Genomic DNA, 56,794 nt, shown 5'->3' on the forward strand with positions numbered 1-56,794 from the left:
ATTTTTATGCGGTGACCTGGGGATTTGCCGAATCGGGGTCGCAAAAGGCATTTCTTAAAAGGTTCCAATGCTCCGCTACGGCTAGCGTCCTACTGGCGTCCTGCTAGCGTCCCGCTAGCGCCCTGCTTGTGTCCTGCTAGTGCGCTGCTGGAGTTTCACCAGTTCCCTGCTAGTGTCCGGCTAGCTTATAAATCCATGAGGTGATAGACTTCTTTCTCAGAAATACTGCATGCCAGTTTAAGGAGAAGTTCATGACCTTTATCAGCCAGATCGTCGCGGGTTTTATGGCCACCATTATGTCGCTGTTTGGCCTCGCCGCGCCGCTCGATGACAACGGCGTGCACTCCCAGGCCGCTGCCGCACACGTGGAAAATGCCACCGCCGGTGAGAACGCGCCGTCTGCCCAGCCGGGTGCAGAGCTGAGCCCACAGAAGGCCGTGGAGCGCGATCTTTTCCTCGCCACCGAGGAACTGGGCCACGAATTCATGACCATCCGTTTCGAAGGCACCACGACTGCCCACATCGTTTTCCTTGAGTCCTACAACCCGGACACCGATCAGGCTGCTGTTGACCGCATGATGAAGTCCCTGGCTGACAATGGCTTCGTTCGTGTGGACGCTGTTGCGTAACCCCGCCCGAATCTAGCAAGACCCCCATGACCAGGGATGAGATCCTGGTGATGGGGGCCGGGCTGTTTTGCAGCCCATCTTAAGCGTCGTTGACCGTCTTTTCGTAGAGGGTCGGGAAGCGGTTGTCCGGGTCGGCCACCGCCTTGATGCGTTCGGGTAGTTCGCCGCCGTAGAGTGACGCAAACTCTTCGGGGGAATAGAAGGCCTCCGAGTATAGGGACTTGTGCCCACCGAGTTCGCTGACTTTGGCCTCAATGATGCGGTTAAAGGCGCCATTGCCGGGAGCGGTGGGGTCGACGTGGTTTCCCTCTACCCCGGACCAGAAACCGACGTTGACCCAGGTCTGGCCCGGCAGCAGCGGATAGAGCGGCCAGGGATCAGGCGAATCGGCCGCGATGTCACCAGTACCGATGAGGTCCTCCACACCATCGCGTAGCCGGATTGGGCACAGCCACACCGGCTGGATATCGGAGGCCTTAAAGAACCAACGTAGAAACTCCGGCAAGTTATCCGGAGTGACCTCGATGTCTTGAACTACCCGCTCGCCGCGGGGAAGGCCCTTGGGCTTCTTAATGAAGTTGTATTCAAGTTCGTACTTGCGGTCCAAGCGCACCAGCTTCCAGTAGAAGGAGCTGCGCCGCAACTCACGCGGCCACACTGTGCGCACCCGCGGGTTTTGTGCCCCGAAGGCGCGGGAGCACCAGAACCAGTCGGTATCCCAGCGCCAGATGTAATCGCGCACCGTCAAACGGTCGTGGCGGATACCGCGGGCATGCTGGAGGCTGCGATAAAAGATCTTGTCCCTCGTGTAGTCCGAGGTCGGCCCCTCCTCATCCGTAAAACGCGCCATGACCAGATACGCCTCATTCGGGGAGAAGACCACCCCATCGAGCCCGTGGACGTCCTGGTCGTCGTAGGTGTGGGTACGGGAGACGTCGTCAAGCGTGCGGGAGAGTTCTTCAAGGTCGTTGAAGCGCACCTCCCGCAACTCCACGTAGGGTTTCACCGCGCGCAGCTCAATCTTGAGGCGCACCGCGTAGCCCAGGGAACCATAAGAGTTGGGGAAGAGGCGGAAGAGATCGACGTTCTCCTCGCGTGAGCAGGTGACAATCTCCCCGGTTCCGGTCAGGATGTCCATCTCCAGCACGGATTCGTGCGGCAATCCATCGCGGAAGCTCGTGGACTCCACGCCCATGCCCGTCACCGCACCGCCGAGCGTAATGGTCTTGAGCTGTGGCACCACGAAAGGCATGAGGCCATGCGGCAAGGTGGCATCGACTAGGTCCTCGTAGGTGCACATGCCCTGGACCTCGGCAGTCTGCGCTGTGGGGTCGACCTCAATGACCCCTCCCAGACCAGAGACGTCCAGCCCCGCTTGCTCGCCGCTGCGGCCGCGGAAGAGATTCGAGGTCTTCTTCGCAAGGCGCACGCGCTTATCCTTCGGCACGGCGCGGAAGCTACGCAGGATCTTATCGACGCCCTCGCGGTGCGCCTTCCAACCCACCGGCGGGACCTCCACGGCGTCGACACTGCGGTGATTACTGATTCGGTTAACAAAACGAGACACCATTTTTTCCTCCTAAAAGCGCGAATCTTCCCACCAGCGGCGCTCAGGCACACCGGCGCGGGAGCCGGCGTCGCCCAGCTTGACGCCCAGGAAGTGGTAGAGGTTGATGATGTTGTGCTCGAAGCCCCACTCGGAGCCGGCCATGTAGATGGCCCACAGGCGCGCGGTGGGAAGGCCCACCAGGGAGCAGGCTTCCTCCCACGTGTCTTTGAGGTTCTCGCACCAATCGTGGAGCGTACGCATATAGTCAAAACGCAGGGACTCGGTATGCACGACTTCGAAGCCAGCGTCTTGCATGCACTTGGTGATGGTGCCGGAGCCGGACAGCTCGCCGTCGGGGAAGATGTAGCGGTCGATGAATCCGCCTTTCGGCGTCTTGTGGTTATCCGGGTAGGTGATGCAGTGGTTGAGCATGAGCCCACCTGGCTTCAGCTTGCCGTTAAGGAAGCGGAAGAAATCGGGGTAGTTCTTCACGCCGATGTGCTCGAGCAGGCCGATGGCGGAGATGGCGTCGAAGCCCTCCTCGGTGACGTCGCGGTAATCCATGAAGCGGATCTCGGCGAGGTCTTCGAGGCCCTCTTCCTTGAACTTGGCCTGGCCCCACTCGGCCTGCTCCTTGGACAACGTCACGCCGAGGGACTTCACGCCACGCTTGGCGGCGTAGCGCACCATGCCGCCCCAGCCGCAGCCGACGTCAAGGTGGTGGTCGCCTTCCTTGAGACGCAGCTTGTCGAAGATGAGGCGGTACTTGTTTTCCTGAGCTTCATCCAGGGTGGCGTCGGGGGAGGGGTAATAGGCGCAGGTGTAGGTCATTGAGTCGCCAAGGAAGAGCTCGTAGAAGTCATTGCCCACGTCATAGTGATCGGAAATGACTTCGGCATCCCGCTCCTTGGAGTGCTTCGACAGGCCCTCGTGCACTTTGCGGCGCAGCCACGAGGCGCGTTCGACCTCGGGAACCGGCTGAATCTGGAACGCGCCCATGGAGGCCAGCGAACGCACGACGCGCGCCAGGGTCTTGGCGTCCGGCTTGGTGAATTTGTCATACATAACGTGGAGGGCGTCGAAGATGCCGTAGGGGTGTGCTGGATGCTCGCCCTTGACCGTGATGCCGTCGGTGACATAGGCGCGGGCGAAGCCAACATCGCCCGGGCGTGTGGCGATATAGGCCAAGCCTTGGAGGCTGTTGATCGTGACGGTGAATGGAGCGTCGGCAGGGCCGGTGACGGAACCGTCGAAGGCTTCCCAACGGAAAGGATTGGGCTGCGGGACGAATGCATCAATGATCTCCGCCACGCTCATGGGGGTAAATCGCGTACTCATAAAACTACATACTTCTTTCGCTTCATCGTCAGGCAGATGTGTATACGGCCGTACTCCGAGGCGCCCCGGGCGTCGTGGGAGTGGTCGAAGAGGTGTAGGTCGCCTTGTAGCGACATTGCTAAGGAGCAACACAGGCCATGGTAGGACGGAAAAAGAAACAGCGCTAAGGACGAAACTATTTACATTAGGTTGAGGGGCACATGTCGATGGCGCTGCTGTCTCAGGAGCGCAGTCTGAGAATCCCCGTGGGGTGCGAGTCGAGGTGGCTTTACTGTGAATTCGGAGGGGTAGATGTGGCGAAATAGCGCGCGGCTGGTAGGGTAATGGGGTCAAAAGTGTTCAACCGTTCCTATGACGTGCCTGAAAGGGCTCTCATGCAGTAGGAACAGATGAGTTCCACCTCCGTGCGCGGCAGTTTCGGCCCGCAGTTTAAGCGCGGTAGGCCAGGAGGATTTAGTAGTGTCCGCCATTTTGCAGGCTTTTAAAGACGCCGACCTGCGTAAGAAGATCATCTTCACGATCGTTTTGATCATCCTTTACCGCGTTGGCGCGCAGATCCCGTCCCCGGGCGTCGATTACGCCACCATCGCTGGTCGTCTTCGCGAACTGACGGAAGAATCCGGCAACCTCTACTCGGTGATTAACCTGTTCTCCGGTGGTGCGCTGCTGCAGCTGTCTATCTTCGCCATCGGCATCATGCCGTACATTACGGCGTCCATCATCGTGCAGCTGCTGACCGTGGTCATTCCGCACTTCGAGCAGTTGAAGAAGGAAGGCCAGTCGGGCCAGGCCAAGATGACGCAGTACACGCGTTACCTCACCCTGGCGCTGGCGCTTCTGCAGTCGGCCGGCATCGTGGCTCTGGCGGACCGCGAGCAGCTGCTGGGTCAAGGCGTGCGCGTCCTGGCGGAGGACCGCAACCTGTTCACCCTTATCGTCCTCGTCATCACCATGACGGCAGGTGCTGTCCTCGTGATGTGGATGGGTGAGCTCATTACCGAAAAGGGCATCGGTAACGGTATGTCCCTGATGATTTTCGCTGGTATCGCTACGCGCCTTCCTACCGACGGCGTCAGCATCATGCAGAACAACGGCGGCCTGGTCTTCGCCATGGTCGTTGCTGGTCTCATCTTCCTGGTTGTCGGAATTACCTTCATCGAGCAGGGCCAGCGCCGCATCCCGGTGCAGTACGCCAAGCGCATGGTGGGCCGCCGTCAGTACGGTGGTTCCTCCACCTACCTGCCGCTCAAGGTCAACCAGGCCGGCGTTATCCCGGTCATCTTCGCGTCCTCCCTTATCTACATGCCGGTCCTCATCACTCAGATCGTGAACTCTGGCTCCCCGGGCGTGTCCGATAACTGGTGGCAGCGCAACGTCATTGCTCACCTGCAGGCGCCGAGCTCCTGGCAGTACATCGTTCTGTACTTCGTACTGACCATCTTCTTCTCCTACTTTTATGTCTCCGTTCAGTATGACCCGGCTGAACAGGCAGACAACATGAAGAAGTATGGTGGATTCATCCCGGGTATCCGCCCGGGCCGACCGACCGCCGAATACTTGGGCTTCGTCATGAACCGCCTGCTGTTCGTCGGCTCGATCTACCTGGCACTCATCGCCGTCCTGCCGAATATTCTTCTGGACTTGGGCATCGGCCGCGCGGGTGCCAGCGGCACCTCCGCGTTCGGTGGTACCGCCATCCTCATTATGGTCTCGGTTGCTCTGACCACGGTCAAGCAGATCGAGTCCCAGCTCCTACAATCCAACTACGAAGGACTGCTTAAGTAATGCGTTACGTACTCCTTGGCCCTCCCGGTGCCGGCAAGGGCACCCAAGCTGCTCTCCTCAGCGAGAAGCTCGGCGTCCCGCACATCTCCACCGGTGACCTCTTCCGCGCCAACATTGGTGAAGGAACTCCGCTCGGTGTTGAGGCTAAGTCCTACATCGACGCCGGCAAGCTGGTGCCGACGGATGTCACCGCTCGTATGGTTGAGGATCGCCTCAACGAGGATGACGCTCAGGACGGCTTCCTTCTCGATGGTTTCCCGCGCACCGTTGAGCAGGCAGACATTCTGGAGAAGCTGCTAGCCGACAAGGGCCTGAAGCTCGATGGCGTTCTCAACTTCGAGGTGTCTGAGGATGTCGTCGTCGAGCGCATGCTGGCCCGCGGCCGCGCTGACGATACTGAGGAGACCATCCGTACCCGCCTCGGCGTTTACCGCGAGGAGACCTTCCCGCTCATCGAGCACTACGGCGAGGCCATCATCCCGATCCAGGCTGAGGGCTCCGTCGAGGAGATCAACGAGCGCGCGCTCACGGCGATGGGCAAGTAGCTCCTTTCGCTATGGCTTTTCGACGACGCACGAGGACCATGCCTGCCCGTACCCCGGGCGAGCTCGATGCCATGCAGGCAGCCGGCGAAATTGTTGGCCGTGCTCTGCAGGCAGTGCGTGCTGCCGCCGCTGTGGGGGTGAGCACGCTGGAGCTCGATGAGGTGGCTGAGCAGACCATTCGTGATGCCGGTGCCGTGCCCACCTTCAAGGGCTACGGCGGCTTCCCGGGGTCTATCTGTGCGTCCGTCAACGAGGTCATTGTCCACGGTATCCCCAGTAGCGAAATCGTCCTTAGCGACGGTGACCTCATCTCCATCGATTGCGGTGCCACCCTCGATGGGTGGGTAGGGGATAGTGCGTGGACGTTTGGCGTCGGAAAGCTCAGCTCTGAAGCTCAAGCATTGTCCGATGCCACCGAATGGGTCCTCCACGAGGGCCTCAAGGCCATGGTCCCGGGCAACCGTCTTACCGATGTGTCCGCGGCTCTTGAGCAGGCTACCTACGCTGCTGAGGATAAATTCGGCGTCGACCTATATATCGTGGACGGCTACGGCGGCCACGGTATCGGGCGAGAGATGCATGAAGAGCCTTACCTGGCCAATGAAGGTAAAGCTGGCCGCGGCCCTATCATTCAAGAAGGCTCGGTGCTGGCCATTGAACCGATGCTTACCCTGGGCACGGAAGACAACGCCGTGCTTGACGACGACTGGACGGTCGTCACCCTAGATAACTCCCTCGCGGCTCACTGGGAGCACACCGTGGCGGCCACGGAGAATGGTCCCCGAATCCTGACCCAGCGCTACGCGTAGGTAGGAATTTATGGCGGAAAGGTTTATACTTCTTGCCATGTCTAAACTTCGTTCCCACTCTGGTGCTCGTTCCCTACGCCGAGCAGCCGCAGCGGGCCTCGTGTCCGTCTCTCTTCTGACCGCCCCTGTTGCCAACGCGCAGACCGCCCCGTCGTTCGATACCTTGTCCTCCGACGTTCAGTCTCAGGTCGATAGCTTCCTGGGTCAAACGCGAGAGAGCGCATGGACGTCCCGCAACGATATTCTCGAGTCCCTGCGAGCTTCTAACCCGCAGGCAGCCGATGCCCTCCGCCCCGTCATTGACGGCGCCATCGAGCTGGTCTTCCCAGGCCTCATCGAGCAGAAGAACGCGGAGATTCGCGCTGCCCGCGAAGCCGAAGAGCGCGCTCACGCTGAGCAGGTTGCTCGTGAAAAGGCCGCAGCTGAGGAAGCTGCACGCAAGGCTGAGGCCGAGCGCCAGGCACAGCGTTTCGATACCGGCCCGTGCCCGGCAGATGCACGTATCTGTGTGGACCGCGGCGGCCGCCGCACCTGGCTGCAGGACGGCAACGGCAATGTCACCTACGTTGCGCAGGGTATGTCCAGCGGTAAGCCGGGAGAGGAGACCCCGGCCGGTACCTTCTACATCAACCGCAAGATCAAGGACGAAATTTCCTGGGAGTTCGGCGACGCCCCGATGCCGTATGCCATGTACTTCACCAACAATGGCCACGCCTTCCACGAGGGTTCCCCGGCGTACCAGTCCAACGGCTGCGTTCGTCTGACCCACCAGGACGCTGTGCGTTACTGGAACGATGTGCCGGTCGGTTCCAAGGTCTTCATTTACTAAGCGTTGTGTAGGCTCCTCTTGACAACGCGTGAGAGGGGCTCTACCCCCTCTCACGCCCGTCACCTCAATGGGGTGGCGGGCTTTCGGCGTGTCGTGGGGCCTATCTGCTGTGCTCTGCGCTAGCGACATTTGGAAATAGCGTTATCGCAGCGTATGCTTGAGAGCTGGTGTCTGCACGTGGTGCTTCACAACGTTGAAGCGCGTGCAGAAAACACCAGGCAGTAGACATCAAACATGCAGGTGAAGGAGGGGACGTCGCCAAGCGCGGCGCACTTTCAACGTTCACCAGAAAAGTAGAGGTTATGGCTAAGGAAGGCGCAATCGAGGTTGAGGGTCGCATCGTCGAACCCCTGCCTAACGCAATGTTCCGCGTCGAGCTCGACAACGGACACAAGGTTCTTGCACACATCTCTGGCAAGATGCGTCAGCACTACATCCGCATCCTCCCAGAGGACCGTGTTGTTGTAGAGCTGTCTCCTTATGACCTGACCCGCGGACGCATCGTCTACCGCTACAAGTAAAGACAGTAAGCCTCCTTATCCACGGGACGCACTTGATGCGTCCCTTTCTACCTCAGGCTGCGATGGCCTGAGCCCTCACTGCTAAGCATGCCCACTGAATCCCCGGCTCGGTCCGGGACGAAGCGTATGCGTGGTGGGGGACGGATGAGGAGAAAACCATCGTAACAACCCGAAAGGACTAGCCACATGGCACGTCTAGCTGGTGTTGACCTCCCGCGCAACAAGCGCATGGAGGTTGCTCTCACCTACATCTACGGCATCGGGCCTTCCCGTGCCAAGGAACTGCTGGAAAAGACCGGCATTTCTCCCGACCTGCGCACCGACAACCTGGATGATGACCAGCTGTCGGCGCTGCGTGACGTTATCGAAGCTACCTGGAAGGTAGAGGGTGACCTCCGCCGTCAGGTTCAGGCTGACATCCGTCGCAAGATTGAAATCGGCTGCTACCAGGGCATCCGCCACCGCCGTGGCCTGCCTGTACGTGGTCAGCGCACCAAGACCAACGCTCGTACGCGTAAGGGTCCGAAGAAGACGATCGCAGGAAAGAAGAAGTAAAACATGCCACCGAAGACTCGTTCCGGCGCGCGCCGTGGTGGTCGTCGCGTCGTAAAGAAGAACGTGGCCGCTGGCCACGCTTACATCAAGTCCACCTTCAACAACACCATCGTGTCCATCACGGACCCGCATGGAGCTGTCATTTCCTGGGCATCCTCCGGCCACGTTGGCTTCAAGGGTTCCCGTAAGTCCACCCCGTTCGCAGCCCAGATGGCCGCTGAGAACGCTGCCCGCAAGGCAATGGACCACGGTATGAAGAAGGTTGACGTATTCGTCAAGGGTCCGGGCTCCGGCCGCGAGACCGCCATCCGTTCCCTGCAGGCAGCAGGCCTCGAGGTTAACTCGATTACGGATGCCACCCCTCAGCCGCACAACGGCTGCCGTCCGACCAAGCGCCGCAAGGTTTAAGGGAAAGGAAGAGGTAAAACAATGGCTCGTTATACTGGCCCCGCTACCCGCGTATCCCGCCGTCTGCGCGTCGACCTGGTCGGCGGCGATATGGCATTTGAGCGTCGCCCGTACCCCCCGGGACAGGCTGGCCGCAACCGCATCAAGGAATCTGAGTACCTGCTGCAGCTCCAGGAGAAGCAGAAGGCAAAGTACACCTACGGTGTGCTCGAGCGTCAGTTCCGTCGCTACTACGCTGAGGCTAACCGCCTCCCGGGCAAGACCGGTGACAACCTCGTTGTCCTGCTCGAGTCCCGTCTTGACAACGTGATCTACCGTGCTGGTCTGGCCAACACCCGCCGCCAGGCTCGCCAGCTTGTCTCCCACGGTCACTTCACCGTGAACGGCAAGAAGATCAACGTTCCTTCCTTCCAGGTCACTCAGTACGACATCATCGATGTCCGCGAGCGTTCCCAGAAGATGGAATGGTTCGAAGAGGCCCAGGATCGCCTGATTGACGCCAACGTTCCGGCGTGGCTGCAGGTCGTCCCGGACACCCTGCGCATCCTCGTGCACCAGCTGCCCGAGCGCGCTCAGATCGACATCCCGCTGCAGGAGCAGCTCATCGTCGAGCTTTACTCGAAGTAAACTTTCGATATCTGATTCTTTACCCCTTCTACCGGCGTCATATAGCGGGCGCCGACAAGGAGAAATTCCATGCTTATTTCCCAGCGTCCTCAGCTCACCGAGGAATTCATCGACTCGTCTCGTTCCAAGTTCGTCATCGAGCCGCTCGAGCCGGGCTTCGGCTACACCCTCGGTAACTCACTTCGTCGCACGCTGCTGTCCTCCATCCCGGGCGCAGCAGTAACCTCCATCAAGATTGATGGTGTGCTCCACGAGTTCACCACTATCAACGGTGTGAAGGAAGACGTTTCCGAGATCATCCTGAACATCAAGGGTCTGGTCCTGTCCTCCGACTCCGATGAGCCGGTGGTCATGTACCTGAGCAAGGAGGGCCCGGGTGAGGTGACTGCAGGTGACATCCAGCCGCCGGCTGGCGTGGAGATCCACAACTCGGATCTGCACATTGCATCCCTGAATGAATCCGCCAAGCTGGACATGGAACTCGTCGTCGAGCGCGGCCGCGGCTACGTCCCGGCTGCCGCTACTTCTGGGGAAATCGGCCGTATTCCGGTCGACCAGATTTACTCCCCGGTACTCAAGGTCTCTTACAAGGTCGAAGCTACTCGTGTTGAGCAGCGTACTGACTTTGACAAGCTGATCATCGACGTCGAGACCAAGAACTCGATTTCTGCCCGCGACGCCCTGGCTTCCGCCGGCGGCACTCTGGTCGAGCTCTTCGGCCTGGCTCGCGAGCTGAATACCGCCGCTGAGGGCATTGAGATTGGCCCGTCCCCGCAGGAGACGGAGTACATCGCTGCCTACAGCATGCCGATCGAGGACCTGAACTTCTCCGTCCGCTCCTACAACTGCCTGAAGCGTCAGGAGATCCACACCGTTGGTGAGCTCGCTGAGTGCACCGAATCGGACCTGCTGGATATCCGCAACTTCGGTCAGAAGTCGATCAATGAGGTAAAGATCAAGCTGGCTAACCTGGGCCTGGCTCTCAAGGACACCCCTGAGGACTTCGACCCGACCCAGCTCGAAGGTTACGACGCAGAAACCGGCGATTTCAAGGACCCGGCTTCTGAGGATTCCGAGTAAAGAATTCCGCTGAATCGTAACGGCGCTTGTGAAGCGCTCGTTGCGCGCTCAATTTATCCGCACACGAGGAGTACACAATGCCAACCCCTAAGAAGGGTGCCCGTCTCGGCGGCTCCGCTAAGCAGCAGGCTCACCTGCTGAGCAACTTGGCAGCTAGCCTGTTCGAGCACGGCGCAATCAAGACCACCGACGCTAAGGCGAAGCTGCTTCGTCCTTACGCTGAGAAGATCATCACCAAGGCGAAGTCCGGCACCGTTGCTGACCGCCGCGCTGTTCTCAAGCTCATCCCGCACAAGGATGTTGTTGCTCACCTCTTTGATGAGCTGGCACCGAAGTTTGAGAACCGTGAGGGTGGCTACACCCGCACCATCAAGCTGGAGAACCGCACCGGTGACAACGCCCCGATGTCTCAGATCTCCCTCGTTCTCGAGGAGACCGTGACCTCCGAGGCTAACCGCGCTACCCGCGCAGCTGCCTCCAAGAAGGCCGCTGAAGCTGAGGAAGCTAAGGCTGAAGAGGCCGAGGCTGCTGAGGCTGAGGCTGAGGAGACCACCGAGGCTCCGGCTGAAGAGGCTGAGGCTGCAGAGTCCGAGGAGCAATAGTCTTCGGCTCTCGTGCTTTAGGCGCAAAGCCGCCATCTTCCTTTACAAAGGAAGGTGGCGGCTTTTCTTATGCACTTAAAAATTGCAGTGACGTTAACTTTGGGGCTTGCTAGGCCGAGTGAGTGTCGGCGGCGATGTTTTTCTGGTTGTGGGTTCAACTAGTGTCATCAGACGTTGGAGTTCTCGAGTTTGTACTTTCGTACAAATGTTTACCGGAGCTATGGTTTCCTTTCTATGAATCTGTCATACTCCTTGTGTTGGAAATGGATTCCATCTAGAGAGTTATCAGCTCTCTATCACGTGCTATCGGAGGTTCCTTCTGATGTCCCCCCTAAATGTAGGCCGCACACTTGGTGTTGTTTCGTTGATCTTGGCAGCTGGTGTAGTAGCGGTTCCGAGTGCTCAAGCTGTTCCCATGGATGACTTCGCCAAGACGAAGCCGGTGGCCTCGTCACCCGTGCAGGTAGAGGAGTCTGGCGAGACCCGCGTCGAGTATCGATCTCCCCAAGACCGAGAAGCATTCGAAAAGTTTGGTGAGTATATCTCGTATGACGAGAATGGTATCGGCACTGCTCGGATTCCAAAGACTCAGCGTGATGCATTTCCCGACCTTGCGGGACGCATCGATGAGTTTCTGGAGATAAGCAACGCCACTGTCGACCCTGAAGGGCATCCCAGGTTTGTCACGTATGGTAACGAGACAAAGGTTGATAACTGGGGGCCAGTGACAAAGGTCTATCTGAGTCACGATGTCATTTCAAAAGTAAATAAGGTTATTGGCGCTGGAGGTGGCGTAGCGGCTGTTATCGCGGTGCTTCCGGAAGAGCTTGCCTCCGGCCCCGCGGGATGGGTTGCTGCGGGCCTCACAGTTCTCGTCGCAGCTGGCAACCTCTGTGACTGGAATGATCAAGGGATTATCATATGGAAAGCTCCGATCCCCAACACGCCTCCGGTCTGTACCCCTCAGAAATAGATTGGAAGTTTGATGTCGCGATTCTTGTCCCAGGCTATAGGTTTAATGCTGCTTATCGCCGGACTAGTGGTTATAGGTCTCTATTTATTTGATCGAGTCGACTCTTCAATGCTTGTGCTTGGGCTGTTGTTGTGCACATTGGCTGCAATTTTTTCGCAGCGGCTTAGGCAGAAGTGATCCAACGCTACCCGCACTATTGTGGGTAGCGTTTTGTTTTCCTTGGATTATTGCAGTGCAGTTGGGGGAGTTTTCGTTTACTGGAATGAGTTAAAGCAAGGAGCATATTCTGCAATAAGTTTGGAGCGTGAACGTGCGTTCAGTTGCTTGAGTAGTCGGCTAACCTGCTGTTTTATGGTAGATTCTGAATAGTTTAGGTCAGCGGCGATTTCTTTGTTAGCCATTCCTTTGCACACCCTTTTGAGAACGTCGAGCTCCAAAGAGCTGAGCGGCTCGAGGTTTGAACTTTTTATTGGAGTTTTACTCAACTCGCTATTTATAAGTCTGGTTATGCACATTGGGGATAGGATGGTGCCTCCCTGCATGACTTCGCGGAGTGTGTGCATAATGGTTTCTGCTTGCTGCCACTTGATGATATAGCCACAGCCACCTCGCTTAAGTACTTTTAACATGGTGTCGTCGGTGTCGAATGCTGTCATCCCCACAAAGCGAGGTGGACATTTTAACTTTTGGACTTCGGATAGAAGCGTCAGTCCGTCCATAGCGGGCATACGTAAATCGGAGAGCATGATGTCGCAGCTGTGGGCCGAAAGCCAATGTAGCGCCTGCTGTCCATTTTCTGCAGTGCCTACAACGTCAAAATCCGGAGATTGTGCAAAGCGGTGGCAGAGACTATTTCGAACGGTTGCATCATCGTCGACAATGAGGATGGTATACATCAGTTGTATGTGGGGGAGGTAGGGGTCTAGTGGCGATATTTATGGTGGGAAGTTTACAGCCGTATCCATATTCAAATCATTATTTGAGCAGCGGTCGAGTGTGGTAAGTATAACCATAACCTAATGTTCGGTTCGTTTTCTGAGGTTCCTTGGATCAGTGAAGAGCGTGATGCGAACAAGTTGCGGCCATTTTCTGCATGCTGAGCCATGTGTGAGGCCCCTTGAGCAAAAAGCTGACTAATCGTTGGAACGCAAACATGCCGGTGGCCCCGAACGACCGGGCGGTATCATTAACCCTCATGAGTGAAAGCGTGCGTCTGCGACTGGACTTGGCCTACGACGGCACTGACTTCCATGGTTGGGCTAAGCAGAAGGGTGGCCTGCGCACGGTGCAAGAGACTCTGGAAGATAAACTCACCATGATTCTGCGCCACCCGGTAGAGCTCACCGTGGCTGGACGCACGGATGCTGGCGTGCATGCCAGCGGGCAGGTCGCGCACTTCGATACCACCCGGGAGGCGCTCAGCCAGCGCAGCATCGACGGCGATCCCGCCAAGCTTGTCAGGCGTCTGGCCAAGCTGCTGCCCGTCGACGTCCGCGTGCACGCCTGCACTCAAGTCCCTGACGCTTTCGATGCGCGTTTCTCCGCCTTGCGCCGCCACTACATCTACCGCATCACGACCCATCCACGTGGTGCTCTTCCTACCCGTGCACGCGATACGGCTACGTGGTTCAAACCAGTCGACCTTGACCTGATGCAGCAGGCAGCTAACGAACTGGTGGGCCTCAATGACTTCGTGGCTTTTTGTAAGGCCAAGCCCCACGCCACCACCATCCGCGAGCTCCTAGCTTTCGAATGGAAGGATGTCTCCACGGCGGAGGAACCGCAGCTGTATGAGGCGCACGTGACCGCGGATGCCTTCTGTTGGTCCATGGTCCGCTCACTCGTGGGCTGTTGCTTGCGAGTAGGGGAGGGCTCGCGCGGCGTCGACTTCGCAGCACAGATGTTGGAGGAAACCAGCAGGTCCTCCCAGATCCCTCTTGCAGATGCCCAAGGGTTGAGCCTAGTGGGAGTGGATTACCCTGAGCCCGACCAGCTGGCGGCGCGTGCGGAGATGACTCGCGGCCGTCGCGCTGCGGAGGAGACCGACGTGGGTTAGTCTGGAATCCACTGCGCCAGGGAGGGTGGCGCATTCACGTGAGGGGGAGGATTCTTCATGGCACGCGCGTTGCCTACTACCAAAGCTCAGGTCTCAGGACACAAGTTTCTCCTACGCCGGTTAGAACACGGGCTTGTCTTTGGAGATATAAGGATGATTCATGATCCGTTGAAGAGGCGTCGCCGCGCACTGACGGGAGGGATTGCTGCGGTGGCCTTTTTGAGCCTGGGCTCGGGGCTCATTGCCTGGATGCAACCGGATCCGCAGCCCGGTGATGCACCGGTTGTGCGCTCTTCCGAAGGCCAACTCTTGGCGCTGGTCAACGGCACTTATCACCCGGTGGCCAACCTTGCATCCGCCAGGCTCATCGCCAATGAACCAGTGGAACCCGCTGCTGCCGGGGAGTCCTTCCTGGAGCAGGTCAGTCTGGGCACACCGTTGGGGATTGTGGATGCACCGAATCTTTTGGCGGCCGGGACAGGAGAGGAACAGGGCTGGGCGGCGTGCCTGGAAGAGTCCACGGAGGGGGAGAACTGGCAGTCCAGCAACCGCGTTGGCACCGTGACAGTTGTGGCCCATCATGGTGTGCGGGGTTTCGATGAGGAACAGGCCGCAGTGGCGGAATCTGATGGAACCCAGTGGTTGCTCACCGGACAGGGCCGCGTCGTCCTGCCGGAGGCCACGAGCACGCAAGGCCGTGTGCTGCGCCGTGCTTTGGGAATGACTGCAGAAACAGCAGTGTGGAGCGTTCCGACGGAGATGCTCAATGCCTTCGCTGAGCTGGAGCCGCTGAGTTTTCCGGCCGTGCCGCCGGAAATCCTCGATACCGGCGAGCAGCTCTGGGCCCGCACGGAGCAGGGCGTTTTCGCCATTACCCCGACGCAGGCAGAGATGCTCGTGGGCGTCGGCGCGCAGCGACTTCCCGCGCAGGCCCAAGACGTTGCTGCGCTCAGCGACGTCCCACCAACCTTCCACCTTCCCACCACCCGCGTCGAGTTCCTCTCGCCCGAGCAGGGCTGGTTGTGCGCGACCCACCACCATGGCGCAGGTAGTACTCAGCCGGTTACCGCAACGGTGGACCTGCCTGGTGAATCGGCAGCACAACGCTTTGCTGGCCTGCAGGCAGGGGTAGGCGTGGATAGCGGGCACGGCTATCACGTGGTCTCATCCACCGGTAGGCGGCACGAGCTGGCCGGCGCTGCCGAGCTTAATTCCCTGGGGCTTGATGAGCCGGAACAGGTGCCATGGGAAATTCTGCGCTTGTTGCCGGAAGGCTCCGCCCTGAGCCGCGCTGAGGCCTTAAAACACGAGCACTCACTGCTGCCACCAGGAGAAGGAAAGTAAGAAGCGCCAGCAACCTACGAACTCGCGGCCAACTGGCCGAGGCCGGTGGGGCGTGCGGTACCACGCTGATGTCGCGGTACGCGTTCTCGCTTTCCAGCGGACGGTAGGTCAGCGCTGCAAGCGGATCGACCACTCCGTTCCCTGGCTCTGCGGAGCCGATGATGCGCTCGCGCAGCTGGGCCGGAGAATCATCGGGGTAGCGCTGCGTGAGTAGAGCGACCGTTCCACTGACCAGGGGAGCGGCAAAAGAGGTTCCCTGGAACAGCGTGTCGCCCTTGGCGGTGGCCCACCCGCCGCCGGGTTCAAGAGCAAGGGGGACGTCACCCTCGGCGCTCAAAGGCGCAGCAATGGAATAGTCGGCGAGCTCGTGCGGCGTGGCCAGAGCGCCGACGGAGAGAACCGTATCTGCCACGGCGGGGAACACGACGTCGCCCTTGTCACAGCCACCGGAGGTCGCGTTTCCCGACGCCGCCACCACCACCGCCCCAGCATTCTCCGCGCGCTGCAGGGCGGCATCCAAGCCAGAACGATCGACCCGTGCCGCAGCATCTGATGGCACGCAGGAGACGACGGATACGTTGATGACGTGGGCCCCGGCATCGACGGCATCCTCAATCGCTGCTGCCAAGCTGGCTAGCGTGCCGGAACCCGATTGCTCAGCATCTTCGCTCGGAGAGTCTGCGCCTTCCGCATCGGCGGGCGGCGGGGTCCGATAGTGCGCGCTGGTCTGCCGGATGGAGTAGATTTCCGCATCTGGGGCTACGCCGAGATCGCGGCCGGCAATGACGCCGGCCACGACAGTGCCGTGCAGGTCACAATCGCGCAAGGGGTCGGGTTCTTCTGGAGTCACGAAGTCCGCCCCAGGTGTTACCCGCAGCTGCGGGTGGGCGGCCACGCCGGTATCGATGACTGCGACTTTTACCCCAGCACCCGTGGCAAAGGAATGCAAGCGGGAGCGATACTCCGCATACTGCGCCGAAGGCTGCGGTCCCTGTGCCGCACGAGTAGCTTCCGCGCAGGCGGTATCCGGCTCACGTGCAGCAGCCTGCGAACTATCCACTGTTGATCCAGCCCAGAGCAGTCCGACACTCAGCGCCACCGTTCCGATGTGTCTGCTCACTGTCATGAGCCCAGTCCCCGGATGAACTCGAAGAGCCCTGCTAAGTGTGCCGCGAGGGGTAAACAGGCAGCCAATGCGAGGGCCTCGGCCCGCTCGAACCACACGATGGTGGTCGGCTCCACGTGTGCAAGGGCGCCTGCCCACACCGGGGCTGAGAGCATCGCGATAATGACGAGCCCGGCAACAATGCTGAGTACCCACGTTGTGGTCGTCGGGGAGGACAACAGCTGCCATTCGCGCACCGCCACGGCCACCGCACCGCTGGCAGCGGCCACCCCTAGAAGTCCTAGTGCCCAGGCAGCCACGGTCCGGGCATGCCGTGCTGCATGGACGATGACCCCGCCCGCGATACTCAGGCATAAGGCTTGGGAAGCCCGGATTGTCTCAGCGTCGTGGGCGCTCAGCGCGATGAAGAGCAGTGCAGGAATACCGGCCAGCGCGCAGCCCACAGCGATACCCTCGTAGGTCTGCCCGGCGCGCCGGGCATTGTCAGCGTTATCAGTAGGGACATCGTCTGAAATGCTCAAATCTTGACCGGCGGTAGGAAGCTGCGGCACCCGCAGGCCGGCCACCCTTGTGGTGAGGAGGGGAGCGCCAGCGAGAAGCCCCACGATGGCGGCGAGGAGCGGGGCAGCACCCAGCAACCCGATGACCGCAAGCACGCACCACGTTGCGGCTATCGCCCGAGCGCGTAGCCCGCCTACGCGCAGGAGGTGGGAAAGGAGCGCCAGGATGGCCAGTGCTGCAGCTGAACCGGCAAGCGCTGCCGAACTCGCGTCAGAGCCGCCCACGCCGAACCAACCGGCCAATCCAGCAGCTATATGCGCTGCGGCCAGCAGCGAACCGCGCCGCGTCCACACCGCCAGCACGACAGCAAGAACTGCTGCGGCGGCGCAACCAAGCGCCGGGGACAGTGCAGCAGTGAGCAGCCCGCCGACGGCGATGAGCCCGGCGCAACCCCACACGCCCGCGAGACCATCCAAAGTGGTTGATGGTGTATCGGCAGCGAGCGCTTCCGCCGCATCGCGGACAATCGGGGCGGGCGGTGATTCCTCCGGGCTGAGCACCAACACGGAGCCGTCTTCGAGCGGCGTGCGGTCGAGCGGTGCGGTCATCGATACGGCCTTGCCCGAAGCAGTCGTGGCGCGCCAGAGGATGGGGGCAGGGGAGACGTCGACAAGCACGAGCAACTCCCCCAGCACCTCCCCGACGCTTGAGGACAACGGCAGGGATACATCTGCCTCTTTGCGTGCTTGTCCTGCTTGGATGCGGACGGTGACGTGAATGGAATGCGCGAGTGCGCGGGTCATGGAAAATACCTCCCCCGAGAAAAACTTCTGGGCTACCCCTTGCCCATTGCCGTTCATTGTGGCTTACTGGTGGCACGCTGTCCACCGCTGAAGGAGGCGGTGGAGTACTTCGGGGGGAAGGACTTTCACATGCGCGTACCTACACGCGTCGTTGATTCGGGGTCGTCGGCATATCGGGAGCCGGCGCCTCCGCTGCCACAGGGCACTATCGAAGCCGAGGCTGTGCCTGAGGCCGCGCGCGCCCAGCCAGTGCCGCTCGTGCGCCTGCTCATGCCGCTGGTCATGGTTGCGGCGATGCTGGGCATGGTGGCGCTCATGGTGTTAGGTGCGGGGGATGCGCGCCGGATTAGTCCCATGAGCTTGATGTTCCCGCTCATGATGCTGGCCAGCATGGCCATGATGTTCAATCCGCACAGTGGTAGTCAGGATCCGGATGAAACGCGGCGTACCTACCTGCGTCATCTCAAGGCGTTGCGGGAGCACGCCGTGGAACGAGGGCAGGCGCAGCGCGCGCACGAGGAACATCGAAATCCCACGCCGCGCCAGGCAGCTGCGCTGATAACAAGCCCGCGCCTGTGGGAACGAGGCCCCGATGCACCCGATGCGCTGGAGGTGCGGGTAGGTACGGGACCGATGGCGCTGTGTACGCCCATTAATGTGCCAGATTCGGGCGCGGCAGAGGACCTCGATCCGGTCTGTGCGGTGAGCGTGCGACAGACCGTGCGGGCGGTGGGAACGCTGGCGGATATGCCCGTGGTCATCCAGCTGCAGGCTTTCCCCATTGTGGGTCTGGCTGGGGAGGATGCCGCGGGGGTAGCGCGAGCGATGCTGCTGCACCTCGCGGTGCTCCACGGCCCGGAGACCGTGGGAATTGAGTACGACGGCAACGAGTGGGACTGGCTCAAGTGGCTGCCGCACACCCGCGAACCGGAGCAGGCGCACTTTTGCATTCGCGTCGTCGAGGACGACCCCACGGAAGGACCCGCCGCGCTTGCCGACGTCCCCCTCAACCACCCCACGGTCACCCTCGCCGTGGGTGTTACACCACATTCACCTTTGGGCCGACGGGCCGAAGAAGAAGGAATCTACCTGCACACCGACGGTGAGCTCTCCGTGGTGACCGCCGCGGGCGAGGAGAACCTAGGGCGCTGCGAGCATATCGATGCCGCCAGCGCGCTGTTGTGGGCGCGCCAACTAGCGCCCTACCATCGGCCGCTCGGCAGCGACGCCGGCGCGGCTCCGCGACATGGACGCGATGCCGACTTGCCCACACTCGTGGGCTATCGGGACGTCGATGAGCTCGTTGCCTCCGGAATGTGGCATGGGCGAACCCCATCTGAGCGCTTGCGCGTGCCCATTGGAGTGGACGACTCCGGGCAGGCCGTGTTCTTGGACCTGAAAGAATCCGCCCAGGGAGGCATGGGGCCGCACGGGCTGTGCATCGGTGCAACCGGTAGTGGAAAGTCGGAACTTTTAAGAACACTCGTCGTTGCTCTCGCCGCCACGCATAGCCCGGATGAGCTCAACCTCGTCCTCGTGGACTTTAAAGGTGGCGCGACCTTCCTTGGCTGTGATGAATTGCCGCATACCTCCGCGGTTATCACCAACTTGGAAGAGGAATCCACCCTGGTGGAGCGCATGTATGACGCCATCTCTGGTGAGATGAACCGCCGCCAGGAACTGCTGCGCAAGGCCGGCAACTTTGCCAACGTCGGCGAGTTCAACGCCTCCGACGACGCGGTGAGTGAACACGGTCCACTTCCTGCGTTGGTCATTGTGGTCGATGAGTTCTCCGAACTGTTGGGCCAGCACCCAGATTTCGCGGAACTTTTCGTTGCAGTAGGCAGGCTTGGCCGCTCGCTCCACGTGCACTTGCTCTTGGCATCCCAGCGCTTGGAGGAAGGCCGCCTGCGCGGTCTTGATTCCCACTTGTCCTATCGCATAGGTTTGAAGACCTTCTCCGCTGGCGAATCCCGCCAAGTCCTTGGAGTGACGGATGCCTACCACCTGCCAGCCCAACCCGGCGCGGGCTACCTCAAGACCGATGCCGATGCACCTACCCGTTTCCAGGCCTCCTATGTCTCTGGTCCGGTCACGCGCCGGGTGGTGCGCGAGGGGAGTAGCCGCGCAGTGTCGCGCGTCGAACTGTTTACTGGCTGGCAGGCAGCGGAGGAAGAATCGGAATACACGATGCTCGTGGATTCCTCTACCACGCTGTTGGCCACCGTGGTGGGCGCCGCCCGCGATGAAGCAGCCCAGCGCGGCCACGCAGCCCGCCGTATCTGGCTGCCGCCGCTGCCTCCGCTGGTGGAACTGTCTGCCGTGGCGGCTTTGGCCAGCGACACGCGCGCCGGGCTGCGCGCGGAGGTCGGACTCATCGATCGCCCCTACCACCAGCGTCAGGACCCACTCACCGTGGACTTCACCACGAGCGGTGGACACCTAGCGCTGTGCGGCGGACCACAGTCAGGAAAGTCTATGGCCTTGCGCAGCATCGTCGCAGGCCTGGCACTGAATCATTCGCCAACGGAGATTCGCTTCTACGTCATCGATCTCGGCGGCGGACAGCTCGGCGTCTTAGAACGCTTGCCGCACGTGGCGGGAGTTGCCGGCCGCGACGAGCCCGAAAAGGTACGGCGCATCGTTGACGAAGTGGCCGGCCTTGTCCGCCGACCAGAGAACCGCCACACCTTCCTCATCGTCGATGGCTGGCACCACATTGGTACTTCAGGCGCGGATTTTGAGGACTTGTCTGAGCTTATTACCCAGTTGGTGGCCGATGGCGCCTCCGCTCGCATCCACGTGCTTATTGCTGCTGCGCGCTGGACTAGTTTGCGACCGTCTATTCGTGACCTCATCTCGGCGCGCCTTGAGTTGCGTTTGGGCGAGGCTATGGATTCCCTTATTGACCGCAAAGCGCAGCAGAAGCTTCCGGCCGCACCTGGGCGCGGTATCACGGTGGCGGGGGAGAATCTCCTTTTCGCGTCGACCTCCGCGCAAGACATCGCCCACATTTGCGGAGTCCATGCGGATGCAGAAGCCGTACCAACACTCAAGATGCTGCCCGCGCTTCTCACCGATCTGCCCCAGCCTGCCGACGGGGTAATACCTCCTGGCATCGCATGGGGAATTGGTGGTCCGGACCTTGAGGTTCTCACGTGGGATCCGGCGACGCAGCATCACCTTGTGTGTATTGGCTCGCAGGGAGCCGGAAAGTCCCAATTCCTCAGCGTCATCATGGCCGGAATCAGCCGAATGGGCAGGGAGGCGGCGCGCCTGGTGGTTATTGACGAGCGCCGCGCACATTTGGGGACGCTGGATGAGGAGATGGTGGCGGCGTATGGGGCGTCGGCAAGCGCGGCAACCCAGACCATTATCGATACTGTTCGCACCCTGGAACAGCGCCTGCCCGGTCCGGAGGTTACTCCTGCGCAACTTGCCGCGCGCAGCTGGTGGGACGGCCCCGAGATCTTCCTCGTCATCGATGACCTCGACCTGGTCAGTGAGATTGCGCTTGCGCCTTTGCTCGAGCTTCTTCCGCATGCCCGGGACGTGGGATTGCACCTGGTCCTGGCGCGCAAGTCCGGCGGCATTGGTCGCGCGCTGTTCGGACAATTCCTCTCGGCCGTGCGCGATCTGCAGCCAGCACTACTGCTTCTCGACGCCGACCGTGACGAAGGCGCCATCTTCGGCATCAAACCCACCGCCCTTCCGCCAGGACGTGGCCAATGGGTAGTGCGCGGCGCGGCCCAAGGCCTGGCCCAGGTGTATGTACCGCGCGAGCACAGCCCAGTTCACACCACAACTGATTAAGACACGACTCATTCAGGAGAAAACTCATGACTGCTAGCCATGCGCTGCGCAGCACCAGCACCCCAACGACGACCCTGACGGTGACGGTTCTCGACGCTGCGACCATCTATGAAGGCCCCGAGACTGTCTACCGCTATGACCTCCCCGGAACCGGAATTGTTGAAGGATGGGCCCTCGATACCGTCCTTGACCAGGTGGAAAAGATCTGCGGAGCGGACTGGCCCGACGTCACCGTTGACGTCATCGACGATCCATCCGGAACGGAAGTAAGTACGGAAGCAGTGGCAATTCTGCGCCGCCAGCTGCGTGCCGCAGGAGCCAGCGTGGTGGAACCTGAACCACCAGCCGTACCAGCGCCGCCGCCCCCGGTGAGACGAAGCGCACTGCAGGATAGTGATGATGACGAGGACGGTAAGGACCTCACACCTGGCAGAACGCGGCCGCCTCGGCCGCGTCGTTCACGCCGCGCTGCAGTCCCACGGTTCCCGCTTGACATCGACCCTTTCTACATCGCCATTGCGGTGATGGTGCTGTTGGTAGCTGGGGTGTCGTGGTGGGCGGTGGGCCGTAAAGACGCAGCCCTTGCGGCGAGCTCGGCTCACGACGCCTCCACGACCACCGCCTCAGCCAACGCGTCGCCGTCACCCAGATCAACGGTGGAGGCGCCAGTAACAGCCACCGCTGATACTAAGGATTCTTCCGAAAAGGATTCTGGCAGTCAGCAGTTGCGTCCGGGGCAGCAGGTCATCGAGGTCGAAGAAATGTCTCTGGTCCTGCCCCAGGGTTTTCGCACCAGCGTGGAAGATGGCCTAGTCACCGCTGCAGGAGAGGACCCGAACCTGCGCATCCTCCTGGCAGCGGATCCGCTCTTCAACGTGCCTGTTGACGTCCTCTTTGACGAAATCAGACAGCAGATTGAGTCCGACCCATCGCTGCACGACCCAGCCGAGGAATCCGGCCGCCTGTCCTATACCGAGGACCCTGGTGATGGCTCACGGGTGACATGGATGATGTGGGAAGACAAAGGCCATCAGATGTCGGTGGGATGCCACACCAAGTTTGAGCCCAACGTGGTGCAGAAAGCCGCCTGCCGGATGGCGGCAGAATCGCTGGTCAAGAAGGAATAGCACAAGCTAATCGAAGAAAAAATAAAAAGTTTGGAAGGGCCGGGAACCGATGGGGTGCAGCTTCAGTCCAATAAAGATGAGAAGGACAACAGGGTGCTTCTCGGGGGACAGATTCACCAACTAAAAGCCCTTGCACTGAAGGGATTGGCCCCACGAAGGGATACAGAAAGGGACAAATACTATGACTCAAACTTTCCGCACTGAAGCCGACGTCATGGTGGCTACCGCCGGCCGCGTTGACTCCACCAATGATGAAGTTCAAGGAGAGCTCACCCGCCTGCAGGGCGTAGTGGACTCGGTCCGTGCCAGCTGGTCCGGCCGCGCACAGGTGTCCTTCGACAACCTGATGCAGCGCTACAACACCTCCGCGCAGCAACTGCGTGAGGCCTTGACCTCCATCAGCGAGAATATCCGCGACAACGCTCGCAACTTTGATTCTGTTGAGGCTGATAACGCCCAGTCCTTCGACAACGTCGGCGGCGCGGGCCTGGCCCTCTAGCGACGCACCGAATAACCACCATTAATCCACTGAACTACACGCAAGGAACACTTCATGTCTGGAATCAAGTACCAGTTTGGCGCCATTGCCGGTGCCGCCGCTGACATCAACTCCACCTCCGGCCGCATCAATGGCCTTCTCGGTGACCTTAAGTCCACCCTGCAGCCCATGGTTTCCACCTGGGAAGGCGAGTCTGCTACCGCCTACAACGCTGCGCAGGCTAAGTGGGACAAAGCGGCCGCAGAACTCAACACCGTGCTCGCTACTATCTCGCAGACTGTCTCTCAGGGCAATGACAACATGAGTGACGTCAACCGCCGCGCCGCCGCTAGCTGGGGCTAAGCGGACCGAATCTACGTCTTTCGCAGCAGGCTGGATCCTAAGCACCCTTCTTCATTACCCATTCACAATTATGAGCGGTGAATGGCGCGGAAGAAGGGGATGAGGAGAAGCTGGACGCACCGCCATCAACTCGTGCGTGGGAACTACTGCTTGCTGTGCGAAAGGCGCCGGTATCGCTTCTCGTCAACGTTTCTTCCCTCTGATTCCCCCATGTCCATTCACAGGGCGGGGAAACGTTGGCGGGGGGCGATATGGGCGTTTTGGGTTTTTAACCTGCTGCGTACTAAGGTGAAACACCTATGTGTCCGCACCCTTCGTTGAGGGGGTGCGCGCGGGCTGCAGGTCTCCACCGGCCGCTGTATGTATCCGCGTATGGGCGTTCATAGCGATGGCCGGCAGTTCCGAGACAGACTTTCAAGGAGTCATTTTGTCTACTTTCCACCCGAAGAGCGGTGACATCACCCGCAAGTGGTACGTCATCGACGCTACCGACGTGGTTCTGGGCAAGCTCGCTTCCACCGTGGCTGACATGCTGCGCGGTAAGCACAAGCCTCAGTACGCACCGAACGTTGATTGCGGCGACCACATCATCATCCTGAATGCGGACAAGATCCACATTTCCTCCAACAAGCGCGAGCGCGAGATGCGCTACCGCCACTCCGGTTACCCGGGCGGCCTGAAGTCCATGACCCTTGGTCAGTCCCTGGACGCCAACCCGGTCCGCGTTATCGAAGAAGCTGTGAAAGGCATGATGCCGCACAACAAGCTTTCCAACGCCTCCATCAAGAAGCTGCACGTTTTCGTGGGCGAGGAGCACCCGTACGCCGGCCAGAAGCCGGAAACCTTTGAGTTTAAGCAGGTGGCACAGTAATGACCGAGCAGAACATCGACAACAATGTAGCCGACGCTGCCGACATCGCTGCAGCAACCGCCGCTACCGAAGAGTTCACCAACACCATTGGTGATTCCCTGGCACCGGAGACCGAGGCAGAGGCTGAGGCCGCTGCTCCGGTTGTTCACGAGGGCCCGATCCAGACCGTTGGTCGCCGTAAGCGCGCCATCGCTCGTGTTCGCCTCGTTGCTGGTTCTGGCAACATCTCCGTCAACGGCCGTGCCTTTGACGAGTACTTCCCGAACAAGCTGCACCAGCAGGACATCCTGCAGCCGCTGACCATCCTTGAGCGTGATGGCCAGTTCGACATCAAGGTCACCGTCCACGGTGGTGGCCCGACCGGTCAGGCCGGCGCCCTGCGTCTGGCTATTGCCCGCGCACTGAACGTCTACAACCCGGCTGACCGCCCGGCCCTCAAGAAGGCTGGCCTGCTCACCCGTGACGCTCGTGCCGTGGAGCGCAAGAAGGCTGGTCTGCACAAGGCACGTCGTGCCCCGCAGTACTCCAAGCGTTAATCTTCGCTTACTGCATTGTCCGAAAGCCGCTGCTTCCTTTATTGGAGGCGGCGGCTTTCGCCGTTGGTGGAGAGTATGTTCTCTCCGCAAATTCTCAGGGCGCTACCTGACTACATGCCATTAACACGCTGCCTGTCTTGGTCTTACTCCCATGGGGAGTAACCCGGTAAGTTTCCCGTTCGTGCAGCGCAGCTGTGTGATTCTACTTATACTAAGCGGCGTGAATGTGATTGTGGAAAGCGTAAGGGATGCGCTGGCAGTTCCTGTCGATGCCGCGAAGCTGCTGTGGCGCTATCTGCCGCAGCTGGTTACCGTGATTGCCTTATCGCTGGCAGCACGCGGTGCGGTGCTGTGGCTGGCAGTTGTTGTTTCTTCAGTTTCGCCCCTAGCGGCAACCCTGATCTTCCCCTTTGCGCCGCTGTCTGTGATGACAGGTGTCATCATCTGTTTCTGGATCATGCAGCCGTCCATGGAGTTTTTCGGCGGCGAGACCCGCTTTACCAAGCTGGATAAGACCACGCTTCTGACCGTCGGCGGCCTGCTCATTCCGTTCCTCACCGTGTATTCTTCCCATGGATTGCTGCGTGATGACGGGCGCACGTTTGTGTACGACAGCATCACCATTGAGGTGGCCACTAGCTTTGTGGATTATGACTTCGGGCGCTCCCTCATTAGTACTGGATGGCTTTTTGCTGGCTTTATCCTTTCCATCCTTGTGCTGCGCAAGCTCATTGGTGCGCTCAAACTAGGAGAGCGCGCTTTCGGCATGGCTACTGCCGCGGCCTACCTTGAGATTCTGTGGATGGCCACGGCGTCGCTCAGCATCAGCAGCAATCTAGACAAGGTCCGTACGTGGATCCTCACCCGCCAAGGCATTGGCCCAGTATGGGATGCAATTGTGAGCGCCAAAGATTGGATAGTTGAGCACACAGGAATCATTGGCGCTCCGATCGGATGGTTGTGGAGCAACGCGGCGCAGATGGGCAATTTCATCGTCGTTCCTTTCGCCTGGTTGACCTTGGGTGCGGTGGTGTACAACACGAGTCTGACTAGGGAAGAAGACAAGAATTCTCCCTCGGAAGACGCGGTTCCTCCAGAGCAGACGGTGGCTGATGCCCCCATTGAAGGCCCTGCTGAAAGAGGAAAGCTCTCCCCTCACGCCGAGCAAAAGATGTGGGCTGAGTACGGCCGCCGCTACTCTGAAGCGGCATTCCGCACGACTCGTGACATGCTCGACAACGCTGCGCAGCCAGTGGTAGGTCCCTTCCGCAGTGCGTGGCGTAACTTTAAGACGCTGACCGTTGCAGGTGTAGTCCCCATGCTGACATTCTGCTTCGTCTTTGTTCTGGCATCAGCCGCAGAGCTGGGCGTGATTTATGCCCTGCGCGCCATCATTAAGCCAATGGCCTTGGGGATCATCACGATTGGTCTGGAGCCCTATGTTCTGGTTGTGGCTCGCGCAGTCTATTTCATCGTGGCGCTACCTCTCGTTGTGGCCGCGCTGGATCGCTTCCTCAACGCGGAATATGCCACAGAGGAAGAACTGGATGAAGAAGCCGATGGTGATGTAGATGAAGCGCCGGAAGCAGAAACCGAATCAGCCGCAGCGGCGGCTCCGGCAGGAGAGAAGTAGGTGGAACAGGTGACGCAGACTACGGATAGCTCTCAATCCGCCGAGGTGGACCACGCGGAGGCTACTACTGATTCTTCCGGGCAGATGAGCTCACGGAAACTCAATATCCTCACTGTGGTAATTGCAGCGGTTCTGGTCGTTGGTGGAATCACCGTGGAACAGATCGAACGACATGAATCTGGTGATGAGCTGGCACGCCCAGACCTGCGCGAAGACCACATTGTGAACCTGCGCCCTGAGACCGAAGACGTGCTACCAGAGGCCTTTATTGAAAAGGTTGCGTTGTGTAGTGAAACCGCGCTTCTGTCAACGAATGCTTTGCTCGAAGGTGCCCATGGCTATTCCTGTAAGCCGTGGCTCACCCAGGAACAAGACTCACAAGGGCTCATGACGTTCCACAGCCCACGGAACGTCATCATGGGGGAAGAAGCGGAGAAAATTTACCGCGCCTTGCCTGACTACCACGATGAGGCCTTCCAGACGTCGACCCGGACTGTCCGTGAGGCGAGTGGATCACAGCCGGAGATCCTTGTCAATGAATGGGGCAAAGATGGGTTCGGTGGCGGTGACATCTTTGTTTACTACCCGCAAGAAAAGATTTTGGTGTCCTGGCCTTGGAACAAGACAGACCCAGGCGCACAGGACATCGAGGCGGTTGTGAGCGGAGAAGGCTTCTAAGAGCCCGTGCCCAAACGAACTTCGTGCGGGGCACCCCAGGTGATGAATAACTCAGTGGGGGCGAATCCCGGGTTAGTGATGAAGTAATAAGTCATTTCCCAATCATCTGGGCGCTTGCTGGGGTCGGGGAGAATGTTGGCATCCAGTTCAAACGGATTGATCGCCATCGGACCTTCTGCGCCTTCTGGTTCGCACAAGTTGGGAAAAGCAGCGGGAAAATCGACCGGCGCATCTTGTGGGGAAACCACGAGGCGGACAGGTTGCTCGATTCCTTCGGCATTCCGAAGTCCCACCTCGCATCCTTCGAGTGGGTTTTCCGGATCTGCGTGCCATGCCACGGTGGCTTTGTAAAGCTCTAAGTCTGCTGGAAGCTGAGGTGGATCCATAAGGTTTTTCTCCGCATACGCGGTGCCGAATTCCGCAGGCTCAGCTTTTTCAAGGCTGGTGAGTTCAACTGTTGCGGAGCGCTGAACGGTGTCTTTATCCACTTGGTAATCAAAGCTGAACTCAACTGGTTCTTGCTTGCCTGCTTGAGCAATCGAATGCACTGACAGTGGGCGATAGCCGTGCACCATGACCGAGGAGGAAGCCGCCACCATCACAGCGAGTGCTGGGATTGTTGCTGCCCACCACCAGGCTTTTGAGTGCTTTTTTGATGCTGTGACCTGTTGCGTCATGCTTTAACCTCCACGGCGGTGTGAAGCTCCTTGCCCATAGGCACTGGCTGCTGGTGGAAATCACCGAGGACGTTTTCTACCTCTAGCTCCAGAGTGGCAGGCCCCAGTGAGTCTTTGGGAAGTACAAAGATACTGGTGCACGTCATGGGTAAAGAGGTCACTTCAGTGTCACATTGTGGGGAAGACGTGCGGAAAACACGCCCTTGGGAGTCTTCCAGCTTGGGAATCAAGGGGTATGTGTGCGTGCGTTCCAGCGTGAAGTCAATGGCAACTTCATATAGCTCGTTGAGCTCTTCGCCTTCGGGTAGCGTGCCGGTAAATTCTGCGTATTCCGCAGCAGCCAGTGGGCGGGTATGGGCTTCTACCTGGCTGATACGCGTGTGCCCAGGGATTTCGTCCGTGTATTCAAAGTGGGCGAACTCAACATCACGTGGCTTCGGCATCTGGTCACTAATGAAAATGCCAAGTGAGGTGATCGCTGCGGCCACGGCGACCATCGGTACTTTTCTACGGTTGAGCAGGGGCCGAGCGGAAGACTTGCGATGCGTCATGCTAACTCCATCTCTGCTACGGGTGTGGGGTCAAACCAGCGGTAGGACATGTCCAACCTAGATTTGCGTACCGTCAGGTCGTTGAGGGTGAGCACCGTCCCGGGAACGTCATCCACGATGATGTCAAGAGCAAAGGGGACCCCGGGGTTGGCTACCGTTACCGGCCCATTGTGTAGGGATGGTGACACGGAAAACTGGTCAATTGGTAGGGGCTCACCATTCCTGGTCAGCGTAAACATCTTCTGGAAGTCCGAAAATGCTGCGTCCTGAGTATTGAGTACAGTGGCGGTGACATGGACTTGGCCGTCCTCTATGCGCGGCTTATCGAAGACCACCTGGGCCGGCGTTACTTCTACCGTCTCACCTGGAGTGATGGTCGTAGGATCCTCAGTTTTTGCTGGTTCGGTATTGCCAAGCACAAGAAAGACAGCTGCGACAGCGAGTGCCGCCATGTTGAACTTGGTGATTACACCGTCTGTCAGTGTCTTGAGGGCTCGAAATCCCTTTGAGCCTGTGCGGCTCATCACGCCTTTTGCGTCCGCCATGTTCATCATTCAAGCAGAAGTTGGCACGCCGCGCGCGTCAATCGGGGAGTTTCCCAGCGCACGGCATCGCGCTGAGGTTTTAATACGGGTGTAGAGCCCCAACCTGCGGTAAGTGGGGGTCAAAGGGCATAATTAAGAGCTATGACTCGACTTTTTGGAACCGATGGAGTTCGCGGCCTCGCGAACAAGAAGCTCACCCCGATTCTCGCGCTGCGCTTGGGCCAGGCCGCGGCGGAAGTGTTTACTTCAGACCGTGAATCCTATGAGCGCCGCCCGCTCGCGATTATTGGCCGTGACCCTCGCGTATCCGGTGAGATGCTGGATGCGGCGATTGCCTCAGGTTTGGCATCGCGTGGCGTCGACGTCGTCCGTGTCGGTGTACTGCCTACTCCGGCCATCGCGTTTCTTACCGATGATTTTGGGGCAGATCTCGGCGTGATGATTTCTGCTTCCCACAACCCGATGCCGGACAACGGCATTAAGTTCTTCTCTGCGGGTGGCAAGAAGTTGCCGGATGAGGTCGAAGATCGCATCCAGGCTGCTATGGATAATCTCACGGAAGATGGTCCTACTGCGACCAAGATTGGCCGCATTATCTCTGAGGCGCCAGATGGCCGTGAGCGCTACCTCAAGCACCTAGCTGAGGTGGTTACCACAGATTTGAGCGGTATCAAGGTCGTTGTTGATACTGCGAATGGTGCAGCCTCCAAGGTGGCGCCGGAAGCATACGCAGCAGCAGGTGCTGAGGTTATTGCTATCCACAACAAGCCAAATGCTTTCAACATCAACGAGGACTGCGGTTCGACGCACATCGATAAGACCCAGGAGGCCGTCGTGGAGCACGGCGCAGACTTGGGCCTGGCGCACGACGGCGATGCTGACCGCTGCCTGGCAGTCGATGCTGAGGGCAATGTTGTCGACGGTGACCAGATTATGGCCCTGCTGGCAGTGGGTATGAAGGAGGAGAATGACCTCCGCTTCAACACGTTGGTCGCTACCGTGATGTCCAACTTGGGCCTCAAGATCGCGATGAAGGAGCAGGGCATTGAGGTCAAGGAGACCGCTGTGGGTGACCGCTACGTGCTCGAAGAGCTCAACCGCGGTGATTTCTCTTTGGGCGGAGAGCAGTCCGGCCACGTTGTGCTTCCGGATGATTGCACCACCGGTGATGGAACTCTGACCGGCCTGTCCATCATGGCGCGCATGGCTAAGTCCGGGAAGTCCCTCAAGGAGTTGGCTTCGGTCATGACCGTACTGCCGCAGGTTCTCATCAACGTTCCAGTGTCGGACAAGGCTGCGATTCTCGACGCCCCCGAGGTCAAGGAAGCCATCGCCGAAGCGGAAGCAGAGCTTGGCGACACCGGCCGTGTACTGCTGCGTCCGTCCGGTACCGAGGAGCTCTTCCGCGTGATGGTCGAGGCCGCTGAAAAGGAACACGCTCGTAAGGTAGCGGGCAAGCTTGCTGCGGCAGTTGCCGCCGTCTAGTTCCACTTATTTCACCGCAACCCTGGGCCGTATGGCCTGGGGTTTTGTGTTTTCTCTGTGGTGGGGAACCGCGGGGAGGCTTTCTCAGTCCAATAAGGGCAGGAAAAACTGTTCGTTGTGGACGAGAAGGAGGGCGCGTTTATGCCCGACGTATTTTTTGATGAGGATGAAGCAACAAGGCTTCTGAGCACCGTTATTGACCAGACTGCCGTGCAAAGCGACGCTCACAGTAGTGATGTCCCGGTTTTCCCGCAAGCTTCAGCAGGCAGGGACTTTGGGGGACATGGAGCGCAGATCCAAGCTCTACTGAATCGCTTACATGAGCGCGGGGCGTGGCGTTTGAACAATATGTCCGCGACGGCTGATGCCGCCCGAGCACAGCTGCACGCCTTTGGTGACGTAGACCGTGGCCTTGCTGGCCACCTTGGTGCGCAGACCTCGGGGGTGAACTAGTGTCCACGATGGTTAAATCCCTGCTGGGAGACTATTCACAGGCGGTGTCCCAGTTCCAAGCCGCGAGCATGGGCAGCTACGCCGGGCCCAGCACACCAATTGGGTTATTGGGGGATATGGTCGGCTCGGTCGACGGAATCAACCCTGGGGACCTTGTGGCCAGCACTGCATCAGCGATGGGGGCTCGCCGGCCTTGGGGTGGAGGCAATGGGCTGAAGGAATTTCTCCTTGGAACCGTGTTGACGTTGGCCGGGGGAGCGATCATGGATCGTTTGCGCGGCGTTCAGGATGACTTTGAAGAGGAACGCCGCGAAGCCGATAACCTCGTGGAGTCCGCGCAGCAATGCTCCGATGCCATTGAGGATGTTGTCGATGTCTCCGATTCCGCCTTGACGGAACTCATTTCCGCAGTCATTCCACTACTCAACATTTTGACGATGCTGCTGCAGCGTCACCCGTTGGGAAAACTCATTGCGCCTGGTATCTCATCTATCGGCAGTGACCTTATTGAGCAGACAAATGACACGATCACGCAAACCTGTCGTGACCGCGATACCGCCATCGAGAACTGCTATTGCGAGTTTGAAAGGCGCTGCAGTGAGGTGTGTGAGCGTGAGCTCCCCGAAACACCTCCGAACCCCGAGTGCGGCCGCGAAGAGGATAAGCAGGAGTGTCCTCAGCCATCTCCTGAACCGTGTGAGCCAACCGCGCCAGCCACGCCGACGGCGCCTGCTCAGCCCGCTACACCAGCTGAGCCGTCGAGCCCACCTACCCCAAGCCAACCTTCGGAGCCTGAACCGACTCCGAAACCGCAGCCTTCTGATGAACCCGAAGCTACAAGGCAGCCGGTCCCAGAAAAGGACACCGATCCACAGACTGAGCCCCAGCAAGTGTCCGAGCCGTGCCCACCGGAGACCACACCACAGAGTGTTGTCACACCGGAGCCAGAGGACGAGGTTCCAAAACCAAAACGAGAGTCTGAGCCCGAGACTGCTGAAGACACCGTGAAACCTTGTGGTTGCCAGGAGGAGCAGGAAGAGAAGAACGCTCACTCATGCGGCTGCGACAAGAGCGAAAAGAGTGAGGAGGAGCAGGACTGTAACACCACGCCAGCAGATGCAGGAACACCAATTCCGGTAGAGGAGGTTCCTTCGGAGGAATTGATACCTTCAGAACAGCCAGTAGAGCCAGAAGAACCTGAGCAGTCAGAGGATGTTGACACGGTAGAAGAGGACATCGAGGACTGCGAAGACTCGGATGAGGCTGCCGATGAAGAGGAATGCACTCCTGAACAATCATGCAGTGGTGTCTTGGGAATCCTCGGCGTGGGCATTGCCCTAGTGGGGCTGGGTCTTCTGGCTGATGCCGCGAAAGACTTCTTTGAGAACTTGCCCGAGCCAGAGCTGGAACCGGATCCTGAACCCGCACCAGAGCCCCAACCTGAGCCGGAGCCTGCGCCCGAACCCGAGCCGGTGCCTCAAAGCGATGATGGCGTGATCGCCCCGCCACCTGAGCTCAATACAGTGCCGGAACCGACTCCGCCGCCAGAGAAAATCGCACATGTGCAGGCAGCTGGAGCTACTGCGCCTGAAGCCCCGGCCCCCGAACCGGATGCAGCTCCGCCGATGGAACAGAATGATGTTCCCGAAGCTCCGAGTTCCGAATCTCCATCCGTACACGCACGAAAGGCAGGGCAGTGGTAATGCCGCACAACGATTTCGATGAGTTTGCCCGCGGATTCCGTGAGCGCACCGCAGCTCGGTTATTGGAGTTTGAAAAGGTGATGGCCAAAGCACAAGAGGACCTGGAAAAGTCTGCGCAGCGCGCTGCTCAAGCCCAAACGCACCCAGAGGGGCAAAGAAGCAACCAACCGTCGAGGCCCGCGCCGGGTAGCCGAGGCCAAAGTCGCGGTCGCACCCGGGGTCAAGTGCAATCGGTGCTCAGACGCGGCTGACAAAAGGCAAAGGAACAGGTCTGGTCTGCCTTTAAATCCTTGTGATACTTTGGCGTTACTGGCTACTGCACGTATCAACCAGGGTGAGGAGAATGCCGCATGACAGTGCCTTGGCTTTATGACGTGTTGTGGGGCGTTCTTCCCATGCTGTACCTCTTGGTGGCTTTTGTTGTGCTTGGCATTGAGATTAAATACGACAGAGATATGGCGCACATAAAGCTGTGGACGGCCGCTCAGTTGCTTCTGCCGGGCATTGCACTTATTGCCTGGTACTTTCTTGAAGTTCCTCGACTGCAACAACTAAAGCAGCAACGACTACAGCAGGACGGATAACTGACCGTCCTGCTGTAGTCGAAGGAAGAGTTGCGCCTTGCGGCGCCTTCTAGTTGAAACGTATTTAGTCGCGTTCGAAGCCGGCGCGCTTGGCCAAAGCCTCACCGGTGAAGCTCTCTACGCCCTTGGCGGAAGCGTCGGCAGCCGCGAAAGCGTCGTACTTGGACTCACCCGCTAGCTCGCTAAGAAGGAACCCGGTGACGAGACCGCGGGCGGTCTCCACTGCAGAGCCCTGGAAAAAGCCGGAGCCCAGCGCGAGCTTGAAGAACTTATCTTCGCTGAAACCCGACTGCGTGCCCTTAGCAATCTCACGGTAGGCCACCGGTCCGCCCCAAGCGTTCGCCAGCTTGGCGGGGTTACCGGCGCGGAAGATGTCATCCTGGCCAGAACCGATAATAAGACCGCGAGCCTTCACAGTGTGGGCCGCCTTAACCGCGGACGGTGAGGTGTCGGCCGGGTAGAGAGCCGCTACGACACGGACCTTGGGGTTATCCACGGCCGCGAGCGTAGCTACACCGCCGCCCATACCGTGGCCGACCACGCCCAACTTGGAGGCGGAGACCGAAATCTTGCCTGCGCCCAGCTTGACGCCGGTAGCAATCTGCAGGGCCGATTCAACGTCGGCAACGAGGTTGCGGTGCTTGGCAAAAGCACCGGTTTCCGTATCGGGAGCAACGACGACGATGCCCCAGCTAGCAAGGTGGCGCAGCGTAGCGTGGTAATCCTTGATGCTCTTCGTCCAATCGTGGGCAAAGGCCACAGCAGGCAGGCCTTTTCCTTCAGACGGGGTGTACACCTTGCCCTCAATTCCTGCATAAGACAGGTCACCAACGAGGACGCGGTGCGGGCCGCGCTTGGACAACGTACCGAGATGCTTCTTCAAATTCGCAGACACGCTTTACAGAATAGAGGAAAGACTGCCCGCACAGGTGGAATAGGTTACGGGGAGGGGGATTGGAAAGTGTTTCTGCAAAGGTCAGGCCCGCGGCAGAAAACTGCCCCTCCCAGACCGTCAACATGGTGATACGTGCTGTAAAATCCAGTTTCATGTGTGGAATTGTTGGATATGTAGGCCATAACACTGATGGTCGTGACTACTATGCCCAAGACGTCGTGCTGGAAGGCCTGCGCCGACTCGAATACCGCGGTTATGACTCCGCGGGCGTTGCTATGTATGCCGATGGTGGCATCGGCTGGCGCAAGAAAGCCGGAAAGGTGGCGGCGCTCGAAGCCGAAATCGAAGCCCGCCCGCTCAAGGATTCGGTCCTAGGCATTGGCCACACCCGTTGGGCTACCCACGGCGGACCGACGGATCTTAACGCCCACCCGCACGTGGTGGATGGCGGCAAGCTCGCCGTCGTACACAACGGCATTATCGAGAACTTCGCCGAGCTGAAGCACGAGCTGGAGGCCAAGGGCCACAACTTCGTGTCCGAAACGGATACCGAGGTCGCCGCCACGTTATTGGCAGACGTCTTCCACAACGAAGCTGGTGAGAATCTCACCAAGGCGATGCAGCTGACCTGTGCTCGCCTTGAAGGCGCGTTTACCCTCCTCGCCATTCACTCTGACCAGGCTGATCGCATTGTGGCAGCGCGCCGTGACTCGCCACTGGTTATCGGCCTGGGTGAGGGAGAAAACTTCCTGGGTTCGGACGTTTCTGGCTTTATCGACTACACCAAGTCCGCCGTGGAGATGGACAACGACCAAGTCGTGACCATTACCGCGGACGAGATTGAAATTACTGACTACGACGGCAAGCCTGCACAGGGCAAGCCTTTTGAAATCAAGTGGGACGCCGCAGCTGCTGAGAAGGGCGGCTACAACTCCTTCATGGAGAAGGAGATCCACGACCAGCCTGCTGCTGTGCGCGATACGCTGCTGGGCCGTCTGGATGAGAACGGCAACCTGGTACTCGACGAAGTCCGTATCGACGAGTCGGTGCTCAAGTCCATCGACAAGATCATTGTTATTGCCTGCGGTACCGCCGCGTACGCCGGCCACGTTGCGCGCTACGCTATCGAGCACTGGTGCCGCATTCCGTGTGAGGTTGAGCTTGCACACGAGTTCCGTTACCGCGACCCCATCGTGAATGAGAAGACCCTCGTCGTGGCTTTGTCGCAGTCGGGCGAAACCATGGATACCCTCATGGCCGTGCGCCACGCCCGCCAGCAGGGAGCCAAGGTGATTGCCATCTGCAACACCCAGGGTTCCTCCATCCCGCGCGAGTCCGATGCCGCACTGTATACCCACGCAGGCCCGGAGATCGCTGTGGCGTCCACCAAGGCCTTCCTCGCGCAGATCACTGCAACGTACCTGTTAGGCCTGTACCTGGCGCGCCTGCGCGGCAACATGTTCTCCGACGAGGTCACTGGAGTGCTCAACGAGCTCCGCGCCATGCCGGACAAGGTCGAGGCTGTCATCAAGAACGAAAAGCAGGTCTATGACCTGGCCAACGCCATGGAGAACGCTAAGTCGGTGCTCTTCCTGGGCCGCCACGTTGGCTTCCCGGTGGCACTTGAAGGCGCGCTGAAGCTCAAGGAGATTGCCTACCTCCACGCTGAAGGTTTTGCTGCCGGCGAGCTTAAGCACGGCCCGATTGCCCTCATCGAGGAAGGTCAGCCGGTTTTCGTCATCGTTCCGTCCCCACGCGGTCGTGATTCCCTGCACTCCAAGGTGGTCTCCAACATCCAGGAGATCCGCGCCCGTGGTGCCATCACCATCGTGATTGCGGAGGAAGGCGACGAAGCCGTCGAGGCCTACGCCAACCACATCATTCGTATCCCGCAGGCGCCGACGCTCATGCAGCCCCTGCTCGCTACCGTCCCGCTGCAGATTTTTGCCTGCGGTGTGGCCACCGCCAAGGGCTACGACGTCGACCAGCCGCGTAACCTAGCGAAGTCCGTCACCGTGGAATAAATCCACACTCCCCATCGAGCGGGCAGCGAGTCTAAGGCTCCTGCCCGCTCGTGGCACAATAAGGGACATGCTGAAAACCACCGTCGACCTCGATGCCATTGCCCATAATGTCGCCTACATGAAGGACGTGGCGGCCCCAGCCCGCCTCATGTGTGTGGTCAAAGCAGACGCCTATGGCCACGGCATCGAGCGTGTCGCTCCCGTCATGGAAGCAGCAGGTGCAGATTCCTTCGGCGTGGCCACGCTGGAGGAGGCGGTGGCATTGCGTGGCGTTATCCCAAAGACCCCCATCGCAGCGTGGCTGTGGGATCCGAAGGAGGACCTCACGCCGGCGTTGGATGCGGGCATTCAGATCGGTATCCCGTCTCTCGAGCACGCCCGTGCGCTGATTGCCACTGGGCGCCGCGCCGAGGTCTTCGTGTTGGTGGAGACGGGGATGCACCGATCGGGCGTCGACAAGCAACTGTGGGAAGAGACGTTCGCACTGCTTCGCGACGCCCCCACCCTCACCGTCCTTGGCCTCATGTCCCACTTTGCGTGCGCAGACGAGCCGGGGCATCCGCACAATGACCGCCAAGAGGCAGAATTCCGCGAGGCCTTAGCCTGTGCCCGTGGCCTCGGCCTTGAGTGCCCGGTCAACCACGTGGCCAACTCCCCAGCGGCACTCACGCGTCCTTCCGCACGTTTTGACCAGGTGCGCGTCGGCGTGGCTCTCTATGGGCTCGAACCCGTGGCTGGGAGCGACCATGGACTGATTCCAGCAATGACGTGGGAGAGCTCCGTGGTGGCCGTGAAGCCGATTTCGGAAGGGGAGTCCACAAGCTACGGTCTAACGTGGACCGCCGACAGCGACCGCCAGCTGGCCACTGTGGCGGTGGGCTATGCCGATGGACTACCGCGAGCCTTTCAAGGAGCACTGCAGGTGGGGCTCGGCGGTGAGCTCTACCCGCAGGTGGGCCGCGTGTGCATGGACCAGATCATCGTGGACCTTGGCGCCAATGAGCGTGGAGTGAAAGCGGGGGATCGCGCCGTTATCTTCGGTAAAGGCGGAATGAGTGCCACGGAGCTCGCGAAGGCGGCGGGGACTATTAACTATGAAATTGTATGCCGCCCTACCGGGCGCACCGAGCGTTTTTACCGTGAAGGAGATAACAATGCGAAGTGATTTTCCCCACGAGGGCACTCGTACTGCCGCTGCAGTTGAAGACACCCATGCGCTCGGCGAAGAGCTCGGTGCAGCACTGGAAGCCGGGGATTTGGTCATTCTTGACGGACCTTTGGGGGCCGGAAAAACAGCTTTTACCCAGGGGATTGCCAGCGGTATGCAGGTAAAGGGGAGGGTGACCTCGCCGACGTTCGTCATTGCCCGGGAACACCCCTCAATCGTGGGTGGGCCGGCGTTGGTTCACGTCGATGCCTACCGTCTTCTTGACCATTCTGATGATCCATTAGGGGAGTTGGATAGTTTAGACTTGGACACCGATATCGACAGCGCTGTTGTCGTTGCCGAATGGGGTGGTGGCTTCATGGAGCGTCTGTCAGATTCCTATCTGTTCGTCTCGATCAATCGTGACGCAGAGGATGATAGCCGTGTTTTTTCGTGGAAATGGGTGAATTAATGTGCTGACGTTTCTCGCCGAGCAACCCCTGTTGACTCTCTTCTTGATCATGGCGGTGGGTTTGGCCATCGGCAAGATCAATTTCTTTGGTATCTCGCTCGGCGCGGCGGCAGCCATGTTCGTCGCCCTAGGCCTGTCCGCAGCTAACCCGGACATTGTGATCCCACCATTCGTGTACCAGTTTGGCCTCGCCATCTTCGTCTACGTCATCGGTCTAAACTTCGGCCGCAGCTTCTTTGAGGACTTCCGCCGCCGTGGTTGGAAGATGTCACTGGTCGTCATTGTCTTCTTCTTCGTCCTCGCCGGCTTGACTGCTGGTGCGGTGCGCATGTTCGACCTTGACCCAGCGCAAGCCGTCGGTATGCTAGCCGGCTCCCAGAGCTCTACGCCGGGTATGGCTGCGGTGGTGGAAACCCTGGGAGGAAACAGCGCGCCTGTCGTTGGCTACTCCCTGGCGTACCCAGGCTGCATCATCGCCACCATCCTGGTGGCTGCGATTGGCGCCAAGGTCTTCCGCGTCAACCACGTCGAAGATGCCAAAGAGGAAGGCATGCTCTCTGAGCCCCTCAAGTGGAAGGCCGTGCGCCTGACCAAGGACCCTGGCGTGACCGTGGGCGAAATTGCGGAGTACACGGGTGAGGCCGTCATCGCTACCCGCTGCCTCCGCAAGTCCAACGAGCACGTCCTTGCTGATCCAGACATGGAGCTGCATGCGGGTATGGAGCTTCTGCTTAACGGCACGATTCCGTCGTTGGAGCGCGCGATTGCCATCTTGGGTGAAGAAATCGAGGTGCACCTCCACGAGGAAGACGGCCTGATCTACCGCCGTCTCACGGTGTCGAATCCAAACGTAGCCGGCCGCACGATTGGGGAATTGGATACGTTGAGCCAGGGCTTCCTCATTGCCCGTATTCGCCGCGGTGATACCCAAATCGTGCCGAACGACAACACCGTGCTCTACTACTCGGACCGTGTCCGTGTGGTCACTGCTCCGGGCCGGCTTGACGACGTCCGAAACTTCCTCGGTGACTCCGAGTCCAAGCTCGGCAACGTGGACTTGCTCCCCTTTGCCCTCGGCCTGCTCATTGGTTTGCTTTTCGGCGCTATCCCAATTCCGTTGCCCGGCGGCACGACGCTGTCCTTCGGTTTCGGTGGCGGACCCATCGTGGTGGGCCTCATTCTTGGTGCCCTGGGCCGTACCGGCCGCATCCACTGGCAGATGCCATTCCACGCGAAGCAGACGATTTCTACCCTGGGACTCACACTCTTCCTGGCGGGCGTGGGTACTTCTGCCGGTGGTCAGTTCCGTGATGCTCTCTCTGATCCGGTGTCGCTGAAGTACATGGGCGTGGGCCTGGTTCTGTCCCTCGTTGCTGCCATCGGCTTGGGTATCGTGTGCACCTTGGTTCTGCGCCTTAAGTTTGATGAGTCCATGGGCGTGGCCGCTGGTATGACTACTAACCCTGCAGTGATGGCCTACCTGAACTCGCAGACCGGTACCCAGCTGGCGGAACGCGGCTATGCCACGGTGTATCCGACCACCATTATCGGCAAGATTCTCATGTGTCAGATGCTGGCATTGATCATCGTCTAACGAGTTCCTGCACTGGGTCGTGCAGGGGCAGGGGAGGGCAGTCACGTAGGATGAGCACGTACTGCACCTCCCTTTTTTAGGAGCGATTTAATCTTTATGAACAAGCTTGGCCAATTCATTACCACTGTCGTCATCGGCGGCTTCGCCGTCTTCCTTGCAGCGCTCATCGCCCTGTCGATGACCCACACGGAGGAAGACTCGTCCTCGACTCTGGCGGAAACCCTGGAGAAGTACCCAAAGAACCTCGACTTCGCTGCGCTTATTGTGCCGGATGTCTACGGCCCTGAGGAGGTTGCGGGCCTCATCGTGTGCCCGGGCACCACGGAGGAGCAGCTTTCTGATATTCCCGCGGCCGAGGCCGGCATCGACTTCGAGGACGGCAAGGTGGCTGATGACGTGAACTACTTCGTCACCATGTCGACTGAGCAGGAGTACTCGGCGGAGAAGCTGCAGCGCTCCAACGTTGACCTGTGCCGTGATGTGCTCACGCAGGTTGAGGCGGCGAAGGCTCAGGGCCAGGACATCGCCGCAGTGTACCCGGTGCAGCCGCAGCAGCCGATGCAGTTCCTGCGCGCTGAGAAGGATGACGACTCCACTCGCTGGCACTTCGCAGGCTAATGAAGGTTCTCGCACTCGACACTGCCACGACTGACCTCGTCACGGGCATCGTCGATACCACCACGGGTGACAGCGTCGACCGCGTCGTTAGCGATACGCGTGCTCACAACGAGCAGCTCATTCCCACCATTGAGCAGCTGCTTAACGACGCCTCCCTGACCTACCCCGACCTCTCCGCCATCGTCGTCGGCACCGGTCCGGGTCCCTTCACCGGCCTGCGTGTGGGCATGGCGACGGCCTCCGCTCTGGGCGTGGCTTTGGGGCTGCCCGTGCATGGCGTGTGCACGCTCGATGCCATCGCGCAGGGCCGCGAAGGGGAGTGGCTCGTGGGCATCGATGCCCGCCGCAAGGAGGTCTACTGGGCCACCTACTCTGAGGGGAACCGCGTCAGCGGACCGAAGGTCACCAGGCCGGAAGATCTCACGGTGCCTGCAGGCTTTTCCCCGCGCCTGATCTTCCCGGAGGCTATCGCACCGCGCCTTCCCGAGGCCCTCACCGGCCTTTCCCGCGAATGGGATACCCCGCGCGCTGCGGGTCTCGTCGCGTGCGCTGACCTCGAGTCCGAACCGGCCCCGCTCGTACCGCTCTACCTGCGCCGCCCCGATGCGAAAGTCCCGCAGGCCACGCCTCGTTCAACGGCGCTCATCGGCGGCATTGACATTACTGAATCATGAGATTGCGCCCGTTCACGCTTGGCGATGTCCCCCGCTGCGCCGAGCTGGAAAAAGTCCTCTTCCCCGGCGAAAGCCCCTGGCCTGCCCGCGCCTTCGAACAGGAACTTGCTGCGGGGCACACCACCTACTGGGTGGTTGACGCAAGCGTCAACCACGTCGACCATGATGACAACCGCGTGGGCCATAATGACAACCACGCAGACTGCGATGACAACCACGTTGTAGGCTATGCCGGCGTCGGCCGCATGGGCCCCGCCGCGTGGCCGGAGTACGAAATCCGCACCATTGGTGTCGCACCCGAGGCCCAGCGCCGCGGCATCGCGCGGATGATGATGGATGCCATCGTCGAACTCGCCGACAGCCACGACGCACCTATCTTCCTCGAAGTCCGCGTGGGTAACGATCCCGCCATCCGCCTCTACGAGGCCTATGATTTTGTCATCAACGGCCTGCGCCGCAACTACTACCAGCCTTCCGGCGCGGACGCCCACACCATGTACCGACCACGAAAGAGTGAGAGATGATAATCCTCGGCATCGAGTCCTCCTGCGACGAAACCGGCGTGGGCATCATCGAGCTGTCTGACAACGGCCACATGGAGATCCGCGCCAACGTCGTCGCCTCCTCTATGGAGCAGCACGCCCGCTTCGGCGGCGTGGTTCCGGAAATCGCCTCCCGTGCCCACCTTGAGGCCATGCCGCAGGTGATGACGGCGGCGCTTAAGGAGGCGGGCGTCGACAAGCCTGATGCGGTCGCCGCCACCGTGGGGCCGGGCCTGGCCGGTGCACTCCTCGTCGGTGCTTCTGCCGCCAAAGCCTTCGCCTCCGCGTGGGGCGTGCCTTTCTACGGCGTCAACCACCTCGGCGGACACGTCGCGGTGGCCAACCTGGAGGGCGAGGAGCTGCCGCACTCGGTGGCCCTGCTCGTCTCCGGCGGCCACACACAGCTCCTCGAAGTTGAGGCAGTGGGCAAACCCATGAGGGAGCTAGGCACCACGCTTGACGACGCCGCCGGCGAAGCCTACGACAAAGTCTCCCGCCTCCTGGGGTTGGGGTATCCGGGAGGGCCAGTCATCGATAAGCTGGCCGCCCAAGGCGAGCCCACCATCGACTTGCCGCGAGGTTTGTCCAAAGCCGAGGACCTGCGCGGGCCCAACCGCCACAACTTCTCCTTTTCCGGCCTCAAGACCGCGGTGGCGCGCCACGTGGAAAAAGCCGAGCGCGAAGGCTCGACAATCCAGGTGGAGGACCTGTGTGCATCCTTCCAAGAGGCGGTGGCCGATGTGCTCACCGCCAAAGCGGTGCGCGCCTGCCAGGACACCGGCGCCAAGGTGCTGCTGCTCGGTGGCGGCGTGGCGGCCAACTCCCGGCTGCGCGCGCTGGCGGCGAAGCGCTGCGAGTCCGCCGGTATTGAGCTGCGCGTGCCGCGCTTTTCCCTCTGCACCGACAACGGCCTCATGATTGCCGCTATCGCCGCCCAACTCATCCATGAAGGCGCAGAGCCTTCCGGGCTGGACTGCGGGACCGATACCCAACTAGAGGTGGAAATTCCGCTCGTCGCCGCTGCGCGCTAGCGGATGCGGGAAGCCCAGCGCACCGGTAGTCTGGCAGGCGACTCTTTCTCACCCGCCAATCAAGGAGCTGTCGTTATGACCACTGGTTTCCTCGTCAACCCGGACCTGTCCCGCCGCACCATCGAGTTCGAACTCGAGCACGCCAACCAGTTCCTCGGCGGTACCACCGAGGACCGCGTTTCTGTTGCCTTCCAGGATGATGGCCAGACCTACGCTGCGCTGTTTAACCCGAACGCCAAGGCCGAAGGCGCCGACCCGAACCCAGTGGCGTCCCTGGCCCGCAACGCCGCTGATACCGGCAACTCTGCCTTCCTCCAGGACCCGATCCGCTCCATCTGTGGCCCGGTTATTTTCGTCGCCGCTGATGGCGATGACAAGAACATCGACGAGGTCAAGGAAGCCGTCGAGTACGGCATCCGCGCCGTGAAGACCTACCACGAGGACAACCCGGAGGAGTACCAGCTGTGGCGCGCCGCCGTTATCAACTCGGATAAGCAGGTTTAAACAGCGCTAACGCCCCTTCCCACGACGCAACGGCCCCCACAGGGCCCGCGCGTCTCTTTTGTTTTCACACGTTTGCGTTTCTGATTTCGCATTAGTCGAGGTCGTGAGGCGAAACGTGATAACTCTCGCGCGCGCGAGAGCTGGCGTTCGCGCAGGGCGAACGAGTTAGCGCCCCACAACGTTGAGGGCTAGCAGTCGCGCGGGTAGAGTGCTAGTCAGGTTGTTTTGACCCACAGTTGTTCACCCGCGACGACGGCTGTGCTGGGCTACCCACAACCGGCACACGCGCGCTCATATGGGCGCGCATTGAGAACACTTTGGAGGAAATCATCATGGCAAACATCAAGCCGCTGGAGGACAAGGTCCTCGTCCAGATCGTTGAAGCTGAGACCACCACTGCATCCGGCCTTGTTATCCCGGACTCCGCAAAGGAGAAGCCGCAGGAGGCCACCGTCGTAGCTGTAGGCCCGGGCCGCACCAACGACAAGGGCGAGGTTGTTCCGGTTGGCGTTAACGAGGGTGACACCGTCATCTTCTCCAAGTACGGCGGCACCGAGCTGAAGTACGACGGCCAGGAGTACCTCCTGCTGTCCGCTCGTGACCTGCTCGCTGTCATCGAGAAGTAGGCGATTAACCCTATGCCAAAGCTGATTGCATTTGACCAGGAGGCCCGCGAGGGCATCCAGCGCGGTGTAGACACGCTTGCCGACGCCGTCAAGGTCACCCTCGGCCCCCGCGGCCGCAACGTCGTGCTGTCCAAGGCCTTCGGTGGCCCGACCGTCACCAACGACGGTGTCACCATCGCCCGCGACATTGACCTCGACGACCCGTTTGAGAACCTCGGCGCCCAGCTGGTGAAGTCCGTGGCTGTTAAGACCAACGACATCGCCGGTGACGGCACCACCACCGCCACTTTGCTGGCCCAGGCGCTCGTCTTTGAGGGCCTGCGCAACGTTGCTGCCGGCGCTAACCCGGTGGAGCTCAACAAGGGCATCGAGGCGGCCGCTGAAAAGGTCGTCGAGGAGCTCAAGAAGCGCGCCACCCCGGTGAACTCCTCCGCGGAGATCTCTCAGGTTGCCACCGTCTCCTCCCGCGATGCGGAGGTCGGCGAGATGGTCGCCGGCGCTATGGACAAGGTGGGCAAGGACGGTGTTGTCACCGTCGAGGAGTCCCAGACCATCGAGTCTGCTGTGGACGTGACCGAGGGTATTTCCTTCGACAAGGGCTACCTCTCCCCGTACTTCGCAACGGAGGAGGAGACCTACAACGCCGTGCTGGACGACGCCGCAATTCTCCTCGTCCGCAACAAGATCTCCTCCCTGCCGGACTTCCTGCCGCTGCTGGAGAAGATCGCGGAGTCCTCGCGCCCGACCCTCATCATTGCTGAGGACATCGAGGGCGAGCCGCTGCAGGCGCTCGTGGTGAACTCCATCCGCAAGGTCCTTAAGGTCGCCGCAGTGAAGTCCCCGTACTTCGGCGAGCGCCGCAAGGGCTTCATGGATGACCTGGCTGTTGTTACCGGCGCTACCGTCGTCGATCCGGAGGTTGGCATCAACCTTAAGGAGGTCGGCCCCGAGGTTCTCGGTTCCGCCCGCCGCGTCACCGTGTCCAAGGAAGACACCGTGATCGTGGATGGTGCAGGTACCGCAGAGGCCGTCGAGGAGCGCCGCGAGCAGCTGCGCCGCGAAATCGAGCGCACCGATTCCACCTGGGATAAGGAGAAGCTCGAGGAGCGTCTGGCCAAGCTCTCCGGTGGCGTTGCCGTTATCCGCGTTGGCGCCGCTACCGAGACCGAGGTCAACGAGCGCAAGCTGCGCGTCGAGGACGCCATCAACGCCGCCCGCGCGGCCGTTGAGGAAGGTGTTATCGCCGGCGGCGGTTCCGCACTGGTCCAGATCTCCAAGGAGCTCGAGTCCTTCGCTGAGGACTTCGAGGGCGAGGCCAAGATTGGTGTGCTGGCAGTATCCCGCGCGTTGACCCGCCCGGCCTACTGGATTGCTGAGAACGCCGGCCTGGATGGCTCCGTCGTGGTGGCCCGCGTTGCCGAGCTGCCCAACGGTGAGGGCTTCAACGCCGCCACCCTGGAGTACGGCAACCTGCTGGAGCAGGGCATCATCGACCCGGTGAAGGTAACCCACTCCGCCGTCGTGAACGCCGCCTCCGTGGCCCGCATGGTTCTCACCACCGAGGCTTCCGTTGTGGAAAAGCCTGCCGAAGAAGAACCGGCACAGTCCGGCCACGCGCACGCGCACTAAAACGTGTGCGTGGGAAGCAGGAGCTTCCCACATTGCCGCAAGGAAGGCCCGCCGCCCGCACAACCTGTGGGGCACGGCGGGCCTTCGCCATGGGATGGGAAGCTTCGCCCTCGTTACTAGACTGTGGAGCCGTGGAACAAGAATTCATCACGGTCACTGGCGCTCGCGAAAACAACCTCAAGAACGTCAACGCTCGCATCCCCAAACGCGCGCTCACTGTCTTCACCGGCGTGTCCGGTTCTGGCAAGACCTCCCTAGTCTTCGACACCATCGCCACCGAATCCCAGCGGCTCATCAACGAAACCTACCCCGGCTTCGTCCAAGGCTTCATGCAAGCGCCACCGCGGCCCGACGTGGACCAACTCGAAGGATTGACCGCCGCCATCGTCGTAGGCCAAGAACCCATGGCAGCCTCCGCGCGCTCCACCTTCGGCACCGCCACCGACATCACCGGACATCTCCGCGTGCTCTTCTCCCGCCTCGCCGAACCTCGCGCCGGCGGGCCCGCAGCCTACTCTTTTAACGTTCCCTCCGCTTCCGGCCAGGGCGCCATCGAGGTCAATGGTGTCAAGGAGGTCCGCCGCTTCGAGCGCACCGGCGGCATGTGCCCGAGGTGTGAGGGAAGGGGAGAGGTGGGGGACGTCGACAAGCGCCAGCTCGTCGATGAGTCCCTGTCCCTCAACGACGGCGCCATCGTCTACCCCGGAATGAAGGCGGATTCATGGATGTGGCGCGCCTACGCCGAATCCGGGCTCTACCCGGCCGACGTGCCCGTCAAGGATTTCACCGAGGAGCAGAAGCGCGACCTCTATGAGACCGAGACCAAAGTCAAGGTCGGTGGCATCAACATGAGCTACATGGGACTGGTCACGCGGCTCAAGACCAACGTGCTGAGCAAACCCGTGGAATCCCTGCAGAAGCACATGCGTGCGTTTGTGGAACGCGCAGTGGTCTTTGTCGCCTGTCCGGACTGCCATGGCACGCGCCTTGCGCAGCATGCTCGGGAGTCCTACATCAATGGCGTCTCCATCGCGGACGTGTGCGCCATGGAGCTTGCCGACGCCTCCTCCTGGCTCCGCACCCTCACCTCACCCCTTGCTGCAGCCCCGCTGCGCGGGTTGGAAGCAGCCCTCGATTTGGGGCTGGGTTACCTTACGCTGGAGCGCCCAACCGGCACCCTTAGTGGTGGCGAGGCGCAACGCACGCGCATGGTGCGCCACATCGGCTCGGCGCTGACAGACGTCACCTACGTCTTCGACGAGCCCACCGCCGGTCTGCATCCACACGACGTCACGCGCATGAACGAGTTGCTGCTGCAGTTGCGCGATAAGGGCAACACGGTGCTCGTCGTAGAGCACAATCCGGAGACGATGGCCATTGCGGATTGCGTGGTTCAACTCGGTCCAGGCGCAGGTGCGGCAGGCGGTGAGATTGTTTCCGTTGGCGACGCGCCGACCATGAGTGGAAAGGTCCAGCTCAAGGAGGAGGTGCGCACGCCCACCGGGGTGCTGGAGATCTGCGGGGCGAGCCGCAATAACCTGAAGAACATCGACGTGGACATCCCGCTTGGTGTGCTCACCGTGATTACCGGCGTGGCGGGGTCGGGTAAGTCCTCGCTGATGAACTGTGTGCCGGACAGCGATCGCGTTCTTATCGTCGACCAGTCTCCGCTGTCTGGCTCGCGGCGCTCTAACCCGGCTACCTACACCGGTGCGATGGATGCGCTGCGCAAGGCCTTCGCTAAAGCCAACGAGGGCGCGACGCCCGGGATGTTTTCCTTCAATTCCGACGGCGCGTGCCCGGCCTGCTCCGGTGCCGGCGTGGTGACCGTCGAGTTTGGTGCGATGGATAGCGCCGACGTGCCCTGCGAGGTGTGCGAGGGCCGCCGCTTTGCCGCCGACGTTCTGGACTACGAGCTGGCGGGCAAGAATATCGCCGACGTATTAGCCCTGCCTGCGGTAGAGGCCGTCGAGTACTGCACGGTGGCCAAGGTTCCGGCGGCTAAGCGCGTGTGCGAGCAGCTCGTGGCCGTGGGGCTGGGGTACCTCACGCTGGGCCAACCGCTTTCCACGTTGTCTGGCGGCGAGCGCCAGCGCTTGAAGCTGGCGGTGCGCCTGTGTGACCGCAAGGCTACGGCCGACATCATTGTCCTCGACGAGCCCACGGTAGGCCTGCACCGCGAGGACGTCAATACGCTGCTGGCGCTTTTCGACGACCTCGTGGACTCCTCCCTCACCCTCATCTGCGTCGAGCACCACCGTGCCGTTGTGGCGCATGCGGATCACATCATCGACCTCGGGCCCGGCGCAGGGTCCGCGGGCGGCGAGATTGTCGCTGCGTGTTCGCCGCGGGAATTCCTAGAGACGGGCACGGTGACGGCCCGTTATCTGGCCCAGGTGGTGTAGCCGCGTGATGCTACTTAAAGAAACTTCACTCGAAGCAGGTGCTCCGAGGAGGCCAAGCGCACACTGCTAGGCGCGCACGAAAAGGCGCCGCAGGCTAGGGGCACTCGGTTGGGCGCCGCAGGCTAGGCGCTCACGGTGGCGTGGGTGCGGCGCGAGCGCAAAGCCACCACGCGCTCGGATTCGCTCATGCCGCCCCAGACGCCATAAGGCTCGCCGGAAGCCAGAGCATGCTCGCGGCACAGCTCGATGACCGGGCAGGTGTGGCAGATTGCCTTGGCGCGGTTCTCGCGCTGAGCGCGGGCGCGACCGCGCTCGCCGTCCGGGTGGTAGAACACGTCAGAGTTTTCTCCACGGCATGCGCCCTGGAGCTGCCAATCCCAAAAGTCCGCATTCGGCCCGGGGAGCAGGAATGACTGAGACACGTTCGATTCTCCTTCGTTGAAGATAGAGCGCCCGGACACGAGGACACGACTGCCACCGAAAACATGACTCCGTGAGTGCCGGGGTGAGACGAGAATGAAGTGTGACTGCCTTGGGTGAACGACACGTTACACCTTGTTGACATTCAGGTATAACCCTGACAAGGTGTCCGGTTTTGTGCAGATTGACCTGCGTTTATGCGCAAGGTGAACGGTATATGAACTTTTTTATGGTGGGCTAAGAATGGGGAATATGCCCGTCGTTTCGGGATTCAGCTCACGGGTGTGACATGATATTTGTGCACAACGCGAAGAAATAAAGCGAAATAATACGGCAAGAAGAACAAGCAAGGATGGCAGTGGCTACCAAAGCTACAGGCGCGAGCGATGCGGCAACGGCATCGAAGCGCGACAGCGAAAAGGAATTGGCGGACCTCGTTCCGCTGGCTGTCGACGGTAGCCGCCGCGCCCTGCAAGACATCATGCGCATCATCCACCCGCAGGTCCTGCGCTATTGCCGCGCGCGCATCGGCGGCCACCGCCAACCCACGGCGGAGGATGTAGCACAGGAGATCTGCTTGGCCGTGGCGACGTCGATTAGCACGTACAAGGACAAAGGCCGCCCCTTTATGGCTTATGTGTACGGCATCGCATCCCACAAAGTCACCGACGCCCACCGCGCGCTCAGCCGCGACCAGACCAACCCCACCGACGAGGTTCCCGAAGACGCGGCTGACGACGCCACTCCGGAAGAATCCGCGCTGGTCATGGATGGTAGTAACAGAGTGCGTGCGTTGCTCGATACGTTAAGTGACAAGGCCCAGGACATCATCATCTTGCGTGTGTTCGTAGGACTGTCGGCAGAGGAAACCGCTGAGATTGTGGAATCAACTCCTGGCGCAGTCCGCGTGGCACAGCATCGTGCGCTGGCGCAATTGCGAAAGTCTCTCGATTCGAGCGCGGACTGAGATATACGGCACTTGGCACGGACAATTTAAAATCATTCTCTATCAAGGAAGGGAGGACATCATGGCAAAGAAGGAGCAGGCTCAGCAGGGCGTCGCTGAGCAGCTGCAGCCCTTGGTTGACGATGATGCATTCCTCACCAGTCTCTCCGAAGGCATTGACCCCACGGGCGGCGATGATGAGTTGGCGGGGCTCCTGTTGGGGCTGCGTGGGGACGTCGAGAAGCAGATGCCTCCGGCTCCGCTCATCGAAGGCGCGGACGAGGAACCTGCCGTAATCTCTCTGGCCTCTGCGCGCCGCCGCCGTCGCAGCAAGCCTCTTATGCACGGTCTCATTGGCGCAGCCGCGGCAACGCTGCTCATCGCCGGCTCTGGCGCGGTGATTGTTAACGCTGGCCCGGGTTCCCCGCTTTATGGTGTTAACCAGTCTCTCTTCGGTGCGGAAGACCAGGACGTTTCCGTCGTGGAGCTAGCTGGCACGCTCGATGAAATGGAAAAGCGCTCCGCTCAAGGAGACATGGATGGTACCCGCCAGCTGCTGGAAGAAGCCCGCAAGATGGTGGACCAAGCCAAGCAGGAACGCGCAGAGCAGCCTGAGCGCCCGGCCAAGCCGCAGCCACGCGCCACGGTGACGGCAACGCAGACAGTGGAGAAGCCCGCACCGGTGGAAGAGGAGGAGCAGCCGCCGCAGGAGCCGGTGACCGTAACCCAGACCCAGACTGCGGTCTCTACTGTTGTGGTCACGAGCACGGTCTCAGTAGGCAATCCGCTGAACCCGCCGGCGCAGAACTACCCGGAGCCCGCTGAACCGGGCGGTGGCGAGCAAGCCCCGCAGCAGCCGGCACCGGATACGGCACCCGAGGACGCGCCAGAGGGCAACGGTCTCCCGCCGGCGCAGTTCCAGCAGTAAAACAAAAAGAACCTCTTCCCCCGAGCAGCATCAAGGGGAGAGGTTCTTTTTATGTGTCCAACCGCGCGCTAGTAGCGCGAATCCATACCGTCGAGATAGCCCACCGCATAATCCCACGGCACATAGCGCGCTGGGTCCGGCTCCGCGCCTGGCTCATGGACCGGTGCCAGCTGGCCCTGGAGGGTGGCCTGCATATTGGCGGCCAAGATGTGCCACTCGTAGAAGTGGTTTTCCTCGCAGTCTTCGCAGAAGAAGAAAATGCCGTCGATGCCGCGCGGGCTTAAGACACGCGCAAATTCCTGGACCATGGCGAGATCATGAATGACGCCGAGGCGGTCCTCCTCGGACAGCGGTTCGACGTGGTCCTCTTCCTCGAGGAAAGAAGCCGGGTCGTTCGGATCGTCCGCGAAAGGATCGCGGGGCATGTTGGCGAAAAAGTTCACGTCTGCGAGCCTATTGACTTGGCGCCCGCATAGCAATTCTCTTGCGCGGGTACGGCTACCACTATGAGCTGCACACGCACTACAGTGAGGATCACCGCATACAACTATTCGGTCAGTTTAGGAGAGCTTTACCCTCATGAGCCACGTCCACACCGGCGGAGACAACCCCGACAAGATTGCACTCTACGGCCTCACCTTCGATGACGTTTTGCTGCTTCCGGCAGAATCCAACGTCGTTCCCTCCGAGGTGGATACCTCGGCGCAGTTCACCCGCAACATTCGCCTCGGAGTGCCGCTGGCTTCCGCCGCGATGGATACGGTGACCGAAGCCCGCATGGCCATCGGCATGGCCCGCCAGGGTGGCATTGGTGTCCTGCACCGCAACCTGTCCGCGGAGGACCAGGCGCAACAGGTTGAGATTGTGAAGCGTTCCGAATCTGGCATGGTCACCGATCCCGTGACTGCCACCCCGGACATGACTATCGACGAAATCGATACGCTGTGCGCGCGGTACCGGATTTCGGGCCTGCCGGTCGTCGATAAGCAGGGCGTCCTCGTGGGTATCTGCACCAACCGTGACATGCGCTTCGAGCCGGATTTCTCCCGCACCGTCTCCGAGATTATGACGCCGATGCCGCTGGTTGTGGCCAAGGAAGGTGTCAGCAAGGAAGAGGCGCTGGCGCTGCTGTCCGCTAATAAGGTGGAGAAGCTGCCCATCGTCGATGATGACAACAAGCTCGTCGGCCTCATCACCGTTAAGGACTTTGTCAAGACTGAGCAGTTCCCGAATGCCTCCAAGGATTCCTCCGGGCGTCTGCTCGTGGCGGCGGGTATCGGTACTGGTGAGGAGTCTTATCAGCGCGCGGGCCAGCTTGTCGACGCCGACGTGGACGTCCTCGTCGTCGACTCCGCCCATGCCCACAACAACCGCGTGCTTGAGATGGTTTCCCGCGTGCAGAAGGACTTCGGTGACCGCGTCGACGTCATCGGCGGCAACCTAGCCACCCGTGCTGCTGCCCGCGACATGATTGAGGCCGGCGCGGATGCCATCAAGGTCGGTATTGGCCCCGGCTCCATCTGTACTACCCGCGTGGTCGCAGGCGTGGGCGCGCCGCAGATTACCGCCATTATGGAAGCCGCCGCCGAAGCTGGTCCGGCGGGTGTGCCGGTCATTGCGGACGGCGGTATGCAGTACTCCGGTGATATTGCCAAGGCGCTGGCCGCCGGTGCGGATGCCGTCATGCTGGGCTCCATGCTGGCGGGCACTACCGAGTCCCCGGGCGATATCGTCGTGGTCCAGGGCAAGCAGTACAAGCGCTACCGTGGCATGGGCTCCATGGGCGCGATGCAGGGTCGCGGGCTTACGGGTGAGAAGCGGTCCTACTCTAAGGACCGTTACTTCCAGGCGGATGTGCGTAGCGAGGATAAGCTGGTGCCAGAAGGCGTGGAGGGCCGCGTGCCGTTCCGCGGTGACATTGATGCCATTGTTCACCAGATTGTCGGCGGCCTGCGTGCCTCCATGGGCTACACCGGTTCCGCAACCTTGGCCGAGCTGAAGACCAAGCAGTTTGTCCAAATCACCGCTGCGGGCCTTAAGGAGTCTCACCCGCACCACCTTCAGCAGATCGTCGAAGCTCCGAACTACCGCTAAGGACTCATCATGCGTGATTACGTAGAAATTGGCGTCGGCCGCGAGGCACGCCGCACCTATGACCTCAGCCAGGTGTCCCTGGTGCCTACCCGTCGTACGCGTTCCTCCAAGGACGTGGACACCTCCTGGAACATTGACGCCTACACCTTCGACGTTCCGTTCGTCTCGGCGCCGACTGATGCTCTTGCCACTCCCGAGTTCGTCATTGAGATGGGCAAGCAGGGCGGTCTCGGTGTCATCAACGCAGAGGGCCTGTGGGGCCGCCACGAGGACTTGGAGGGCGCGATTGCCCGCGTGACGGAGAACTTCGGCGACCTGTCTACGCTGCAGGAGCTGCATGCCGCACCCCTCAATGAAGAGCTGCTGGCCGAGCGCATCGCGCAGGTGCGCGATTCCGGCGTCACCGTGGCCGTGCGCGTGTCCCCGCAGCGTGCCCGCGAGCTCGCCCCGGTGGTCATCAAGGCCGGTGCAGAGCTGTTGTTCATCCACGGCACGCTGATTTCCGCCGAGCACGTGCAAACCGGCGGCGAGCCGCTCAACCTCAAGGAATTCATCGGTTCACTGGATACCCCGGTGATTGCTGGTGGCGTGGCGGATTACACCACGGCCCTGCACCTTATGCGCGCGGGCGCGGCCGGCATCATCGTCGGCTCCGGCGTGAACACTAACCCGGAGACTCTCGGCATTGATATCCCGATGGCGACCACCATCGCGGACGTTGCGGCCGCTCGCCGCGACTACCTGGATGAAACCGGGGGCCGCTACGTGCATGTGCTTGCCGACGGCGACATCCACACCTCCGCGGACATCGCCAAGGCCATTGCTTGTGGCGCCGATGGCGTCGTGCTGGGCCCGGTCCTCGCGCGTGCGGCGGAGGCCGGCGGTAAGGGCTGGTACTGGCCGTCGACGGCCGGCCACCCGCGTTTCCCGCGCGGCGTCATTGAGCCGGTTGGTGTGGCTGGCACCCTCCTCGGCGCCGCCGACGACGAAGCTGTCCCAGCGGGATCGCCGTCCCTCGAGGTCGTCGTGCATGGCCCATCCAATGAGCCACTGGGTGAGCTCAACCTCGTCGGTGGCCTCAAGCGCGCCATGGCCAAGTGCGGCTATACGGATCTGAAGTCCTTCCAGAAGGTGGGCCTGGCCGTCCGTTAATTCCGCGGGCGGCGGAAGCGCCACGGGGCGCGTGGGCGCAGCGCAATTGTGCGGAAAATGATGCGCCCGCGCGCTGGCACCATCGTTTGGACGACCGATGCCAATACCACCAAGGCAATGGCCGTGAGCTTGAGCGCGGTCACGCCCTGGGAGAGGAGCAGCCAGCCGAAGAAGGCGGCGAACACCGGCTCGAGGGCGATGAGAATGGAAAAGACATTGGGAGCAAGACGCTTGAGAGCGATGAACTCAAGTGTGTAGGGGATAAGTGACGCAAGCACGCCCGTTCCCAACGCCACGAACAGCAACCACGGATCGCTGACCAGAACGAGCGCGCCGCGTCCTCCCAGCGGCAGCAGCGTCAGCCCGCCAATGAACAGGGCCACTGCTAGACCATCTTGGCCGCTAAAGAGCGCTCCAGCCTTCTTACTTGCCAGGATGTAGGCAGCCCAACAAGCACCGGCCAACACCAAGAACACCACGCCGCGCGGGCTCAGCGGCTCTCCGGTCAACGAGTCCACGCCCAGTAGGGCCATACCGATGAGGGCGAGGGTGACGCAGGTGGCGTCGCGAAGCGACCGCGACAAAACCGCCGCCAACAGCAACGGGCCCACGAACTCAATGGTCACCGCGGGGCCTAGCGGAACCACCTCGATGCCCGCGTAGAAGAAGCCATTCATCAACCCCAACGACACACCAAACAGCGCAGCCGAAATCCACTTTTCCCGGTCCCACGTATGCACCTTGGGGCGCGCGATGAGCAACAGGATTGCCGAGGCCATCAGCAAACGCATCGACGCCGTTCCCCACGTGCCCGCATGAGGAAAGAGCTGAATGGCCAGGCTCGCTCCGAGCTGTAGCGAGATGCACGAGCCAATGACGCACAGGATAGCGAGCGGGTTGGTCATGCGGACTATTGTCCTACATTCCCTCGACATTCACTGCGAAAGGAGCACTGCGTTAAACTGGTGGCCGTGACTACCCCAAATACAACCCCGCGTCCTGTCCTCGTGGTGGACTTTGGCGCCCAGTACGCGCAGCTCATCGCCCGCCGCGTGCGTGAGGCCAACATCTACTCCGAGGTTGTCCCCAACTCTGCGTCGGTAGAAGACATTAAAGCCAAAAACCCGGCTGCGCTGATTCTTTCCGGCGGGCCGTCTTCGGTGTATGCCGATGGCGCCCCGGAGCTCAAGCCGGAGCTGCTCGAGCTCGGCATCCCGGTCTTTGGTATCTGCTACGGCTTCCAGTCCATGACTCGCGTCCTCGGCGGCACCGTGGCCGCCACTGGTGCCCGCGAGTACGGCCGCACGGACATGACCGTGTCCGGCGGCGTGCTGCATAAGGGCCTGGAGGACACCCACAAGGTATGGATGTCCCACGGCGATTCGGTCTCTGAAGCCCCGGAGGGCTTCGAGGTGACTGCCTCTTCCGACGGCGCGCCCGTGGCTGCCATGGAGTGCTTGTCCAAGAAGATGGCAGGCGTGCAGTACCACCCGGAGGTCCTGCACTCGCCGCACGGCCAAGAGGTGCTCACGCGCTTCCTTACTGAGGTGGCTGGTCTGGAGCAGAACTGGACCGCTGAGAACATTGCGGAGCGCCTCATTGAGGATGTGCGTGAGCAGATTGGCGAGGACGGCCACGCCATTTGCGCCCTGTCCGGTGGCGTGGATTCCGCCGTGGCCGCGGCCCTGGTGCAGCGCGCTATTGGTGACCGTTTGACCTGTGTCTTCGTCGACCACGGCCTGCTGCGCGCGGGCGAGCGTGAGCAGGTGGAGAAGGATTTCGTGGCGTCGACTGGCGCGAAGCTCATCACCGCTGATGAGCGCGAGGCGTTCCTTTCCAAGCTGGCTGGTGTGACTGAGCCGGAGGCTAAGCGTAAGGCCATCGGTGCGGAGTTCATCCGCTCCTTTGAGCGCGTCGTCGACCAAGCCCTGGACGGCCAGGACGCTGCGTTCCTGGTGCAGGGCACGCTCTACCCGGACGTGGTGGAGTCCGGCGGCGGTGATGGTACCGCGAACATTAAGTCCCACCACAATGTGGGCGGCCTGCCTGACGACGTCGAGTTCGAGCTCGTCGAGCCGCTGCGCCTGCTCTTCAAGGACGAGGTCCGTGCGGTTGGCCGCGAACTGGGCCTGCCGGAAGAAATCGTGGCACGCCAGCCGTTCCCGGGCCCGGGCCTGGGCATCCGCATCATTGGTGAGGTCACCGAAGAGCGTCTTGAGACCTTGCGTCAGGCGGACCTCATCGCGCGTACTGAGCTGACCAACGCTGGCCTGGATGGCGAGATTTGGCAGTGCCCGGTGGTGCTGCTTGCCGACGTCCGCTCGGTCGGCGTCCAAGGCGATGGCCGCACCTACGGACACCCGATCGTCCTGCGCCCGGTATCCTCCGAAGACGCCATGACTGCGGACTGGACCCGCCTGCCGTACGACGTGCTGGAGAAGATCTCTACCCGAATTACCAACGAAGTCAAGGATGTTAACCGAGTCGTGCTCGACGTGACGTCGAAGCCGCCAGGAACCATCGAGTGGGAGTAAACGCGTGGGGATGAAAAACCTTCGCACAGTAGCGCGGCCGTGCCCTAATGACTCAAGGGCGCGGCTGCGCTGTGTATTGTGCCCTGCGGTTGTTGCTGGGCGGTTTAGGGAATGATGGTGGGCGGGCCGCTGATCATGTCGTTGTAGAGCGCGATGTCACCGCTAATCGGCACGAGCTGGTCGCCTTGGATCTGGAGCTGAACGGTAGCGCGCTCCGTGATTCCTTCTGCCGTGGTGCCGCCGCGGCGGCCGAAGGTGGCTTGGAGGGTGTCGTCGCTTAGCACCTGCACATTTTCGATGCTGGCTGCCGTCACGCCGGTGTTGGCCAATGGGGTCGAACCCGACCAGACGATGAGGCCTTGGGCAATCGAGGATCCGAGCCCGCCTGGCCCGTTGAGATTGCCGTATGTCCCGCTCAGCACGGAGTAGCTGATAGGTGCGCAGGGGTTGTAGCCGCCATCGGTCACGGTGAAATAGAGTCGGGGCACGACGTCGCTGCGCAAAGCGGTGACTCCCTCAGCGCCGAGGCCGTAGCGCGTGTGGAAGTAAGCGTTTTCGGTGGCGCAGGTGTCTGCCGTGCCGGCTCGTGCTCCGCCGGGGTTGAAGGCAACGGCGGCGGCACGCGTTGCAGCTTGGGGAACAGAGCCGCCGCCAACGGAGGCTTCGGCAGCGAGCGGGGCGTTAGCGGCAGCATTCGGCATGCTGTGGTCAGTGGTCGTGGTTTCGGTGGCAGGGGAGCAGGCGGCGAGTGCCGCGCAGCCGAGGATGCAGGGAAGAATCAGGGAATATTTCATGACCCGAACGCTAGCAACAGGCCGCTTTCAGGAGGAAGGGGATGATTCCCCAGCGCCCCCAAAACGCACTGCTTCTAGCTCGGCGAAGGTGAAAAAATAGCCCCCTGAACGGGGCTTTTAGAGTGGGCGCGCACGTGTAGCCGCGCACCGAGGACTATTCCTCAGTGGGCGGCTGGTCGGAGGCTTGG

General features: G+C 60.8%; 55 protein-coding genes and 1 pseudogene. 43 read left to right on the forward strand and 13 right to left on the reverse strand.

Translation table 11 applies throughout. The annotated features are described in order from the left end of the window. Positions 1-251 precede the first annotated feature (251 nt). Entirely contained in the window at positions 252-629 is a 378-nt protein-coding gene (locus QP922_RS00860; RefSeq protein WP_284807367.1) for a hypothetical protein, read from the forward strand. Positions 630-708: 79 nt separating this feature from the next. Here QP922_RS00860 and QP922_RS00865 read toward each other — a convergent pair whose 3' ends face one another. Together QP922_RS00865 and QP922_RS00870 are read right to left on the reverse strand one after the other, a co-directional pair. Next, entirely contained in the window at positions 709-2,199 is a 1,491-nt protein-coding gene (locus QP922_RS00865; RefSeq protein ID WP_284807368.1) for an FAD-binding oxidoreductase, read from the reverse strand. Positions 2,200-2,208: 9 nt separating this feature from the next. Next, entirely contained in the window at positions 2,209-3,516 is a 1,308-nt protein-coding gene (locus QP922_RS00870; RefSeq protein ID WP_284807369.1) for a class I SAM-dependent methyltransferase, read from the reverse strand. A gap of 459 nt (positions 3,517-3,975) precedes the next feature. On the opposite strand from QP922_RS00870, the gene secY reads away from it, so the two are divergent. From secY to QP922_RS00925, 11 genes are all read left to right on the forward strand, one after another. Then, a complete protein-coding gene (gene secY, locus QP922_RS00875) occupies positions 3,976-5,301 on the forward strand; it encodes a preprotein translocase subunit SecY (protein ID WP_284807370.1) in 1,326 nt (441 codons plus the stop codon). Next, a complete protein-coding gene (locus QP922_RS00880) occupies positions 5,301-5,846 on the forward strand; it encodes an adenylate kinase (protein ID WP_204098977.1) in 546 nt (181 codons plus the stop codon). The genes secY and QP922_RS00880 overlap by 1 nt, the downstream gene beginning before the upstream one ends. 11 nt (positions 5,847-5,857) lie before the next feature. Continuing rightward, entirely contained in the window at positions 5,858-6,655 is a 798-nt protein-coding gene (map, locus tag QP922_RS00885; protein ID WP_284807371.1) for a type I methionyl aminopeptidase, read from the forward strand. A gap of 37 nt (positions 6,656-6,692) precedes the next feature. Then, entirely contained in the window at positions 6,693-7,484 is a 792-nt protein-coding gene (locus tag QP922_RS00890) for a L,D-transpeptidase (protein ID WP_284807372.1), read from the forward strand. 302 nt (positions 7,485-7,786) lie between these two features. After that, on the forward strand, positions 7,787-8,005 hold the full coding sequence (infA, locus tag QP922_RS00895; RefSeq protein ID WP_003854422.1) for a translation initiation factor IF-1: 219 nt from the start codon (positions 7,787-7,789) through the stop codon (positions 8,003-8,005). Positions 8,006-8,191: 186 nt separating this feature from the next. Next, the gene (gene rpsM, locus QP922_RS00900; RefSeq protein WP_039673764.1) at positions 8,192-8,560 is read left to right on the forward strand and encodes a 30S ribosomal protein S13; all 369 of its coding nucleotides are present in this window, start codon (positions 8,192-8,194) and stop codon (positions 8,558-8,560) included. Positions 8,561-8,563: 3 nt separating this feature from the next. Continuing rightward, positions 8,564-8,968, forward strand: a complete 405-nt coding sequence (gene rpsK / locus QP922_RS00905; RefSeq protein WP_039673766.1) for a 30S ribosomal protein S11 — start codon at positions 8,564-8,566, stop codon at positions 8,966-8,968. A 21-nt stretch (positions 8,969-8,989) separates the two neighbouring features. Beyond that, positions 8,990-9,595 (forward strand): 30S ribosomal protein S4, encoded by a 606-nt coding sequence (rpsD, locus tag QP922_RS00910; RefSeq protein WP_039673768.1) that lies wholly within the window; start codon positions 8,990-8,992, stop codon positions 9,593-9,595. 69 nt (positions 9,596-9,664) lie between these two features. Then, positions 9,665-10,675, forward strand: coding sequence for a DNA-directed RNA polymerase subunit alpha (locus QP922_RS00915; RefSeq protein WP_039673770.1), 1,011 nt, complete (start codon positions 9,665-9,667; stop codon positions 10,673-10,675). A 77-nt stretch (positions 10,676-10,752) separates the two neighbouring features. Further along, entirely contained in the window at positions 10,753-11,277 is a 525-nt protein-coding gene (gene rplQ, locus QP922_RS00920) for a 50S ribosomal protein L17 (protein WP_284807376.1), read from the forward strand. A gap of 415 nt (positions 11,278-11,692) precedes the next feature. Next, positions 11,693-12,250: a hypothetical protein gene (locus tag QP922_RS00925; protein WP_284807377.1), complete on the forward strand. Its 558-nt coding sequence runs from the start codon at positions 11,693-11,695 to the stop codon at positions 12,248-12,250. Between the two features lie 254 nt (positions 12,251-12,504). Here the strand turns inward: QP922_RS00925 and QP922_RS00930 are convergent, their stop codons facing one another. After that, complete coding sequence (locus QP922_RS00930) at positions 12,505-13,146, reverse strand: response regulator (RefSeq protein ID WP_284807378.1); 642 nt, start codon at positions 13,144-13,146, stop codon at positions 12,505-12,507. A gap of 299 nt (positions 13,147-13,445) precedes the next feature. Between QP922_RS00930 and truA the strand changes: the two genes are divergently transcribed. Both truA and eccB read left to right on the forward strand, forming a co-directional pair. Continuing rightward, positions 13,446-14,306 (forward strand): tRNA pseudouridine(38-40) synthase TruA, encoded by an 861-nt coding sequence (truA, locus tag QP922_RS00935; RefSeq protein ID WP_284807379.1) that lies wholly within the window; start codon positions 13,446-13,448, stop codon positions 14,304-14,306. Positions 14,307-14,363: 57 nt separating this feature from the next. Beyond that, positions 14,364-15,650: a type VII secretion protein EccB gene (eccB, locus tag QP922_RS00940; RefSeq protein ID WP_284807381.1), complete on the forward strand. Its 1,287-nt coding sequence runs from the start codon at positions 14,364-14,366 to the stop codon at positions 15,648-15,650. A gap of 154 nt (positions 15,651-15,804) precedes the next feature. On the opposite strand, the pseudogene QP922_RS00945 reads toward eccB, so the two are convergent. Both QP922_RS00945 and eccD read right to left on the reverse strand, forming a co-directional pair. After that, positions 15,805-16,776, reverse strand: a pseudogene (locus tag QP922_RS00945) (S8 family serine peptidase); the annotation flags it as partial. Beyond that, complete coding sequence (gene eccD, locus QP922_RS00950; RefSeq protein ID WP_284807383.1) at positions 16,773-18,080, reverse strand: type VII secretion integral membrane protein EccD; 1,308 nt, start codon at positions 18,078-18,080, stop codon at positions 16,773-16,775. The gene eccD and the pseudogene QP922_RS00945, both read right to left, overlap by 4 nt. Positions 18,081-18,209: 129 nt before the next feature. Here eccD and eccCa point away from each other — a divergent pair, with 129 nt between their 5' ends. The 8 genes from eccCa (at position 18,210) to QP922_RS00990 (ending at position 27,579) form a co-directional block, all read left to right on the forward strand. Beyond that, complete coding sequence (gene eccCa / locus QP922_RS00955; protein ID WP_284807384.1) at positions 18,210-21,893, forward strand: type VII secretion protein EccCa; 3,684 nt, start codon at positions 18,210-18,212, stop codon at positions 21,891-21,893. A gap of 26 nt (positions 21,894-21,919) precedes the next feature. Beyond that, positions 21,920-23,020, forward strand: a complete 1,101-nt coding sequence (locus QP922_RS00960; protein WP_284807385.1) for a type VII secretion-associated protein — start codon at positions 21,920-21,922, stop codon at positions 23,018-23,020. A 181-nt stretch (positions 23,021-23,201) separates the two neighbouring features. After that, the gene (locus tag QP922_RS00965) at positions 23,202-23,519 is read left to right on the forward strand and encodes a WXG100 family type VII secretion target (RefSeq protein ID WP_039673786.1); all 318 of its coding nucleotides are present in this window, start codon (positions 23,202-23,204) and stop codon (positions 23,517-23,519) included. A 54-nt stretch (positions 23,520-23,573) separates the two neighbouring features. After that, positions 23,574-23,861 carry a WXG100 family type VII secretion target gene (locus tag QP922_RS00970; protein WP_039673789.1) on the forward strand — a complete coding sequence of 96 codons (288 nt, stop codon included), beginning with the start codon at positions 23,574-23,576 and terminating at the stop codon, positions 23,859-23,861. Positions 23,862-24,288: 427 nt separating this feature from the next. Further along, positions 24,289-24,732, forward strand: a complete 444-nt coding sequence (rplM, locus tag QP922_RS00975) for a 50S ribosomal protein L13 (RefSeq protein WP_010189505.1) — start codon at positions 24,289-24,291, stop codon at positions 24,730-24,732. Next, positions 24,732-25,268 (forward strand): 30S ribosomal protein S9, encoded by a 537-nt coding sequence (gene rpsI, locus QP922_RS00980; protein WP_284807386.1) that lies wholly within the window; start codon positions 24,732-24,734, stop codon positions 25,266-25,268. Before rplM ends, rpsI begins: the two co-directional genes overlap by 1 nt. 220 nt (positions 25,269-25,488) lie before the next feature. Continuing rightward, the gene (locus QP922_RS00985) at positions 25,489-26,901 is read left to right on the forward strand and encodes a hypothetical protein (RefSeq protein WP_284807387.1); all 1,413 of its coding nucleotides are present in this window, start codon (positions 25,489-25,491) and stop codon (positions 26,899-26,901) included. A 9-nt stretch (positions 26,902-26,910) separates the two neighbouring features. Then, positions 26,911-27,579, forward strand: a complete 669-nt coding sequence (locus QP922_RS00990; RefSeq protein WP_284807388.1) for a hypothetical protein — start codon at positions 26,911-26,913, stop codon at positions 27,577-27,579. On the opposite strand, the gene QP922_RS00995 is transcribed toward QP922_RS00990, so the two are convergent. The 3 genes from QP922_RS00995 to QP922_RS01005 are packed head-to-tail and all read right to left on the reverse strand — an operon-like array spanning position 27,576 to position 29,352. Next, entirely contained in the window at positions 27,576-28,256 is a 681-nt protein-coding gene (locus QP922_RS00995; RefSeq protein ID WP_284807389.1) for a hypothetical protein, read from the reverse strand. The genes QP922_RS00990 and QP922_RS00995 overlap by 4 nt on opposite strands. Beyond that, complete coding sequence (locus QP922_RS01000) at positions 28,253-28,807, reverse strand: hypothetical protein (RefSeq protein WP_141754636.1); 555 nt, start codon at positions 28,805-28,807, stop codon at positions 28,253-28,255. The genes QP922_RS00995 and QP922_RS01000 overlap by 4 nt, the downstream gene beginning before the upstream one ends. After that, a complete protein-coding gene (locus QP922_RS01005) occupies positions 28,804-29,352 on the reverse strand; it encodes a hypothetical protein (protein WP_070673516.1) in 549 nt (182 codons plus the stop codon). The genes QP922_RS01000 and QP922_RS01005 overlap by 4 nt, the downstream gene beginning before the upstream one ends. 141 nt (positions 29,353-29,493) lie before the next feature. Here QP922_RS01005 and glmM point away from each other — a divergent pair, with 141 nt between their 5' ends. The 4 genes from glmM (at position 29,494) to QP922_RS01025 (ending at position 33,577) form a co-directional block, all read left to right on the forward strand. Then, the gene (glmM, locus tag QP922_RS01010) at positions 29,494-30,837 is read left to right on the forward strand and encodes a phosphoglucosamine mutase (protein ID WP_284807390.1); all 1,344 of its coding nucleotides are present in this window, start codon (positions 29,494-29,496) and stop codon (positions 30,835-30,837) included. Positions 30,838-30,978: 141 nt separating this feature from the next. Then, a complete protein-coding gene (locus QP922_RS01015; protein ID WP_284807392.1) occupies positions 30,979-31,290 on the forward strand; it encodes a hypothetical protein in 312 nt (103 codons plus the stop codon). Positions 31,291-31,298: 8 nt separating this feature from the next. After that, on the forward strand, positions 31,299-32,993 hold the full coding sequence (locus tag QP922_RS01020; protein WP_284807524.1) for a zinc metalloprotease: 1,695 nt from the start codon (positions 31,299-31,301) through the stop codon (positions 32,991-32,993). Between the two features lie 350 nt (positions 32,994-33,343). Then, positions 33,344-33,577 carry a hypothetical protein gene (locus QP922_RS01025; protein ID WP_284807393.1) on the forward strand — a complete coding sequence of 78 codons (234 nt, stop codon included), beginning with the start codon at positions 33,344-33,346 and terminating at the stop codon, positions 33,575-33,577. Between the two features lie 64 nt (positions 33,578-33,641). Here QP922_RS01025 and QP922_RS01030 read toward each other — a convergent pair whose 3' ends face one another. Continuing rightward, the gene (locus QP922_RS01030) at positions 33,642-34,472 is read right to left on the reverse strand and encodes a dienelactone hydrolase family protein (RefSeq protein ID WP_284807394.1); all 831 of its coding nucleotides are present in this window, start codon (positions 34,470-34,472) and stop codon (positions 33,642-33,644) included. Positions 34,473-34,624: 152 nt separating this feature from the next. On the opposite strand from QP922_RS01030, the gene glmS reads away from it, so the two are divergent. The 12 genes from glmS to QP922_RS01090 all read left to right on the forward strand — a co-directional run bounded on the left by glmS (position 34,625) and on the right by QP922_RS01090 (position 47,738). Beyond that, complete coding sequence (glmS, locus tag QP922_RS01035; RefSeq protein ID WP_284807395.1) at positions 34,625-36,496, forward strand: glutamine--fructose-6-phosphate transaminase (isomerizing); 1,872 nt, start codon at positions 34,625-34,627, stop codon at positions 36,494-36,496. A gap of 67 nt (positions 36,497-36,563) precedes the next feature. Beyond that, positions 36,564-37,661: an alanine racemase gene (alr, locus tag QP922_RS01040; RefSeq protein ID WP_284807397.1), complete on the forward strand. Its 1,098-nt coding sequence runs from the start codon at positions 36,564-36,566 to the stop codon at positions 37,659-37,661. Then, positions 37,651-38,115: a tRNA (adenosine(37)-N6)-threonylcarbamoyltransferase complex ATPase subunit type 1 TsaE gene (gene tsaE / locus QP922_RS01045; protein ID WP_284807398.1), complete on the forward strand. Its 465-nt coding sequence runs from the start codon at positions 37,651-37,653 to the stop codon at positions 38,113-38,115. Before alr ends, tsaE begins: the two co-directional genes overlap by 11 nt. Before the next feature lies 1 nt (position 38,116). After that, positions 38,117-39,709 carry an aspartate:alanine exchanger family transporter gene (locus QP922_RS01050; protein WP_284807399.1) on the forward strand — a complete coding sequence of 531 codons (1,593 nt, stop codon included), beginning with the start codon at positions 38,117-38,119 and terminating at the stop codon, positions 39,707-39,709. Positions 39,710-39,805: 96 nt separating this feature from the next. Further along, positions 39,806-40,327, forward strand: a complete 522-nt coding sequence (locus QP922_RS01055) for a hypothetical protein (protein WP_284807401.1) — start codon at positions 39,806-39,808, stop codon at positions 40,325-40,327. Further along, entirely contained in the window at positions 40,327-41,001 is a 675-nt protein-coding gene (gene tsaB, locus QP922_RS01060) for a tRNA (adenosine(37)-N6)-threonylcarbamoyltransferase complex dimerization subunit type 1 TsaB (RefSeq protein WP_284807402.1), read from the forward strand. Before QP922_RS01055 ends, tsaB begins: the two co-directional genes overlap by 1 nt. Beyond that, positions 40,998-41,525 (forward strand): GNAT family N-acetyltransferase, encoded by a 528-nt coding sequence (locus QP922_RS01065; protein ID WP_284807403.1) that lies wholly within the window; start codon positions 40,998-41,000, stop codon positions 41,523-41,525. Before tsaB ends, QP922_RS01065 begins: the two co-directional genes overlap by 4 nt. Further along, on the forward strand, positions 41,522-42,574 hold the full coding sequence (tsaD, locus tag QP922_RS01070) for a tRNA (adenosine(37)-N6)-threonylcarbamoyltransferase complex transferase subunit TsaD (protein ID WP_284807404.1): 1,053 nt from the start codon (positions 41,522-41,524) through the stop codon (positions 42,572-42,574). Before QP922_RS01065 ends, tsaD begins: the two co-directional genes overlap by 4 nt. Before the next feature lie 75 nt (positions 42,575-42,649). Further along, positions 42,650-43,078, forward strand: a complete 429-nt coding sequence (locus QP922_RS01075) for a hypothetical protein (protein ID WP_070673529.1) — start codon at positions 42,650-42,652, stop codon at positions 43,076-43,078. Positions 43,079-43,404: 326 nt separating this feature from the next. Then, on the forward strand, positions 43,405-43,704 hold the full coding sequence (gene groES / locus QP922_RS01080) for a co-chaperone GroES (RefSeq protein WP_167595557.1): 300 nt from the start codon (positions 43,405-43,407) through the stop codon (positions 43,702-43,704). A gap of 12 nt (positions 43,705-43,716) precedes the next feature. After that, positions 43,717-45,333 carry a chaperonin GroEL gene (gene groL / locus QP922_RS01085; RefSeq protein ID WP_284807406.1) on the forward strand — a complete coding sequence of 539 codons (1,617 nt, stop codon included), beginning with the start codon at positions 43,717-43,719 and terminating at the stop codon, positions 45,331-45,333. Positions 45,334-45,422: 89 nt separating this feature from the next. Beyond that, positions 45,423-47,738 carry an excinuclease ABC subunit UvrA gene (locus QP922_RS01090; RefSeq protein ID WP_502869577.1) on the forward strand — a complete coding sequence of 772 codons (2,316 nt, stop codon included), beginning with the start codon at positions 45,423-45,425 and terminating at the stop codon, positions 47,736-47,738. A gap of 122 nt (positions 47,739-47,860) precedes the next feature. On the opposite strand, the gene QP922_RS01095 is transcribed toward QP922_RS01090, so the two are convergent. Beyond that, positions 47,861-48,160: a WhiB family transcriptional regulator gene (locus QP922_RS01095; RefSeq protein ID WP_039674337.1), complete on the reverse strand. Its 300-nt coding sequence runs from the start codon at positions 48,158-48,160 to the stop codon at positions 47,861-47,863. Between the two features lie 350 nt (positions 48,161-48,510). Here QP922_RS01095 and QP922_RS01100 point away from each other — a divergent pair, with 350 nt between their 5' ends. Both QP922_RS01100 and QP922_RS01105 read left to right on the forward strand, forming a co-directional pair. Beyond that, positions 48,511-49,125: a sigma-70 family RNA polymerase sigma factor gene (locus tag QP922_RS01100; RefSeq protein ID WP_284807408.1), complete on the forward strand. Its 615-nt coding sequence runs from the start codon at positions 48,511-48,513 to the stop codon at positions 49,123-49,125. A 61-nt stretch (positions 49,126-49,186) separates the two neighbouring features. Beyond that, positions 49,187-50,032, forward strand: a complete 846-nt coding sequence (locus QP922_RS01105; RefSeq protein WP_284807409.1) for a hypothetical protein — start codon at positions 49,187-49,189, stop codon at positions 50,030-50,032. A gap of 68 nt (positions 50,033-50,100) precedes the next feature. On the opposite strand, the gene QP922_RS01110 is transcribed toward QP922_RS01105, so the two are convergent. Continuing rightward, positions 50,101-50,475, reverse strand: a complete 375-nt coding sequence (locus QP922_RS01110; RefSeq protein ID WP_039673837.1) for a DUF5319 domain-containing protein — start codon at positions 50,473-50,475, stop codon at positions 50,101-50,103. A 136-nt stretch (positions 50,476-50,611) separates the two neighbouring features. Between QP922_RS01110 and guaB the strand changes: the two genes are divergently transcribed. Together guaB and QP922_RS01120 are read left to right on the forward strand one after the other, a co-directional pair. After that, on the forward strand, positions 50,612-52,126 hold the full coding sequence (gene guaB / locus QP922_RS01115) for an IMP dehydrogenase (protein WP_284807410.1): 1,515 nt from the start codon (positions 50,612-50,614) through the stop codon (positions 52,124-52,126). A 9-nt stretch (positions 52,127-52,135) separates the two neighbouring features. Beyond that, positions 52,136-53,278, forward strand: coding sequence for a GuaB3 family IMP dehydrogenase-related protein (locus tag QP922_RS01120; RefSeq protein WP_284807411.1), 1,143 nt, complete (start codon positions 52,136-52,138; stop codon positions 53,276-53,278). Here QP922_RS01120 and QP922_RS01125 read toward each other — a convergent pair. Further along, positions 53,275-54,183, reverse strand: coding sequence for an EamA family transporter (locus QP922_RS01125; RefSeq protein WP_284807412.1), 909 nt, complete (start codon positions 54,181-54,183; stop codon positions 53,275-53,277). The genes QP922_RS01120 and QP922_RS01125 overlap by 4 nt on opposite strands. 66 nt (positions 54,184-54,249) lie before the next feature. On the opposite strand from QP922_RS01125, the gene guaA reads away from it, so the two are divergent. Further along, the gene (gene guaA / locus QP922_RS01130) at positions 54,250-55,812 is read left to right on the forward strand and encodes a glutamine-hydrolyzing GMP synthase (protein WP_210388201.1); all 1,563 of its coding nucleotides are present in this window, start codon (positions 54,250-54,252) and stop codon (positions 55,810-55,812) included. Between the two features lie 104 nt (positions 55,813-55,916). Here the strand turns inward: guaA and QP922_RS01135 are convergent, their stop codons facing one another. Continuing rightward, on the reverse strand, positions 55,917-56,606 hold the full coding sequence (locus QP922_RS01135) for a hypothetical protein (protein ID WP_284807414.1): 690 nt from the start codon (positions 56,604-56,606) through the stop codon (positions 55,917-55,919). Positions 56,607-56,794 lie beyond the last annotated feature (188 nt).

The sequence above is a fragment of the Corynebacterium sp. MSK218 genome, from assembly GCF_030232655.1.
Taxonomy (GTDB): domain Bacteria; phylum Actinomycetota; class Actinomycetes; order Mycobacteriales; family Mycobacteriaceae; genus Corynebacterium.

Coding starts and splice junctions, on each gene's coding strand:
- QP922_RS00860 (WP_284807367.1), top strand. CDS start 252: ATGACCTTTATCAGCCAGATCGTCGCGGGTTTTATGGCCACCATTATG.
- QP922_RS00865 (WP_284807368.1), bottom strand. CDS start 2,199: ATGGTGTCTCGTTTTGTTAACCGAATCAGTAATCACCGCAGTGTCGAC.
- QP922_RS00870 (WP_284807369.1), bottom strand. CDS start 3,516: ATGAGTACGCGATTTACCCCCATGAGCGTGGCGGAGATCATTGATGCA.
- QP922_RS00880 (WP_204098977.1), top strand. CDS start 5,301: ATGCGTTACGTACTCCTTGGCCCTCCCGGTGCCGGCAAGGGCACCCAA.
- map (WP_284807371.1), top strand. CDS start 5,858: ATGGCTTTTCGACGACGCACGAGGACCATGCCTGCCCGTACCCCGGGC.
- QP922_RS00890 (WP_284807372.1), top strand. CDS start 6,693: ATGTCTAAACTTCGTTCCCACTCTGGTGCTCGTTCCCTACGCCGAGCA.
- infA (WP_003854422.1), top strand. CDS start 7,787: ATGGCTAAGGAAGGCGCAATCGAGGTTGAGGGTCGCATCGTCGAACCC.
- rpsM (WP_039673764.1), top strand. CDS start 8,192: ATGGCACGTCTAGCTGGTGTTGACCTCCCGCGCAACAAGCGCATGGAG.
- rpsK (WP_039673766.1), top strand. CDS start 8,564: ATGCCACCGAAGACTCGTTCCGGCGCGCGCCGTGGTGGTCGTCGCGTC.
- rpsD (WP_039673768.1), top strand. CDS start 8,990: ATGGCTCGTTATACTGGCCCCGCTACCCGCGTATCCCGCCGTCTGCGC.
- QP922_RS00915 (WP_039673770.1), top strand. CDS start 9,665: ATGCTTATTTCCCAGCGTCCTCAGCTCACCGAGGAATTCATCGACTCG.
- rplQ (WP_284807376.1), top strand. CDS start 10,753: ATGCCAACCCCTAAGAAGGGTGCCCGTCTCGGCGGCTCCGCTAAGCAG.
- QP922_RS00925 (WP_284807377.1), top strand. CDS start 11,693: ATGGATGACTTCGCCAAGACGAAGCCGGTGGCCTCGTCACCCGTGCAG.
- QP922_RS00930 (WP_284807378.1), bottom strand. CDS start 13,146: ATGTATACCATCCTCATTGTCGACGATGATGCAACCGTTCGAAATAGT.
- truA (WP_284807379.1), top strand. CDS start 13,446: ATGAGTGAAAGCGTGCGTCTGCGACTGGACTTGGCCTACGACGGCACT.
- eccB (WP_284807381.1), top strand. CDS start 14,364: ATGGCACGCGCGTTGCCTACTACCAAAGCTCAGGTCTCAGGACACAAG.
- eccD (WP_284807383.1), bottom strand. CDS start 18,080: ATGACCCGCGCACTCGCGCATTCCATTCACGTCACCGTCCGCATCCAA.
- eccCa (WP_284807384.1), top strand. CDS start 18,210: ATGCGCGTACCTACACGCGTCGTTGATTCGGGGTCGTCGGCATATCGG.
- QP922_RS00960 (WP_284807385.1), top strand. CDS start 21,920: ATGACTGCTAGCCATGCGCTGCGCAGCACCAGCACCCCAACGACGACC.
- QP922_RS00965 (WP_039673786.1), top strand. CDS start 23,202: ATGACTCAAACTTTCCGCACTGAAGCCGACGTCATGGTGGCTACCGCC.
- QP922_RS00970 (WP_039673789.1), top strand. CDS start 23,574: ATGTCTGGAATCAAGTACCAGTTTGGCGCCATTGCCGGTGCCGCCGCT.
- rpsI (WP_284807386.1), top strand. CDS start 24,732: ATGACCGAGCAGAACATCGACAACAATGTAGCCGACGCTGCCGACATC.
- QP922_RS00995 (WP_284807389.1), bottom strand. CDS start 28,256: ATGACGCAACAGGTCACAGCATCAAAAAAGCACTCAAAAGCCTGGTGG.
- QP922_RS01000 (WP_141754636.1), bottom strand. CDS start 28,807: ATGACGCATCGCAAGTCTTCCGCTCGGCCCCTGCTCAACCGTAGAAAA.
- QP922_RS01005 (WP_070673516.1), bottom strand. CDS start 29,352: ATGGCGGACGCAAAAGGCGTGATGAGCCGCACAGGCTCAAAGGGATTT.
- glmM (WP_284807390.1), top strand. CDS start 29,494: ATGACTCGACTTTTTGGAACCGATGGAGTTCGCGGCCTCGCGAACAAG.
- QP922_RS01015 (WP_284807392.1), top strand. CDS start 30,979: ATGCCCGACGTATTTTTTGATGAGGATGAAGCAACAAGGCTTCTGAGC.
- QP922_RS01020 (WP_284807524.1), top strand. CDS start 31,299: ATGGTTAAATCCCTGCTGGGAGACTATTCACAGGCGGTGTCCCAGTTC.
- QP922_RS01025 (WP_284807393.1), top strand. CDS start 33,344: ATGACAGTGCCTTGGCTTTATGACGTGTTGTGGGGCGTTCTTCCCATG.
- glmS (WP_284807395.1), top strand. CDS start 34,625: ATGTGTGGAATTGTTGGATATGTAGGCCATAACACTGATGGTCGTGAC.
- alr (WP_284807397.1), top strand. CDS start 36,564: ATGCTGAAAACCACCGTCGACCTCGATGCCATTGCCCATAATGTCGCC.
- tsaE (WP_284807398.1), top strand. CDS start 37,651: ATGCGAAGTGATTTTCCCCACGAGGGCACTCGTACTGCCGCTGCAGTT.
- QP922_RS01055 (WP_284807401.1), top strand. CDS start 39,806: ATGAACAAGCTTGGCCAATTCATTACCACTGTCGTCATCGGCGGCTTC.
- tsaB (WP_284807402.1), top strand. CDS start 40,327: ATGAAGGTTCTCGCACTCGACACTGCCACGACTGACCTCGTCACGGGC.
- QP922_RS01065 (WP_284807403.1), top strand. CDS start 40,998: ATGAGATTGCGCCCGTTCACGCTTGGCGATGTCCCCCGCTGCGCCGAG.
- tsaD (WP_284807404.1), top strand. CDS start 41,522: ATGATAATCCTCGGCATCGAGTCCTCCTGCGACGAAACCGGCGTGGGC.
- QP922_RS01075 (WP_070673529.1), top strand. CDS start 42,650: ATGACCACTGGTTTCCTCGTCAACCCGGACCTGTCCCGCCGCACCATC.
- groL (WP_284807406.1), top strand. CDS start 43,717: ATGCCAAAGCTGATTGCATTTGACCAGGAGGCCCGCGAGGGCATCCAG.
- QP922_RS01090 (WP_502869577.1), top strand. CDS start 45,423: ATGGGATGGGAAGCTTCGCCCTCGTTACTAGACTGTGGAGCCGTGGAA.
- QP922_RS01100 (WP_284807408.1), top strand. CDS start 48,511: ATGGCAGTGGCTACCAAAGCTACAGGCGCGAGCGATGCGGCAACGGCA.
- QP922_RS01105 (WP_284807409.1), top strand. CDS start 49,187: ATGGCAAAGAAGGAGCAGGCTCAGCAGGGCGTCGCTGAGCAGCTGCAG.
- guaB (WP_284807410.1), top strand. CDS start 50,612: ATGAGCCACGTCCACACCGGCGGAGACAACCCCGACAAGATTGCACTC.
- QP922_RS01120 (WP_284807411.1), top strand. CDS start 52,136: ATGCGTGATTACGTAGAAATTGGCGTCGGCCGCGAGGCACGCCGCACC.
- QP922_RS01125 (WP_284807412.1), bottom strand. CDS start 54,183: ATGACCAACCCGCTCGCTATCCTGTGCGTCATTGGCTCGTGCATCTCG.
- QP922_RS01135 (WP_284807414.1), bottom strand. CDS start 56,606: ATGAAATATTCCCTGATTCTTCCCTGCATCCTCGGCTGCGCGGCACTC.